55 protein-coding genes, 1 tRNA gene and 1 other RNA gene (2 of these 57 only partly in view) are annotated in these 56,741 nt (G+C 59.2%); 24 read left to right on the top strand and 33 right to left on the bottom strand.

The genetic code is table 11. The annotated features are described in order from the left end of the window. Positions 1 to 110: the start of a dihydrofolate reductase gene (locus GH722_05255; protein ID MRG71166.1), read on the bottom strand. The gene continues 406 nt to the left of window position 1, outside the view; 110 of the gene's 516 nt are visible here — the first part of the coding sequence; the start codon lies at positions 108 to 110; its stop codon lies beyond the left edge, outside the window. Beyond that, the gene (locus tag GH722_05250) at positions 107 to 901 is read right to left on the bottom strand and encodes a thymidylate synthase (GenBank protein ID MRG71165.1); all 795 of its coding nucleotides are present in this window, start codon (positions 899 to 901) and stop codon (positions 107 to 109) included. The genes GH722_05255 and GH722_05250 overlap by 4 nt, the downstream gene beginning before the upstream one ends. A gap of 68 nt (positions 902 to 969) precedes the next feature. Here GH722_05250 and ssrA point away from each other — a divergent pair. The 3 genes from ssrA to GH722_05235 all read left to right on the top strand — a co-directional run bounded on the left by ssrA (position 970) and on the right by GH722_05235 (position 2,291). Further along, positions 970 to 1,270, top strand: a transfer-messenger RNA (tmRNA) gene (gene ssrA, locus GH722_05245). A gap of 54 nt (positions 1,271 to 1,324) precedes the next feature. Beyond that, positions 1,325 to 1,843 carry a hypothetical protein gene (locus tag GH722_05240; GenBank protein MRG71164.1) on the top strand — a complete coding sequence of 173 codons (519 nt, stop codon included), beginning with the start codon at positions 1,325 to 1,327 and terminating at the stop codon, positions 1,841 to 1,843. A 160-nt stretch (positions 1,844 to 2,003) separates the two neighbouring features. Further along, on the top strand, positions 2,004 to 2,291 hold the full coding sequence (locus tag GH722_05235) for a GIY-YIG nuclease family protein (GenBank protein ID MRG71163.1): 288 nt from the start codon (positions 2,004 to 2,006) through the stop codon (positions 2,289 to 2,291). 129 nt (positions 2,292 to 2,420) lie between these two features. Here GH722_05235 and ftsY read toward each other — a convergent pair whose 3' ends face one another. From ftsY to GH722_05175, 12 genes are all read right to left on the bottom strand, one after another. Continuing rightward, a complete protein-coding gene (gene ftsY, locus GH722_05230) occupies positions 2,421 to 3,341 on the bottom strand; it encodes a signal recognition particle-docking protein FtsY (protein MRG71162.1) in 921 nt (306 codons plus the stop codon). Positions 3,342 to 3,343: 2 nt separating this feature from the next. Beyond that, positions 3,344 to 4,615: a tRNA (N(6)-L-threonylcarbamoyladenosine(37)-C(2))-methylthiotransferase MtaB gene (gene mtaB, locus GH722_05225; GenBank protein MRG71161.1), complete on the bottom strand. Its 1,272-nt coding sequence runs from the start codon at positions 4,613 to 4,615 to the stop codon at positions 3,344 to 3,346. Then, entirely contained in the window at positions 4,612 to 5,460 is an 849-nt protein-coding gene (locus GH722_05220; protein MRG71160.1) for a diaminopimelate epimerase, read from the bottom strand. The genes mtaB and GH722_05220 overlap by 4 nt, the downstream gene beginning before the upstream one ends. A 187-nt stretch (positions 5,461 to 5,647) precedes the next feature. Beyond that, complete coding sequence (locus GH722_05215) at positions 5,648 to 6,358, bottom strand: FCD domain-containing protein (protein ID MRG71159.1); 711 nt, start codon at positions 6,356 to 6,358, stop codon at positions 5,648 to 5,650. Between the two features lie 74 nt (positions 6,359 to 6,432). Continuing rightward, the gene (locus GH722_05210; GenBank protein ID MRG71158.1) at positions 6,433 to 8,232 is read right to left on the bottom strand and encodes a thiamine pyrophosphate-binding protein; all 1,800 of its coding nucleotides are present in this window, start codon (positions 8,230 to 8,232) and stop codon (positions 6,433 to 6,435) included. Between the two features lie 11 nt (positions 8,233 to 8,243). Continuing rightward, positions 8,244 to 8,765 carry a redoxin domain-containing protein gene (locus tag GH722_05205; protein ID MRG71157.1) on the bottom strand — a complete coding sequence of 174 codons (522 nt, stop codon included), beginning with the start codon at positions 8,763 to 8,765 and terminating at the stop codon, positions 8,244 to 8,246. A gap of 26 nt (positions 8,766 to 8,791) precedes the next feature. Then, complete coding sequence (locus tag GH722_05200; protein MRG71156.1) at positions 8,792 to 9,937, bottom strand: oxidoreductase; 1,146 nt, start codon at positions 9,935 to 9,937, stop codon at positions 8,792 to 8,794. A 12-nt stretch (positions 9,938 to 9,949) separates the two neighbouring features. Next, positions 9,950 to 11,395: an aldehyde dehydrogenase family protein gene (locus tag GH722_05195; protein ID MRG71155.1), complete on the bottom strand. Its 1,446-nt coding sequence runs from the start codon at positions 11,393 to 11,395 to the stop codon at positions 9,950 to 9,952. A gap of 18 nt (positions 11,396 to 11,413) precedes the next feature. Beyond that, positions 11,414 to 12,697 (bottom strand): TRAP transporter large permease subunit, encoded by a 1,284-nt coding sequence (locus tag GH722_05190; protein ID MRG71154.1) that lies wholly within the window; start codon positions 12,695 to 12,697, stop codon positions 11,414 to 11,416. Position 12,698: 1 nt separating this feature from the next. Then, positions 12,699 to 13,184, bottom strand: coding sequence for a TRAP transporter small permease subunit (locus tag GH722_05185; protein ID MRG71153.1), 486 nt, complete (start codon positions 13,182 to 13,184; stop codon positions 12,699 to 12,701). A 27-nt stretch (positions 13,185 to 13,211) separates the two neighbouring features. Then, entirely contained in the window at positions 13,212 to 14,201 is a 990-nt protein-coding gene (locus GH722_05180) for a DctP family TRAP transporter solute-binding subunit (protein MRG71152.1), read from the bottom strand. Between the two features lie 42 nt (positions 14,202 to 14,243). Further along, positions 14,244 to 14,870 (bottom strand): glutathione S-transferase, encoded by a 627-nt coding sequence (locus tag GH722_05175; GenBank protein ID MRG71151.1) that lies wholly within the window; start codon positions 14,868 to 14,870, stop codon positions 14,244 to 14,246. Positions 14,871 to 15,092: 222 nt separating this feature from the next. Between GH722_05175 and cobI the strand changes: the two genes are divergently transcribed. Further along, the gene (cobI, locus tag GH722_05170) at positions 15,093 to 15,818 is read left to right on the top strand and encodes a precorrin-2 C(20)-methyltransferase (protein MRG71150.1); all 726 of its coding nucleotides are present in this window, start codon (positions 15,093 to 15,095) and stop codon (positions 15,816 to 15,818) included. After that, positions 15,811 to 17,601 carry a precorrin-3B C(17)-methyltransferase gene (cobJ, locus tag GH722_05165; protein ID MRG71149.1) on the top strand — a complete coding sequence of 597 codons (1,791 nt, stop codon included), beginning with the start codon at positions 15,811 to 15,813 and terminating at the stop codon, positions 17,599 to 17,601. The genes cobI and cobJ overlap by 8 nt, the downstream gene beginning before the upstream one ends. An 8-nt stretch (positions 17,602 to 17,609) precedes the next feature. On the opposite strand, the gene GH722_05160 is transcribed toward cobJ, so the two are convergent. The 5 genes from GH722_05160 to GH722_05140 all read right to left on the bottom strand — a co-directional run bounded on the left by GH722_05160 (position 17,610) and on the right by GH722_05140 (position 20,880). Further along, positions 17,610 to 17,846 carry a hypothetical protein gene (locus tag GH722_05160; GenBank protein ID MRG71148.1) on the bottom strand — a complete coding sequence of 79 codons (237 nt, stop codon included), beginning with the start codon at positions 17,844 to 17,846 and terminating at the stop codon, positions 17,610 to 17,612. 242 nt (positions 17,847 to 18,088) lie between these two features. Next, a complete protein-coding gene (locus tag GH722_05155) occupies positions 18,089 to 18,934 on the bottom strand; it encodes a hypothetical protein (protein MRG71147.1) in 846 nt (281 codons plus the stop codon). Beyond that, entirely contained in the window at positions 18,864 to 20,132 is a 1,269-nt protein-coding gene (locus GH722_05150) for a diguanylate cyclase (GenBank protein MRG71146.1), read from the bottom strand. The genes GH722_05155 and GH722_05150 overlap by 71 nt, the downstream gene beginning before the upstream one ends. 254 nt (positions 20,133 to 20,386) lie before the next feature. Further along, positions 20,387 to 20,462: transfer RNA gene (locus GH722_05145), tRNA-Ala, on the bottom strand. 58 nt (positions 20,463 to 20,520) lie between these two features. Continuing rightward, complete coding sequence (locus GH722_05140; GenBank protein ID MRG71145.1) at positions 20,521 to 20,880, bottom strand: TIGR02300 family protein; 360 nt, start codon at positions 20,878 to 20,880, stop codon at positions 20,521 to 20,523. A gap of 184 nt (positions 20,881 to 21,064) precedes the next feature. Here GH722_05140 and aroA point away from each other — a divergent pair, with 184 nt between their 5' ends. From aroA to GH722_05110, 6 genes are all read left to right on the top strand, one after another. Then, complete coding sequence (gene aroA, locus GH722_05135; protein ID MRG71144.1) at positions 21,065 to 22,399, top strand: 3-phosphoshikimate 1-carboxyvinyltransferase; 1,335 nt, start codon at positions 21,065 to 21,067, stop codon at positions 22,397 to 22,399. Next, positions 22,396 to 23,019, top strand: coding sequence for a (d)CMP kinase (locus tag GH722_05130; GenBank protein MRG71143.1), 624 nt, complete (start codon positions 22,396 to 22,398; stop codon positions 23,017 to 23,019). The genes aroA and GH722_05130 overlap by 4 nt, the downstream gene beginning before the upstream one ends. Positions 23,020 to 23,263: 244 nt before the next feature. Further along, entirely contained in the window at positions 23,264 to 24,988 is a 1,725-nt protein-coding gene (rpsA, locus tag GH722_05125) for a 30S ribosomal protein S1 (GenBank protein ID MRG71142.1), read from the top strand. Positions 24,989 to 25,033: 45 nt separating this feature from the next. Continuing rightward, complete coding sequence (gene sppA / locus GH722_05120) at positions 25,034 to 25,951, top strand: signal peptide peptidase SppA (protein MRG71141.1); 918 nt, start codon at positions 25,034 to 25,036, stop codon at positions 25,949 to 25,951. A gap of 69 nt (positions 25,952 to 26,020) precedes the next feature. Further along, positions 26,021 to 26,305 carry an integration host factor subunit beta gene (ihfB, locus tag GH722_05115; GenBank protein MRG71140.1) on the top strand — a complete coding sequence of 95 codons (285 nt, stop codon included), beginning with the start codon at positions 26,021 to 26,023 and terminating at the stop codon, positions 26,303 to 26,305. Between the two features lie 36 nt (positions 26,306 to 26,341). Continuing rightward, a complete protein-coding gene (locus tag GH722_05110; GenBank protein ID MRG71139.1) occupies positions 26,342 to 26,704 on the top strand; it encodes a DUF1049 domain-containing protein in 363 nt (120 codons plus the stop codon). A gap of 61 nt (positions 26,705 to 26,765) precedes the next feature. Here the strand turns inward: GH722_05110 and GH722_05105 are convergent, their stop codons facing one another. The 6 genes from GH722_05105 to GH722_05080 form a co-directional block, all read right to left on the bottom strand. Then, on the bottom strand, positions 26,766 to 27,818 hold the full coding sequence (locus GH722_05105) for a patatin-like phospholipase family protein (GenBank protein MRG71138.1): 1,053 nt from the start codon (positions 27,816 to 27,818) through the stop codon (positions 26,766 to 26,768). Further along, on the bottom strand, positions 27,815 to 28,597 hold the full coding sequence (locus GH722_05100; GenBank protein ID MRG71137.1) for a 3-hydroxybutyrate dehydrogenase: 783 nt from the start codon (positions 28,595 to 28,597) through the stop codon (positions 27,815 to 27,817). Before GH722_05100 ends, GH722_05105 begins: the two co-directional genes overlap by 4 nt. A gap of 101 nt (positions 28,598 to 28,698) precedes the next feature. Beyond that, positions 28,699 to 29,565 carry a glyoxalase gene (locus tag GH722_05095; GenBank protein MRG71136.1) on the bottom strand — a complete coding sequence of 289 codons (867 nt, stop codon included), beginning with the start codon at positions 29,563 to 29,565 and terminating at the stop codon, positions 28,699 to 28,701. A gap of 74 nt (positions 29,566 to 29,639) precedes the next feature. Next, entirely contained in the window at positions 29,640 to 30,134 is a 495-nt protein-coding gene (locus GH722_05090; protein MRG71135.1) for a CarD family transcriptional regulator, read from the bottom strand. Between the two features lie 260 nt (positions 30,135 to 30,394). Continuing rightward, a complete protein-coding gene (locus GH722_05085) occupies positions 30,395 to 30,730 on the bottom strand; it encodes a DUF3470 domain-containing protein (GenBank protein ID MRG71134.1) in 336 nt (111 codons plus the stop codon). Positions 30,731 to 30,784: 54 nt separating this feature from the next. After that, positions 30,785 to 31,255, bottom strand: a complete 471-nt coding sequence (locus tag GH722_05080; protein ID MRG71133.1) for a TerB family tellurite resistance protein — start codon at positions 31,253 to 31,255, stop codon at positions 30,785 to 30,787. A 105-nt stretch (positions 31,256 to 31,360) separates the two neighbouring features. Here GH722_05080 and GH722_05075 point away from each other — a divergent pair, with 105 nt between their 5' ends. Then, positions 31,361 to 31,990, top strand: coding sequence for a DUF938 domain-containing protein (locus GH722_05075; GenBank protein MRG71132.1), 630 nt, complete (start codon positions 31,361 to 31,363; stop codon positions 31,988 to 31,990). Between the two features lie 15 nt (positions 31,991 to 32,005). Here GH722_05075 and GH722_05070 read toward each other — a convergent pair whose 3' ends face one another. After that, the gene (locus GH722_05070; GenBank protein MRG71131.1) at positions 32,006 to 33,256 is read right to left on the bottom strand and encodes an FAD-binding protein; all 1,251 of its coding nucleotides are present in this window, start codon (positions 33,254 to 33,256) and stop codon (positions 32,006 to 32,008) included. A 357-nt stretch (positions 33,257 to 33,613) separates the two neighbouring features. Here GH722_05070 and GH722_05065 point away from each other — a divergent pair, with 357 nt between their 5' ends. The 3 genes from GH722_05065 (at position 33,614) to amt (ending at position 36,848) form a co-directional block, all read left to right on the top strand. Then, positions 33,614 to 33,952, top strand: a complete 339-nt coding sequence (locus GH722_05065) for a P-II family nitrogen regulator (GenBank protein MRG71130.1) — start codon at positions 33,614 to 33,616, stop codon at positions 33,950 to 33,952. 13 nt (positions 33,953 to 33,965) lie between these two features. Beyond that, entirely contained in the window at positions 33,966 to 35,324 is a 1,359-nt protein-coding gene (locus tag GH722_05060) for an ammonium transporter (protein MRG71129.1), read from the top strand. A 351-nt stretch (positions 35,325 to 35,675) separates the two neighbouring features. Then, the gene (gene amt / locus GH722_05055; GenBank protein MRG71128.1) at positions 35,676 to 36,848 is read left to right on the top strand and encodes an ammonium transporter; all 1,173 of its coding nucleotides are present in this window, start codon (positions 35,676 to 35,678) and stop codon (positions 36,846 to 36,848) included. Between the two features lie 269 nt (positions 36,849 to 37,117). On the opposite strand, the gene GH722_05050 is transcribed toward amt, so the two are convergent. Next, positions 37,118 to 38,002, bottom strand: coding sequence for a TauD/TfdA family dioxygenase (locus GH722_05050; GenBank protein MRG71127.1), 885 nt, complete (start codon positions 38,000 to 38,002; stop codon positions 37,118 to 37,120). A 148-nt stretch (positions 38,003 to 38,150) separates the two neighbouring features. On the opposite strand from GH722_05050, the gene GH722_05045 reads away from it, so the two are divergent. Both GH722_05045 and GH722_05040 read left to right on the top strand, forming a co-directional pair. Next, positions 38,151 to 39,077 (top strand): LysR family transcriptional regulator, encoded by a 927-nt coding sequence (locus GH722_05045; GenBank protein ID MRG71126.1) that lies wholly within the window; start codon positions 38,151 to 38,153, stop codon positions 39,075 to 39,077. 102 nt (positions 39,078 to 39,179) lie between these two features. Next, positions 39,180 to 41,609, top strand: a complete 2,430-nt coding sequence (locus GH722_05040) for a cell division protein FtsK (protein MRG71125.1) — start codon at positions 39,180 to 39,182, stop codon at positions 41,607 to 41,609. 309 nt (positions 41,610 to 41,918) lie between these two features. Here GH722_05040 and GH722_05035 read toward each other — a convergent pair whose 3' ends face one another. Together GH722_05035 and GH722_05030 are read right to left on the bottom strand one after the other, a co-directional pair. Next, positions 41,919 to 42,458 (bottom strand): winged helix DNA-binding protein, encoded by a 540-nt coding sequence (locus GH722_05035; GenBank protein ID MRG71124.1) that lies wholly within the window; start codon positions 42,456 to 42,458, stop codon positions 41,919 to 41,921. Continuing rightward, entirely contained in the window at positions 42,455 to 46,090 is a 3,636-nt protein-coding gene (locus tag GH722_05030; GenBank protein ID MRG71123.1) for a 5-oxoprolinase, read from the bottom strand. Before GH722_05030 ends, GH722_05035 begins: the two co-directional genes overlap by 4 nt. A 232-nt stretch (positions 46,091 to 46,322) precedes the next feature. On the opposite strand from GH722_05030, the gene GH722_05025 reads away from it, so the two are divergent. Together GH722_05025 and argJ are read left to right on the top strand one after the other, a co-directional pair. Beyond that, positions 46,323 to 47,231 (top strand): peptidylprolyl isomerase, encoded by a 909-nt coding sequence (locus GH722_05025; GenBank protein MRG71122.1) that lies wholly within the window; start codon positions 46,323 to 46,325, stop codon positions 47,229 to 47,231. 68 nt (positions 47,232 to 47,299) lie between these two features. Beyond that, positions 47,300 to 48,484 carry a bifunctional glutamate N-acetyltransferase/amino-acid acetyltransferase ArgJ gene (gene argJ / locus GH722_05020; GenBank protein ID MRG71121.1) on the top strand — a complete coding sequence of 395 codons (1,185 nt, stop codon included), beginning with the start codon at positions 47,300 to 47,302 and terminating at the stop codon, positions 48,482 to 48,484. Between the two features lie 92 nt (positions 48,485 to 48,576). Here the strand turns inward: argJ and GH722_05015 are convergent, their stop codons facing one another. Continuing rightward, a complete protein-coding gene (locus tag GH722_05015) occupies positions 48,577 to 49,569 on the bottom strand; it encodes a D-glycerate dehydrogenase (GenBank protein ID MRG71120.1) in 993 nt (330 codons plus the stop codon). A 104-nt stretch (positions 49,570 to 49,673) separates the two neighbouring features. Here GH722_05015 and GH722_05010 point away from each other — a divergent pair, with 104 nt between their 5' ends. From GH722_05010 to GH722_05000, 3 genes are read left to right on the top strand one after another with little or no spacing between them, the layout of a single operon-like run. After that, the gene (locus GH722_05010; protein ID MRG71119.1) at positions 49,674 to 50,222 is read left to right on the top strand and encodes a hypothetical protein; all 549 of its coding nucleotides are present in this window, start codon (positions 49,674 to 49,676) and stop codon (positions 50,220 to 50,222) included. Positions 50,223 to 50,230: 8 nt separating this feature from the next. After that, positions 50,231 to 50,884 carry a trimeric intracellular cation channel family protein gene (locus GH722_05005; GenBank protein ID MRG71118.1) on the top strand — a complete coding sequence of 218 codons (654 nt, stop codon included), beginning with the start codon at positions 50,231 to 50,233 and terminating at the stop codon, positions 50,882 to 50,884. After that, entirely contained in the window at positions 50,881 to 51,540 is a 660-nt protein-coding gene (locus tag GH722_05000) for a ferredoxin (GenBank protein ID MRG71117.1), read from the top strand. The genes GH722_05005 and GH722_05000 overlap by 4 nt, the downstream gene beginning before the upstream one ends. 8 nt (positions 51,541 to 51,548) lie before the next feature. Here the strand turns inward: GH722_05000 and GH722_04995 are convergent, their stop codons facing one another. The 3 genes from GH722_04995 to GH722_04985 all read right to left on the bottom strand — a co-directional run bounded on the left by GH722_04995 (position 51,549) and on the right by GH722_04985 (position 53,960). After that, complete coding sequence (locus tag GH722_04995) at positions 51,549 to 52,112, bottom strand: hypothetical protein (protein MRG71116.1); 564 nt, start codon at positions 52,110 to 52,112, stop codon at positions 51,549 to 51,551. Positions 52,113 to 52,172: 60 nt separating this feature from the next. Next, positions 52,173 to 52,979 carry a phytanoyl-CoA dioxygenase family protein gene (locus GH722_04990; GenBank protein MRG71115.1) on the bottom strand — a complete coding sequence of 269 codons (807 nt, stop codon included), beginning with the start codon at positions 52,977 to 52,979 and terminating at the stop codon, positions 52,173 to 52,175. A gap of 111 nt (positions 52,980 to 53,090) precedes the next feature. Then, a complete protein-coding gene (locus tag GH722_04985) occupies positions 53,091 to 53,960 on the bottom strand; it encodes a pirin family protein (protein MRG71114.1) in 870 nt (289 codons plus the stop codon). Between the two features lie 232 nt (positions 53,961 to 54,192). Between GH722_04985 and GH722_04980 the strand changes: the two genes are divergently transcribed. Both GH722_04980 and GH722_04975 read left to right on the top strand, forming a co-directional pair. After that, a complete protein-coding gene (locus GH722_04980; GenBank protein MRG71113.1) occupies positions 54,193 to 55,326 on the top strand; it encodes a pyridoxal-phosphate dependent enzyme in 1,134 nt (377 codons plus the stop codon). A gap of 830 nt (positions 55,327 to 56,156) precedes the next feature. After that, positions 56,157 to 56,741, top strand: partial view of a DUF3800 domain-containing protein gene (locus tag GH722_04975; protein MRG71112.1) — the 5' portion only. 156 nt of this gene lie beyond the right edge of the window; the window shows 585 of its 741 coding nt (coding positions 1–585); it begins with the start codon at positions 56,157 to 56,159; its stop codon lies beyond the right edge, outside the window.

Below are 56,741 nucleotides of genomic sequence, written 5' to 3'. Positions count from 1 at the left end.
TGTTTGAAGAACCTCAGGTCACCGGGCAGGCGCCAGGGCAGATCACCCTCCCTGCCGATGGCACGATTGCTGCCCATGGCGACGATCAGTGCAAGCCGTGGTCCGGTCATACGGCTACCGGTGCCGGGATATGCGGATCGAAGCGATAGCCGTCCAGGGTGAAGTCTTCGAAGGTGAAGCTGAAAATATCACGGACATCCGGGTTCAGGCGCATCACGGGCAGCGGATAGGGTGTGCGTTCCAGTTGCCGGTCTGCCTGCTCCAGATGGTTGGCATAAAGATGGGCATCCCCCAGCGTATGCACGAAATCACCCGGTTCCAGTCCGGCAACTTGTGCAATCATCTGGGTCAGGAGGGCATAGGAGGCGATATTGAAGGGGACACCCAGGAAGATATCCGCACTGCGCTGATACAGCTGGCAGGAAAGTTTGCCGTTGGCGACATAGAACTGGAACAGGCAATGACAGGGCGGCAGGGCCATCCCGTCGATTTCCGGCACGTTCCAGGCACTGACAATCAGCCGGCGTGAATTCGGATTGGTGCGAATCTGGGTCATCAGGTCACTGATCTGATCGACGGTCTGGTTATCCGCCCCGCGCCAGGATCGCCATTGTGCGCCATAGACCGGCCCCAGATCCCCCTTCTCGTCGGCCCAGTCATCCCAGATCGAGACGCCGTTTTCCCGGAGATAGGCGATGTTGGTGTCACCTTTCAGGAACCACAGCAATTCATGGATGATCGAGCGCAGATGCAGGCGCTTGGTGGTGACAAGGGGAAAGCCCTGCGCCAGATCGAAACGCATCTGGTAGCCGAAAACACTGTAAGTTCCGGTGCCTGTCCGGTCGTCCTTGAAGACGCCGTTTGTGCGCACATGGCGCAGCAGATCGAGATATTGTTGCATGCTTATCCGTGGTCGCGGGTATGTGGATTAAGAATAACCGATCTGCCCTGTCCGGGGAAAGGCCTGTTACCCTTCCAAAACCCCTGCTGACGTTCTATATTAACTCTGCCGGTTCGCCGGCTATGGCGATAAACGGGTTGTGGAATAAGCATAACGGACCCGGGGGCAGTGCCCGGCGCCTCCACCAATTTCTCTTTTGGGGGCGAAACAGGATCGACGTGTGTAGTAAAGACAACACTTTTGCTCGGCATGGTACCACCGATATCGGACCATTCCTACAAGTGCCAACGATAACGTTGAACTTGCCGCTGCCGCCTAATAGGCGTTAAGCGCGGCCCGGGGGGCGCCGGGCAACAGAAGCCCCCCACTTTATTACCCGCTGGCTGGGGCCGGCGGTCAGGGGAACAGAACAGGTTGACGGATATGGAAGACACCGGACTGCGCTACGACGAAATGGTCGAGAATGCCCTGCGCGGTGTTGTCTCCCAGGCGCTCAGGCATGTGCTCGAATATGGCCTGCACGGGGATCATCATTTCTATATCACCTTTCATACGGATTTTCCGGGCGTACGAATTCCGAAACGCCTGAAAGAACGCTATCCGGAAGAAATCACCATCGTTCTCCAGCATCAGTTCTGGGATCTGCTGGTGGGTGAAGAACATTTCGAGGTGACGCTGAGTTTCGACAAGAAAAGCGAGCTTCTGGTTGTGCCCTTTGCCGCCATCAGCGCCTTTGCCGACCCTTCCGTAAAATTCGGCCTGCAGTTTGCGGTCGAGGAAATGGAAGAAGACGAAGACAGCGCCGAAGCACTGCGTCTTGCTGTCGATGATGCTGTTGCCGATTCCGAATTGGAGGATGAAGCCAACAACGACAGTGCGCCCGCCCATACGGGCAGCGCCGAAGTCATCACCCTCGATTCTTTCCGGAAAAATCAGGGCTGAGTTTCAGCAAACGACCCCTCCGTACCTCCATCCTTCGTGACCCACTTTCAGCCCTCCTCAGGATGAGGTTTTTTTAGTTACCATCACCTCATCCTGAGGAGCAGCGCAGCTGCGTCTCGAAGGATGCCGTTTTTAGCCCTGTCATCTCCATAATGCATTTATGGGATGCTGGGTTTACATGCTGCGTTGTTCAGACGGACGATATTATGTCGGCTCTACGCGTGCGTCACTTGAGCGCAGGGTTGGAGAGCATAACAACGGGCGGTTTGGTGGTTTTACTAGCAAGCGGCGTCCGGTTCGGCTGATCTGGTGTCAGTGGTTTATGACCATCACCGATGCCATTGCTGTCGAGAGACAGATCAAGGGCTGGCGTCGGGACAAGAAGCTTGCTCTTGCGAAGGGCGATTATGATGTGCTGGTCAGCCTGTCATCCAGACGGAAGCTTTAAGCTTTTCTCTTCCATCCTTCGAGACGCAGCTTCGCTGCTCCTCAGGATGAGGTTTTAGTTACCATCACCTCATCCTGAGAAGGGCTGAAAGCCCGTCTCGAAGGTTGGTGCTGTGGTTCTGTGGTCCGGTCAGTCCAGGCCCATCAGACTGCGGGCGAAGTCGCGGGGGGTGAAGGGGCGGAGGTCTTCGGCGGATTCGCCGACGCCGACCGCATGGACGGGCAGGCCGAATTTTTCTGCCAGTGCGACGATCACCCCGCCACGGGCACTGCCGTCCAGTTTTGTCATCACCAGACCGGTAACATCGACAGCCTTAAGAAAGGTTTCGACCTGACTATGGGCGTTCTGTCCGACGGTGGCATCGAGCACAAGCAATACGGCATGTGGTGCGGTGGCATCGACCTTCCGCATGACGCGGATGACCTTCTGCAGTTCTTCCATCAGATGGCGTTTGTTCTGCAGGCGGCCCGCGGTGTCGATGAACAGGATATCCATATTCTCATTGCGGGCGCGTGTTACCGCATCAAAGGCCAGGGCAGCGGCATCGGTGCCGGTCTGGCCCGCGACCACCGGACAGTTCGCCCGCTCACCCCATACCTGCAGCTGTTCGATGGCAGCCGCCCGGAAGGTGTCACCGGCAGCCATCATCACCTTGTGGCCGTCGTCGCTGAAACTTTTCGCCATCTTGCCGATGGTGGTGGTCTTGCCGGATCCGTTGACGCCACAGACCAGCACGGTAAAGGGCTTTACCCCGTCCGGCGGGGTGAGGGGCTGTGCAACCGGTTCCAGCAGCAGCTCGATCTGTCCGGCCAGTGCGGTGCGGACCTCCATTGCGGAGACATCCTTGCCGAAACGGGTCCGGGCGAGTTCCTTCGACAGCTTGCCCGCCGTCGCCACGCCGAGATCGGCCGTGATCAGAATGTCTTCGAGATCTTCCAGTGCGGCATCGTCGAGACGACCGCCCCGGAACACGCCTTCGATGGCAGAGGCAATCCGTGAGGATGTTTTGCCAAGTCCGGCCCGCAGACGTGAAAACCAGCCAAGTGCCATGGTCAGGCAACCTCTGCCAGCAACTGACCGTCAGACCGGCCGGTAACGCGTGCTGTAACGATGTCGCCGGGCTCTGCGGCAGTAGACAGCCGGACAGGGGCGAAGTCTTCGCTGTGGCCACTGGCGTCTTTTTCAATCAGCACACGGATGGTTTCGCCCATTTTGCCATCGAGCCAGCTGCGGAACGCAAGTTCCCCGGCGCTGCGCAGGCGTGCGGCCCGGGCCTTGCGGAGGCGGGCAGGCAGTTGCGGCATCTTTGCGGCGGGTGCACCGGCACGGGCCGAGAAGGGAAAGACATGCAGATGGGTCAGGCCACAATCCTCGATCAGACCGAGACTGTTCTCGAACATTGCCTCAGTTTCGGTCGGAAATCCGGCAATCAGGTCGGCACCAAAGGCGGTGCCGGGACGTAACGCACGGACTTTCTCGCAGAAATCGACGGCCTGCGCCCGGCTGTGGCGACGCTTCATGCGTTTCAGGATCATATCGTCACCTGCCTGCAGGCTGAGATGCAGGTGCGGCATCAGGCGCGGCTCATCAGCGACCAGTTCCATCAGTGCCCGGTCGTCACCGGCCTCTGCCGGGTCAATGGATGACAGGCGCAGACGGGCCAGATCCGGCACAGCGGTCAGCAGACGACGTGCCATCTGGCCAAGAGTGATCCCCCCCGGCAGATCACCGCCATATCCGGTAATATCGACGCCGGTCAGCACGACTTCACGGAAGCCGCCATCGACCAGCCGGCGAACCTGCTCGACGATCCCGCCGATGGGGACGGAGCGGTTATTGCCGCGGGCAAAGGGGATGATGCAGAAAGTGCAGCGATGGTCACAGCCCTGCTGGACCTCGACAAAGGCGCGGGCACGGCCCTCAAAATCGCCAACCAGGTGGGCAGCGGTTTCCCGCACGGCCATGATGTCGGTGACTTCGACGGCTTCAGGATGATCACCGCACCAGGTTTCGGCAGCCATCTTTTCGATATTGCCAACGACCCGGTTGACCTCCGGCAGGGCGGCATATTTGTCCGGGTCCAGCTGGGCGGCGCAGCCGGTGACGACAATATGGGCATCCGGGCGTTCACGACGCAGTCGGCGGATGGCCTGACGGGCCTGCCGTTCTGCCTCGCCGGTCACAGCACAGGTGTTGAAAATGACCGTATTGGCGCAGCCGGCGGCGCGGGCATGTTCCCGGATCACTTCGCTTTCATAGGCGTTCAGGCGACAGCCGAAAGTCTGGACTTCGACATCAGTCAGCTTGTCGGTGTCGGTTGTCATGCGGCGACACTTCGGGCGAACATATCCGGTGACAGCAAGCCGCTGAAACTGGTCGCCACCGGGCCGGTCATCATGACATGGCCATCCGGCATCCAGTTGATATCCAGCACACCGCCATCCAGCCGGACAGAAACTTCCCGTCCGGTCAGGCCGCGACGATGGGCGGCGACGGCGGCAGCACAGGCGCCGGACCCGCAGGCACGGGTAATACCGGCACCGCGTTCCCAGACCCGGTAACGGATATGACTGTCATCAATGATCTGGACCACGCCGATATTTGCCCGGTCGGGAAACTGTGCGTGATTTTCAAGGATCGGCCCGTGGATCGCGAGATCGACCTTGGCCACATCCTCGACGAAAAAGACCGCGTGGGGATTGCCCATGTTCACACCGACCGCGTCGGACAATGGTCCGCTGGCAACAGGAATATGCAGGGTGTCGACCGCATCGCTGATCGGCACTTCCCGCCAGTCCAGCCGGGCCGGACCCATGTCGACGCAAACCCGTCCGTCGCTGGTGGCTTCCGCGTCCAGCAGGCCGGCGATGGTTTCGATGACCAGATGGTCGGCGCCGCTTTCGTCCATCACCATGGCGGCAACACAGCGCGTTCCGTTGCCACAGGCACCGGCCTCGCTGCCGTCCGGATTGCGGATACGCATGAAGACATCTGCCATCTCGTCGCGGGCGGGCTCCAGGATCAGCAGCTGGTCAAACCCGACCCCGGTCCGTCGGTCGCCAATGGCACGTGCTTCTTCCGGGCCGATGACAAGCTTGCCGTCACGGGCATCGAGGACCACGAAATCGTTGCCGAGGCCATGCATCTTGGTGAAAGGAATAGCGTTCATGCCGCGTTATATGGCGGTTCTGACGCAACTGTCCATCCCCGCCCGCTGAAAAGGGCTGCGTAATCACTTGTGATGAACTCTGTTGCGATTGTTTTCTGCCGGGCGCGACGACCGGCAGGGAGGTGTTTTCCGGTTGTCATCTGGCAACTTGCCGGACCAGAGGCTGCCCCTAATGACAGACAGACGGTCAGCGCCGTTGCGGGGTCAGGTTTGCCAGCTTCTGCATCTTGTCCCAGCGTGTTTCCGGGGCGACTTCAGGGACGGTCCAGAACGAGGCCCCTTTGTGGCGGATATGGGTATCGAGAACGGTTGCCGCAGTCTCGACATCCCCGGCCTCAATGGCTTCAGTCAGTGTCTTGTGTTCGGCAAATGACTTCTGCATATGCTCTGGCGTTGCCCCGAGCTTGTTGCGGATCGTATCGATCTTCGAGGCAAATGACCGCCGGGCCATGGTGAGGTAGGGATTGGCTGCAAACTGGAACAAGGCTTCGTGGAAAACCGCATCATTCTCGGAATAGGTACGACTGTCGCCTTCGCGAAGGGCGACCTCCATATTGTCGGTTGCTGTCCGCCAGGCTTCTGCAAGCCCGACCCCGTTATCCCGCATGGCAAGCCGCAACGCACCGACCTCCAGCACGGAGCGGGTTTCACTGACCTGCACGAATTCGGCCCGGCCCATTGTGAAGACGTAGGTGCCGGACTGTGGTTCGGTTCGAACGATGCCTTCCATTTCGAGGCGTGCAAAGGCTTCGCGAACCGGCGTCCGGCTGACCTCGTAGCGCCGGGCGATGCGTGACTCCGACAACGCATCGCCCAGTTCGAAATGACCCAGCACAATTTCCAGTCTGAGCCGGTCTGTTACCAGATCAGCAAGAGAAACAGGGCCGTCAACTCGCATCAGTTACTCCGGTTTGTGAACGCTAAAGCTTATAATGTACCATACCTTTATCGTCTTGCATGTCAGTATACCAGTCAGACTGACACTTCATGGCGACCACCGAACATCGGTGCTGAACGACCGAGGCCCGGCAGTTCCCAGACCCCGGCACCGCCGGGATTGATATCCGCACCAATATTTGCATCGATCACATAAGGCCGATTGGCGGCAATACCCTTGCGGATGGCCTCGCCCAGGTCTTCCGGACGGTCAATGGAGACACCCTCAACACCGAACGACCGTGCCATAGCGGCAAAGTCCGGATTGTAAGGTTCACCCGTTTCCGGCAGGCGGAAGTCTGTCGCCAGTTCACGTCCTTCCAGATAACCACGCTGCAAGCCACGGATTGAGGCATAGGCGTAGTTGTTCCAGACAACCCATACGGCGGGGATGTTATATTCAACAGCGGTTGCCAGAACCGTATTGTGCATCAGGAACGCCCCGTCACCACAGACCGAAACACAGGGACGATCCGGTGCCGCCAGCTTTGCACCGAGCACGCCGGCGACGCCAAAGCCCATCGGGCCATACCCCATGGAACCGATCAGGCTGTCCGGCCGTTTTGGGCGGGTATACTGGATCAGCCAGTTGTGATGGATGCCGATGTCGGAAACCAGGATGGCATCATCCGGCAGGGCAAGGTCGATTTCACGGGCAGCCCGCTGCGGATTGATCGGTGAGGCAGGATCCTTGAAACCGGGGGCGGTGAATTCGTCCCATTCCTTGCGCCAGCCATTGATATCGGCCAGCCATTTCTTGCGCGGCGCGGAAAGCTCTCTCGATGCCCCTCCCAGTTCAGCCAGAAGCTGTTTCATGAAGGTCTGGGAATCCGCCATGATTCCGAGTGCAACAGGGTAATTACGGCCGATTTCTTCCGGATCAATATCGACATGAATCAGCTTCGTCGGCGGAATATTGAAGGAATAGCCGGGAATCCAGGTTGATGATGTCCGGTCATCGAAGCGCATGCCCATCGCTAGAATGACATCAGCCTGACGTGTTGCATGGTTGGCCTGATACATGCCGTTGCGGGCGACGAGACCCAGTGCCAGCGGGTGTTCCGAGGGGATTGCGCCGAGACCGGAGGCTGAGGCAGCGACAGGAATCTGGTATTTTTCGGCCAGTTCTAGCAACAGGGCTGAGGCGTCGCCATAGCGGCAGCCCTGCCCGACCATGATGACCGGGCGTTCGGCAGCCAGCAACATGCGAGCGGCTTTTTCGATACTTTCCATATCCCCGCCGGCACGACAGGAAATATTGTCGGTCCAGGCTTTGGGATCGGGGGTTTCCGCACCGGTATCTTCCTTGAAGATATCGAAAGGTACGTCGACGACGACAGGGCCGGGTCGACCAGTCATCATTGTTTTCCAGGCTTCACGGACGGTGACCGGCATCTGCTCGCCACGGGTCGGCTGATAGACCCGCTTGCAATAGGCTTTAACTGTCGACGGAAAGTCTGCCTGATAGTGGCGGTAGAGTTCCTGAAAGGCACCCCGGTTGAACTGGTTTGTCGGCACATTCCCGGTCACCGCAAAGAAGGGCACGGAATCCATGAAGGCATTGCCCAGACAGATCGGCATATTTGCCGAGCCAGGACCGCAGGACGTGAAGGTTGCTGTCGCCTGTCCGGAAATCCGGTAATAGACATCCGCCATGAAACCGGCGACGGACTCATGGCGGACCGAGATCGTCTTTACATCATCCGTGCGTTCGTAAAGCGCGTCGATGAAGCCAATATTGCCGTGACCGCACAGACCAAAAGCGTAGGGGACGCCCTGCTGGATCAGGTGGTCGACGATCATCTGGCCGCCGTTGAGACTGTTTTTGACTGACATGATTATTCTCCTCAGGAAGCCAGCGTACCGCGTGGCGGGTAATTTCGTTCTTTGACGATCCGGGCGACTTCCAGCAGGTCGTCGATTTTCGGTCGTGCAAACGGGAATGTGTTGATGACCGCGCCGTAAAGCGTCAGGTCGGGCATGACGAAGAAGACGCCGGGCTCGGCGAATATCTCGCTCTCATGGCTTGCGTAATTCTCGGAAATGTAGAGCCCGAGCTGGCGTGCCACTTGAATTGGCAGGCCATAGCCAAGTGGTACATTCGGTATGTCCCATTCCCGCCGTGATTGTTCAGCCCGCTCTGCGGGGTCGGCAGACATGGCAATTATCTTGAGACCGGCCTCGCGGAATTCCTCATGCCGGGTGGACATTTCTTCCAGATGACGGCGGCAGCGCGGGCAATGAACCCCACGAAAGACATCGATCATCAGCATGAAGTCCGGCGCATTCTCGGCCAGTCGCCAGCGTTCGCCCCCGGCAAGGTGGATATCAATGTCCGGCATGGACTGGGTTGGCAGAAGTCGTTGCATTCTTATGTCCTCGGATTGAGTGTCGGTCAGTCGGCGGTGCCGCGTTCGACAGGCTGGGTTGACTGGTTGCCTGGTGCGGAGACGCCGGGGATTGCCCAGCGGCTGGGATGCGCACGTTCATACTGCTTGGCGTAGATGGCGTCGGCACCCAGCTCCTGTGCGGCCTGCCAGGGCCAGCGCGGATTGAACAGCATGATGCGGGCGAGACCGATCATGTCGGCCTGTCCGGTGCGCAGGATGGTCTCGGCCTGACGGGCTTCCGTGATCTGTCCGACCGTGATGACCTTCATCTTCACTTCGGATTTGATCCGGGCTGCAAAGCCGGTCTGGTAGCCGGGACCGGATTCGATCTTCTGGTCGGGCGACAGGCCGCCGGACGAGACATCGATGAAATCACAGCCCATCTCGTCCAGCCGTTTGGCGAAGATGACGGAGCTTTCGAGATCCCAGCCGCCACTGACCCAGTCAGTCGCAGAAATACGGATACCGAGGGGTTTGTCGTCTGGCCAGACGGCGCGGACGGCTTCGAAAATCTCAAGGCCGAAGCGCATCCGGTTTTCCAGTGACCCGCCATATTTGTCGGTTCGCCGGTTGGTGATCGGCGACAGGAATTCATGGATCAGATAACCATGGGCACCATGCAGTTCGACCACATGGCAACCGGCGCGTGCGGCACGGACGGCACTATCGGCAAACATCCCGATGATGGCCTGAATTTCCGTCAGGCTGAGTTCACGGGGGGCGGGCCAGCCTTCCTTGATGGGTATTGCCGAGGGCGCGACGGCCTCATAGCCACCTTCGTCGACACCCAGTTTGCCGCCACCTTCCCAATGGGGGCGCGATGAAGCTTTTCGGCCGCCGTGACAGAGCTGGACGCCAAAGGCTGCAGACCCCCGGTTGCGGAAGAACGAGCAGACACGGCCCACACCTGCTTCCTGTTCATCGGTATAAATCGACAGGCAGGAAGGATTATTGCGGGCAATCGCCTCGATATAGCAGCTTTCCGACAGCACCATACCGGCACCGGAGACGGCAAACTGTCCGAGATGCATGATATGCCAGTCACCGGCGACACCGTCATCGGCAGAGAACTGGGTCATTGGTTCCACCACGATCCGGTTCGGGATGGTAAGGCCCCGGAGTTCAATCGGTTCAAAAAGTCTGACGGCCATAATGGGCCCCCCTTAAAGGCTGATGGTGATAAGACGTTCGTCGGTCAGTTCCTGAATGGCGTATTTCGGTCCTTCGCGGCCGAAACCACTGTCCTTGACGCCGCCATAAGGCATCAGGTCTACCCGGCTGGAGCAGGTTTCATTGATATGCACACCACCGACATAAAGTTTTTGCGCTGCTGTCATGGCGCGGGTGATGTCCTGCGTGAACAGGCCGGTTGCCAGCCCGTAGGGCGTTGCGTTGATTTCGTCGATAGCGTCATCAAGTGAGCTGAAAGGCCGGATATTGACGACCGGTCCGAAGATTTCCTCCTGCATCACCTTCATGTCCGGTGTGACGTCGGCCAGAACTGTCGGTGCGATGACCGGTCCCGTCCGTTCGCCACCGGCCAGCAAGGTGGCTCCTTCAGCGATGGCGGCATCAATCCAGCTTTTTACCCGGATCGCTTCCTTCTCGGATATCAGGGGGCCGACAGCGGTCTCCGCCAGATGCGGGTTGCCGTATTTCAGAGCTTTCACGGCGGTCAGGTATCGTGGCAGTACGGTGTCGATGATGTCCTGATGGATATACAGGCGCTGGATGGAGGTGCAGACCTGTCCCGCCTTGCGGAAACCGGCCCGGACGACCTTTGACAGGGCCAGATCAATATCTGCATCCGCGTCGAGAATGGTGGCGGCAATTGACCCCAGTTCCATCTGGGTCCGGCGGAGGCCCGCGGCGGCATGAATTTTCGCCCCAACGGCAGTTGAGCCGGTGAAGGTGAAAAAACGGACCGTCGGGTTGCCGGTCAGCCAGGCGCTCATCTTGCTGCCTGAACCGTTGACGATGGATAGGAAGTCGGCCGGAAACCCGGCTTCAATCAGAATTTCGACCAGAATCTGCGTGGTCATCGGCGTGGCAGAGGCCGGTTTGACGATGACTGCATTGCCGGCGGCCAGTGCCGGGGCAATCTTGTGGGTCACGGTATTCAGTGGCGCGTTGAACGGGGTGATGGCGCAGACCACGCCAAGCGGTACACGCAGGGTAAAGCCGAGCCGTTTTTCCTGTCCGGGTGCGCCAGACAGCGGGATGACCTCGCCGGACAGATTGCGTGCTTCATCAGAAGACGACAGCAGGGTCTGTATGGTCCGGCTGACTTCACCCTCAGCATCTGACCGGGCAAAACCGGCTTCTGTCACAATGGTTTCGACCAGCTCTGCCTTGCGGCTTTCAACCAGTTCGGAAGCTTTTGCGAGTGCTACGGCACGGGCAGCCGGGGTCAGCGGGCCGCGCCGGAAGGCATCATCAAGTGCTGCGATGGCCCGGTTGACGATGGCTTCGTCGGCAATCGCAATCTCTGCAACCTGCTCGCCGGTATATTTGTCATAGAGCGGTGCGGTTCCGGCGCCGTCGACCCACTTTCCGCCGACCAGCAATCTGACCGACCGTGGCTTGGTGGGAGTTGAAATCTTGTTCATCAGTTAGGATCCTCAAAATCAGTCGTAGAACATGTTGGGAAAGGTCAGAACGATGGAGGGCACATAGGTGATCAGCATCAGGACGCTGATCAGGATGACGACCATCGGAATGGCTTCGCGAATGACCCCTTCCGGGCGCGTCTCAACGGCGGCGGCTGAGAGATACAGCAGGATGCCGACCGGTGGTGTGCAGAGGCCGATCAGAAGGTTGACGATCATCACGACGCCGAAATGTGTCGGGTCGATCCCCATGCTGACGGCAATCGGAAAGAAGATCGGGGTCAGGATGATGATGGCAGGCAGGGCGTCGAGAAACAGTCCGACAATCAGCAGGAAGATGTTGATCATCAGCAATACAACCATGGGGTTCTCGGAGATCGAGAACATGACCGCGGAGACCTGTTTGGCGACCTGAAGGTCAGCGATGATCCAGGCAATGACTGAACTGGCGCCGACGACGACCAGAACCGTGGCGGTACCGATCGATGCACGAATCAGGGCCTGATAGAATCCGGCCCAGGTCAGTTCCTTCAGGATGAACATGCCAGCCACAAAGCTGTAACCCACGGCAATGGCACCGGCTTCAGTCGCGGTAAAGATGCCGCCGAGGATGCCGACCAGAATGAAAATCGGGACGAACAGCGCGACGATGGCATCACGCCCGGTGGTGAGGACCCGGTTCCGGGAGAAGGGTTCACCTTTGTCCCAGCCTTTCCGGACGGCCATGAAATAACAGTAGCCCATAAGCGAGGCGCCGATCAGGATTCCCGGAATCATGCCCGCAAGAAACAGTTTTCCGACTGACTGTTCGGTCAGCACTGCAAAGATAATCATCGGAATAGACGGGGGGATGATGGGACCCATCACGGAGGAAACAGCCGTCAATGCTCCGGCAAACTGCGGCTTGAATCCCTTTTTGACCATCGAGCGGCCAAGTACGGACCCGACGACGGCAGCACCGGCAGCGGCGGAGCCGGAAATGCAGGCGAACATCATCGAGGTTACGATATTAACATGAGCGAGGTTGCCGCGGATATGGCCGACCAGTGCCTGGGCAAAGGCAACAATCCGTTGGGTGATTCCGCCCGCATTCATCAGTTCGCCGGCCAGAAAGAAGAAGGCAACCGCCAGCAGGGCGTAGTGATTGACACCGGACACGAAGAACTGGGGGATCAGTTCAAGGGGGAGGTCCGGACGATAAACAAAAATTGTTACTAGTGAGGCGGCGAGAATGGCAAATACCAGGGGGACGCCGAGTAATGCCAGCAGCAGCATGACCCCGATAAGCAGGAGAACGGTCATATCAATGTATCTCCATGGGATCTTGTCCGGCCCGGAGCTTCCGGACGGCAAGGATATATCGGGTCACGGATACGAGAGCCCAGGGGACGACGGCGACGGGGATCGACATGAACAACCATTTCCGGGACATAAAATCCATTTCGATGAAGGTGTCATATTCGGTCAGTTCCACCATGCCGAGGCCGTACCAGAACAGGACACCCAGCAGAGCAAGCGTCAGCAGGACTCTGAAGGTGTAGAGCAGAATCTGGATGTTTTTTGGAAAGGCAGAGACCAGCATCGAGATGCGAAGGTGGCGGGCCTTGATGGCGGCAAGTGCAATCAGCCAGGCCCAGAACAGGAGGTTCAGTTCTTCTGACCAGGTGAAGGAAGTACCGATGACATATCGTGAGAAAACCTGTGTGATGGTCAGCAGGACAATAAGGAAGAGGATGCCGGCCACGAAGGCATCCAGCAGGTGTTCCGCCATGGTGACGATTTTCTGCATTGCATCCCCTCCTTATTCAGCCTGTGATCAGGACTTCGGCTTGATGGCGACGATGCGGTCGATATATTCCTGACCGCCCTTGTTATCCTTGGCAAAAGCCTGCCATACAGCGTCCTTGATGATGGCCTGGAATGGCGCGGGATCGATATCCCCGTTGATTTCCATGCCGTCATTCCGGAGCTGGGCGAGATAACCGTCCTGCTTGTCCTGATTCATCTTGCGCTGGCCCAGAGCTGTCTCATGAGCCGTGTCGATCAGGATCTTCTGCTGCTCTTCGGTCAGGCCTTTGAACTTTGCGAGGTTCATCGCAATGATGGATACGGAATAGGCGTGCTGGGTAAGGGACAGATATTTCTGGACCTCGGACAGCCGTCCTGTCGCGATGATGTGAACAGGGTTTTCCTGACCATCGACAGCACCGGTCTGCAATGCGAGGTAAACTTCCGTGAAGCTCATGGCGACCGGGTTGGCGCCGAGAAGCTTGAAGGCCAGCGTATGGGCCTTGTTCGGGCTGACCCGGATTTTCATACCCTTCAGGTCTTCCGGTGTGTGGATCGGACCTTTGGAATTGGTGACGTTACGGAAGCCGATTTCGTAATAGGCAAGCCCCTGTACGCGATGCTTCCGGAGCCGGTTCAGAAGTTCAGTTCCGATCTCGCCGTCTGCGACGGTATGAGCATGTTCGTAACTTTCGAAGATGTAAGGCAGGTCGAGGACGTTCAGCATCGGCTCAAAACGTGACCAGTAGGGGGAGCCGGTAATGATGATATCGATGGTGCCCAGACGGACGCCTTCTGCCAGCTGCGGGCTGCCGCCAAGCTCACCATTGTGATGGACATGGATATCGATCTCGCCGTTGGTACGTTCCTTGACCAGACGGGCAAATTCTGACGCGGCAAGACCAATGGAATCATTGGGCGGCTGGATGAGACCCAGTTTCAGAACGGTTTCGGCGCTGGCCGTACCGCTGAATGAAAGGCCCATCGTGATGGCTGCTGCGGCAAGTATGCGTTTCATGTGCTTCCTCCCAGAAGTTGATTGTTTTGATTTAATGCGGTCTCAGTCGTAGGGCTGAGTTTCGGCAAGAGGCGGTGTTTTTGCTATTTCCTCATACCAGGCAGTCAGCCGGGGACGCCCGGTGCGCCAGGCGTCATCCGGGAATCTGAAGTCCAGAAAACCCAGTGCAGCGGCCAGTGTCAGCCGGTCCAGGGTTGGCGGACCTTCAAGATCATTGTCTGCTTCAAACCAGTCTGTGATCCGGATGGTCGTCTGTTTCTGGCGCTCCATCCAGCTGTCGCGGTCTGCTTCCTGTGATTTCAGGGATTCAACCCGGCGGATAACGGCGCAATCCATGATGCCGTGTGCGAGGGCATGGCGGAACAGGGCGCGATGGCGTTCTGCACCAGCTGACGGCAGCAGGGCGAAGCGATCACTCAGGCTGTCGAGATATTCGCAGATTGCAAGGCTGTCCGTATGCGGATTTCCCTGATCGTCGACGAGAGTGGGGACCTTCGAGAGCGGATTGACGGCGACCAGTTCAGGTGGTCGGTGATGAGGGTTCGCAATGATGAGTTCCAGTTGCGCGTCCAGGCCAAGCTGAATGGCTGCTGCCCGGACTTTGCGGGCATATGGAGATGCGCCGACCATAAATAATTTCATGCATCCCTCCCGGGAAGTTGGGGCCATTATCAGCCTTGTTCGTTGAGGTTTGATACAATCTGTATGTCAGTATGTCAATATCTGTATGCCAGTATTTCAGCTTGATATGTTCTTGGTTGCGAGGAAACTGAAATCTGCTTCACATCATGCTGATAACCGGCGGCAATTCCGGCAGATCAAGCTTGGGCTGGATTCACGGGGCTGGAACGCCTAGTGACTAGGCGACATCAAAGAACGTGAAGCGGCCCGATGACATCCGGAACTCTCTACGGCCTTGGGGTTGGCCCAGGCGATCCTGAACTGATCACACTCAAGGCATGGCGCATCCTGCAGAATGCACCGGTGATTGCTTGGCCGGCACCTGAACAGGGTCCGTCGATGGCGCGGGCAATTGCTGAATCGCATATCCCTGAGGGGCGGGTGGAAATTGCCATCCGGATGCCGATTTCGGCGGCCCGGTTTCCGGCGCAGGCAGTCTATGACGACGCGGCAGTGGAAATTTCCGCGCATCTTCGCGCTGGTCGTGATGTGGCCGCTCTCTGCGAAGGGGATCCCTTTCTCTATGGCTCCTTCATGTATCTCTATGGTCGGCTGGCGGCAGAACATGAGTGCGTCGTGGTGCCGGGTATCTCGTCGCTGATGGCGGCTGCAGCGGCATCCGGGGCACCGCTGGTGGCCCGCAATGACGTGCTGACGGTGGTACCGGGTACATTATCCGCAGATGACCTGAAGGCACGGCTGGCCGGGGTCGAGGCTGCGGCCATTCTGAAGATCGGACGCAACCTGCCAAAGGTCAGGGCTGTGCTGGAGGATCTCGGACTGACCGGTTGCGCAACCTATGTTGAACGGGCGACATCTCCGGAGCAGAAAGTCTTGTCGCTGGCGGATGCACCTGCGGATGGTGCGCCCTATTTTTCGCTGATTCTGGTGCATCGGCGGGGTGACGCATGGCGGGTGGAGGATGGTGATGTCTGAAGCCCCGGTTCTGGTTGTTCTGACCGCCTCCGGCGCCGAACTTGCGCGCCGGATACAGGCTCGCTTCCCCGGTTGTGAAATTCATGGTCTGGCATCCCGGGTTGAAAACTGTGACCGCAGGTTTGAGCGGACTATGGAGCATATCGCCGGTCTGTTTCAGGCCGGACGACCGGTCATCGGTATCTGTGCTGCCGGAATCCTGATCCGTGCTGTCGCTGGTCTGCTGGCCGACAAACAGTCAGAACCGCCTGTACTGGCACTGTCACCGGACGGGGGCAGTGTGGTTCCGCTGCTGGGTGGCCATAAAGGAGCGAACCGGCTGGCGCAGGAACTGGCCGCGGTGACGGGGGGCGTGGCCGCCGTGACGACGGCAGGTGATGTTCTGCATGGTGTGTCGCTGGATGACCCGCCGGCGGGCTGGAAGATTGCCCGTCCGGAGGCGGCAAAACCCGTGATGGCTGATCTTCTGGCTGGTAAGCCCTTGTCGCTCTGCGGTGACGGCGGGGCGTGGCTGGCACCGCTGAAGCTGGCTTCTGCTGACGCAGCTTCGGCACGTATTCATGTCACGACCAGATCTGTCGACCCGCTCCCTGAACAAAGCCTGGTACTGCATCCGCCGCGCCTGGTCATTGGTGTCGGATGTGAACGGGACTGTGCGCCGGAAGAACTGACCGGTCTGGTACGCTCGACCCTTGAGCGCCATGGTCTTGCTGCGGCCTCGGTCGCGGCGGTCGTGTCGGTTGATCTGAAATCTGATGAGCCGGCGGTGCATGCGGTTGCTGAAAGCCTCGCTGTGCCGGCCCGGTTCTTTGATCCGGCCCGGCTGGAGCAGGAAACGCCAAGGCTGGTCAATCCTTCTGATATCGTGTTCAGCGAAGTCGGCTGTCACGGCGTCTCGGAAGGGGCGGCGCTGGCCGCAGTGGGGGCATCCGGTCAGCTTGTCGTACCAAAAACCAAGTCGGCACGGGCGACCTGTGCAATAGCCGAGGCAACTGGAGATCTGGACCCGCTGAACCTTGGGGTGGGCCGGGGGCATCTGGCCGTCATCGGGGTCGGTCCGGGCTCTGCCGACTGGCGGACAGCGGAGGCAACGGCCCTGCTGACCGGCGCAGAAGATGTCGTCGGTTATGGGTTTTATCTTGATCTGGTGGCGGATCTGATTGCGGACAAACCGCGACACCAGACCGACCTGGGGGCCGAGGAAGAACGGGCCCGCCGGGCGATTGAACTGGCGGCAACCGGTCGCCGGGTGGCGCTGGTCTGTAGCGGTGATGCGGGCATCTATGCGCTGGCGACGCTGGTCTGGGAGTTGCTGGATCAGGGGCAGGACGCAGCCTGGCGCCGGATTGAGGTAACAGTTGCTCCCGGTGTCTCTGCCCTGCAGGCGGCCGCCGCGCGGGCGGGTGCGCCCATCGGTCATGATTTCTGTGCCATCTCGCTGTCTGACCTGCTGACCCCGCGGGAGACGATCCTGCAACGCCTGCAGGCGGCGGTTGATGGGGATTTTGTCACGGCGCTCTACAATCCGCGATCACAACGCCGGACAGAACTGATCGAACGTGCGATCGAACTGTACCGGGCCGGGCGTCCGGCGACGACGCCAGTGGTTATCGCCCGGTCGCTGGGGCGTCCGGACGAGGCTGTACGGATTGTGGAACTGCAGCATCTCGATCCGGCAGATATCGACATGATGACGATCCTGCTGATCGGGGCCAGCCGCACGACAACCCTTGAGCATGGCGGGAAGCTCCATGCCTACACCCCGCGCGGATATTTGTCTTAAATCCGGTTTTAGTGGAGGCAGTCACCTTCGCCGGGACCGGCGAAGGCCGGGAAAACTTCGGCGACCGCAGAGGCGAAAAGGCGACGGGGCTGGTCCGGCAGGCGTTCGATTTCACACCAGACATCATGGGAATCAAGATCCCCGGCGGCGGCCATCAGGATCACCCCGGTCAGCGGATGTGCTTCACCCAGTACCCGCAGGGATGCGTCAGCCAGTGCGGCAAGCGTGCCGTCATCGAGAACCATCTGTTCACCTCCTGATGGCAAGTCCGGGAGTCAGCGTACCGCCTTGCCAGCGGGCCGACAACGATCTTCACGGGGGTGAATGCTGGACCTCAGTGAGGTTTTGCCCCGGTTGTCCCGGCATCCTTCGAGACGCAGCTGCGCTGCTCCTCAGGATGAGGCTGAAACTATTTCCTCATCCTGAGGAGCGCTGAAAGCGCGTCTCGAAGGATGCCGGTTTTGATTTCCATCCATCAACGGAAGGACTAGCTGTCGATGGAAAGCTCGACCGCACCCAGCCCGGCGATTTCGTGGCGGAAATGGTCGCCGGCTTTTGGAAAACGGGTGGCCAGAACGCTGCCGGTCATGATGACAGCACCGGATTCCATGCTGCGCCCGATGGAGGCCCACTGATTGGCCAGCCAGGCCAGTGCATCCAGCGGGTGGCCCAGTGCCGCACCGGTGCTGCCGGTCTCTGTCTCACCATTATTCATGGTCATGGTGACGGCGGCCGAAGCCAGGTCAAGATGCTGCCAGTCTGTGACAGGTGTTCCCATCACGATGCCTCCATTCCAGCAGCGGTCGGCGGCGATGGAATAGCCGTCGAGATCTTCATAATCGGCATCCCGGTCGTCGATCAGTTCAAAAGCCGGCATGATCGCTGCCACATGAGGGGTAATGCTGTCCCGGGTCCAGGGGGTATCGCTGGCCAGAACGGCATCGCCGATCCTGACGGCCAGTTCAAATTCAACACCCAGCCGGACAAAATTTGCGAGAGAGGCCTGGCCGGGGCCCTGATGGAACCGGCTGGCCTGTATCAGGCCACCTGCGGGCTGATCGACATTGCAGAGCTTCTGAACAGCGGGAGATGTCAGGGCGATCTTGTAGCCGGCAACCGGCCCGTCATCGTCGAGAAAGGCCGTCGCCAGGCGGTTCTGGATCGCATAACACTCGCTGAGCGACTGTGGTGCCAGATCGCCTGTCAGGCGTTTGAAACGCTGTTTCGCCCGGTGTTCGGATTCGATATGGCGGGCAATTTTTTCAATTCGTTCTGTCGTCATTCTGCGCTTCCTCTGGCCCTGATACCCGGTTACGTCCGGTGTTCTTGGCATGATAGAGGTTTGCGTCAGCCTGTTCCATCGCCTGATGGACACTGTTGTTTACTTTATTCAGGGGAGCGAGGCCGATACTTGCGGTGAAGTTCAGCTGCCCCCCGTCCGGAAGCTCGACGGTGGCAGCTTCAAGCGCTGCCCGTACCTTTTCCGCAGCTGTCCGGCCGTCCTCCATGCCGGTGTTCGGCAAGATGGCGCAGAACTCCTCGCCTCCCAGCCGGCCAAAGATATCTGCGGACCGCAGTGACTGGAGGCAGATCTCTGCCATACAGCGGATCACATCATCACCAACCGCATGCCCATAAGTGTCGTTAACATTCTTGAACCGGTCGATATCGAGCATCAGCACGCAGGCTTTTCCATCCGTGCGCCTGATCTGCTGATATTCATGCTCTGCCAGCAGCAGGAAACTGCGGCGGTTATGGCATCCGGTCAGGGGGTCTGTGCGGGCAAGGTCATGCAACTCCTGCTGCTGTTGCCTGACCCGGCGAAAAAGTGGTCGGAACAGGAACAGGGCTTCGGCAACCAATGTGGCCAGCAGCACGGCCAGCATGACCAGCAGAATCTGCCGCAGGGCAGAGGCATGATCCCGGGCTTCTTTTTCATAGACTGAAACTGCGGTCTCAAGGCTGGCTGCAAGGTCGCCATTAGCGGAGGCTTCCAGTTGCCGGATGGCTGTTCTCACCATCTCCGGCCCCTGTTCGGAGGCTGCCAGCACTTCACGCGCGGTCGAGATGAAGGCGCGGACCTGCATGTCCAGATTCTCTGGCGGCTCGAAATAGAGATGGTCGACATTTCTGGACTGATACAGTTCTAGACCCTGCAGGGCTGCACCGGAAATCAGTGCCTTGTGTGCCTGTTCAAGTTCGTCCGTCGCGCGGGCCATCTGCCGGACCACGTCAGGGCGCGTCATGGCGTCCGCTGTTGAAAACTCGACGGCTTGCCGGGCTACCAACTGTACCAGCATACGCTGCCGGCCGGCAAAATTGATCTCTGCTGCAAAGATCTGCTGATGACGGGCAATCCGGTCGACAACAAAATGCGTGGTGATCGCAATCAGGCCGATCAGTGACAGGCCGAGGATATAGGAAATTGTGAAACGGCGGGCAGTGAGATCATTCATCGCATATCCAGCTCTTGATTGCTGTCCGGTACCGGCTGGTGCGCCAGTCTGTTCAATATACGTATCATTACGCATATCGTTTCAAACGGGTATGTGGAAAGGTCTGATTATACCCCGGCTGGTCCCCAACCAGCCCGCCGCCGGGCCACTTACCCCCGGCTCTGGCGGCAAAGCATCCGGCGACGGCGGGTGGCAGGCCATTGACGACATGTCTCCTCAACCTGTCTGCCCGCCGCTCATCGGATGGCCTTCTGAACAGGCTTTCAGACACGGCAAACCCCCGGAAATCAAAAAGGCCCGACGCTGTTGCATCGGGCCTTTTCCGGATCTGGTGGAGCTGAGGGGAATCGAACCCCTGACCTCTACAATGCCATTGTAGCGCTCTCCCAACTGAGCTACAGCCCCGGAACTTTGTGCGGCGGGATAATTAGGGAGTGTTGGGCCCCCGTGCAAGCCTAAATGATCAGGACCTGTCCGTATCGTCGTCGCTGCCGATGTTTTCCCGTACTTCCGACAGGTCATCATCGTCATCGCCGCCGATGTCTGACGTGTCTTCGATCAGCGACTCGTCATCATCATCGTCATCATCGTCATCATCAATCAGATCATCATCATCATCGACTTCCACGACTTTCTTCAGTTTTGCCTTTGCGCGCGATTTCGCAGCGTCATTAGGCGACTGAGTCTGGCGTTTGAGTTTCATGGATGCCAGCGGGTCATGTTCAGTGCCGCATTTGGGGCAGATGATCGGCGTTTTTGCGAGGTCGTAAAATTTTAACCCGCAGGATCCGCAAAGTCGTTTTGCGCCGCGTTCCGGTAACATCTGATGCACTCTCCATCCGTCTTGACAGTCTTGACCAGCTTGGTCTTCGGGGCGTTTGCCATGATCGTTGCTCGCTGTCAAAAGTAAATCTTGTCTCGGCCGAAATTAGATCAAAGGGGTCGCGGCATGCGGAGGTTCGTGATATTCCCGCCGCTCACAGTATTTCATGCGACAAGGCAGAAAAATGCAGCCTTTTGAGTCTCGCCCTTCACGGGGACTTCAGGGTGTCGTCTCGGCTCCCGGCGACAAGTCAGTTTCACATCGTAGTCTGATGCTCGGCGGCCTCGCCGTCGGGGAGACGACGATTACCGGCCTGCTGGAAGGCGAGGATGTTCTGGCCACGGCTGATGCCATGCGCGCCTTTGGTGCAGAGATCAGCCGTGACGCGGACGGGGTCTGGCATGTGCATGGCCGGGGAATCGGTGCCTTGCGCGAGCCGGTGGACATCATCGACATGGGCAATGCCGGAACCGGTGTGCGTCTGCTGATGGGCATTGCAGCCACGCATCCGGTTACGGTGGTCTTTACCGGGGATGCGAGCCTGCGTCGCCGTCCGATGGAACGTATTGCGGCGCCGCTCCGCCTGTTTGGCGCTGAATTCACGGGGCGGGAGGGGACGCTGTTGCCGCTGACGGTCAGGGGAGCCGCGAATCCGCTGCCGGTTGAGTATGAAACCCCGGTGGCGTCGGCCCAGGTGAAATCTGCTGTTCTGCTGGCCGGACTGAACACGCCGGGCCGCACGACGGTAGTGGAACGGGTACAGACCCGCGATCATACTGAACGGATGCTGACCCATTTCGGGGCGGTGGTTAAGACGGAAACTCTGGCAGATGGTGGGGCCCGTATCACGCTGGAAGGTCAGCCGGAACTGACCGGGCGTGCGGTTGTTGTGCCGGGTGATCCCAGTTCTGCTGCATTTCCGCTGGTTGCGGGCCTGCTGACGGAAGGGTCGGAGGTTGTGGTGCGTAATGTTGGCCTCAATCCCGGCCGGATCGGCTTGTTCACGACGCTGCGTGAAATGGGGGCAGATATCACCTTCCTGAACGAACGGGTCGAAGCCGGAGAGCCGGTTGCTGATATCCGCACGCGTTACAGCCGCCTGACGGCGGTTGAGGTACCGGCGGGCCGGGCGGCTTCCATGATTGATGAATATCCGGTCCTTGCTGCTGCGGCTGCAACAGCAAAGGGTATCACCCGGTTTGTAGGGGTTGGTGAATTGCGGGTTAAGGAAAGCGACCGGCTGGCACTGGTTGCTGCGGGGCTGACACAATGCGGGGTAGAAGTGGAGGAAGGGCCGGACTGGCTGACCATAACCGGCTGCGATGGCCCGCCGCCGGGTGGGGCAGAGGCAGTGGTTACCAGCCTCGATCACCGTATCTGCATGGCCTTTCTGGTCTTCGGGCTGGCCTGCCGCAAACCGGTTGCCATTGATGACGCGGCACCCATTGCCACCAGCTTTCCCGGTTTTATCGACCTGATGCAGGGACTGGGCGCTGACCTGTCCGGAATTGCACCGTGAGTATTGTCATCGCCGTCGATGGCCCGGCAGCCTCGGGAAAGGGCACGTTGTCAAAATGGCTGGCGGAACATTTCGGTTTCGATCACCTGGACACCGGCCTGCTGTACCGGGCGGTCGGTGCGATCTCCGAAGCAACCGGCAGAGACCCGGTGGAGATAGCGGCCGGCCTGAAGCCGGAAGACCTGGAACAGCCGGGACTGCGCAGCGCAGATGCGGGCGAGGCGGCATCGGTTGTTGCGGCCCTGCCGGCTGTGCGGGAACGGTTGCTGGAATTCCAGCGCAATCTGGCCGCAAACCCGCCCGGCGGACGCGGTATCGTTATTGATGGCCGCGATATCGGCACCGTCATCTGCCCGGATGCTGCTGTGAAACTTTTTGTCACGGCATCTGCTGAAGAACGGGCGCGTCGCCGTCATCGGGAACTGGCCGGACGTGGCGAGACGGTGACATTTGAAACTGTTCTCCGGGATATCCGGTCGCGTGACAAACGGGACAGCGAACGGGAAACGGCACCGCTGATGGCGGCGCCTGATGCGGTCCGGATTGATACGACAGATCTGGATATTGAGGCTGCCTGTGCAGCAGGACTTGAAGCCTGTCAGGGTCTGCCTGAAGGCTGACCCGGATTGCCGCCTCAGAAACAGACTCCGCTTCCGCAGATATGAATCGGGTAAATTTTCTCAATATATGGCGGAATTCGTTGTTTTTCGGAGGATTCGCTTGACTTGACGCAGCCGCCGCGCAAATTGCACGCCGCGTAAGGGCCGCAAGAGCCTGAAAGCGGTGCTAATCAGCCAATTTTCCAACAGAGACCGCCGGAGACAACCGGCAGGCCAGATAAATGATCGAAAGGACGAATTATCTATGGCGAATACAGCAGCGGACACGATGCCCGCAATGGACGAAGACTTTGCCGCGATGCTCGACGAAGCCGTCGGCGAAGACGGTTTTGAAGGTTCGGTGCTCAAGGGCACCATTGTTGCCACCGACAACGAAGATGCGATTGTCGATGTAGGCCTGAAATCTGAAGGCCGTGTTTCCCTCAAGGAATTCCGCGCCCCCGGTGGCGGCGTTACGATCAAGGTCGGCGACATTGTCGACGTCTTTGTCGAACGCTACGAAGACAAGGACGGCAATATCATGCTGTCCCGCGAAAAGGCCCGCCGCGAGGAAGCCTGGAAAGAACTGGAAAAGTCTTTCGAAAACACCGAGCGCGTTACCGGTCAGATCTATGGCCGCGTAAAGGGTGGTTTCACTGTCGACCTGAACGGCGCCGTGGCCTTCCTGCCGGGCAGCCAGGTGGATATCCGCCCGGTTCGCGATGTAACCCCGCTGATGGGCAACCCGCAGCCGTTCCAGATCCTCAAGATGGACCGCAGCCGTGGCAATATCGTTGTCTCGCGCCGTGCCGTGCTGGAAGAAACCCGCGCCGAAGCCCGTACCGAACTGGTTGCCAACCTCACGGAAGGCCAGGTTCTCGAGGGCGTGGTCAAGAACATCACCGATTACGGTGCGTTCGTTGATCTCGGCGGCGTTGACGGCCTGCTGCATGTCACCGACATCGCATGGCGTCGTATCAACCACCCGACCGAAGCTCTGCAGATCGGCCAGACGGTGAATGTTCAGGTTATCCGCTTCAACCCGGAAACCCAGCGCATCAGCCTTGGCATGAAGCAGCTCGAGGCCGATCCGTGGGATGGTGTCGAAGCCAAATATCCGGTTGGTACGAAGTTCACCGGCCGCGTGACCAACATCACCGACTACGGCGCGTTCGTCGAGCTGGAGCCGGGTGTCGAAGGTCTCGTCCATGTGTCCGAAATGAGCTGGACCAAGAAGAACGTCCATCCGGGCAAGATCGTTTCCACCTCGCAGGAAGTGGAAGTCATGGTTCTCGATGTGGATCCGCAGAAGCGCCGCATCAGCCTTGGCCTGAAGCAGACGATGTCGAATCCCTGGGACGACTTCGCCGAGAACTTCCCGGCAGGTACCGCCATCGAAGGCGAGATCAAGAACATCACCGAATTCGGTCTGTTCGTGGGTCTGTCCGGCGATATCGACGGTATGGTTCATACCTCGGACATCCGTTGGGATGCCACCGGCGAAGAAGCTCTCGAAGGCTTCAAGAAGGGCGATATGGTCAAGGCCAAGGTCCTCGACGTGGATGTGGAGAAAGAACGCATCAGCCTCGGCATCAAGCAGCTCGAGAATGATCCGTTTGAATCTGCCATGGACGGTGTCAAGAAAGGCGCGATCGTCACCTGCACGATCACTGTCGTTCAGGACAACGGCATTGAAGTTCTGGTCAACGACTCGATCACCGGCTTCATCCGCAAGTCCGATCTGTCCCGTGATCGTTCGGAACAGCGTCCGGATCGTTTCGCCACCGGCGAGAAGATCGACGCCAAGATCACGCAGATCGACAAGGCTACCCGTAAACTGACGCTGTCGATCAAACAGCGCGAAGTCGAAGAAGAAAAGAAGGCGATGGAAGACTACGGATCCTCGGATTCGGGTGCCTCGCTGGGCGATATTCTCGGTGCAGCGCTGCGCGAGAAACAGGTCGGCGACAAGCCGGACGACGAGTCCTGATCCGGACTGTCGTTCATAGCTGCAGAATGTCGGCGGTGATGGCTCATGCCAGTTGACGCCGACATTCTTTTCGACCGGCGGCGGCTCAAGCGTAAACTCGTCTTCTGGCGGGTGCTTGGTGCCGTCGCCCTGGTCGGGCTGGTCTTCAGCCTGATCTGGCGATTTGCTGAGCCTGGCGGCCCGCTGGGCGATCATGTTGCCACCCTGACGGTTGCCGGTGTCATTACCGATGATCAGGACCGTCTTGAACTGCTTCAGTCCATTGAGGAAGACGACAGTGCCCGTGCGCTGATCGTGTATATCGACAGCCCCGGCGGAACCTTTGTCGGTGGCGAAACCCTTTATCTTGCCCTGCGACGGGTGGCCGAACATAAACCGGTTGTTGCCGTGATGCGCGAGATGGCGGCATCCGGCGGTTATATGACGGCGCTTGGCGCAGATCGCATCTTCGCCCGTGAGGGCACGATTACCGGCTCCATCGGTGTCATCATGCAGACAGCGGATGTGACGGGACTGCTCGACAAGCTCGGCATCAAGCCGGAGGCGATCAAGAGTTCCCCGCTGAAAGCAGCACCCAGCCCGCTTGAGGAAACCACTCCGCAGGCCCGGATCGCCATGCGTTCAATCATCAACGACATGTACGGGGCCTTCCTGGAAATGGTTGTTGATCGTCGCCCGCTGCAACCGGCAGAAGCCGGAAAGCTGGCTGACGGCCGCGTCTTCACCGGGCGTCAGGCGGTTGCGAATGGTCTCATCGACGCTATCGGCGGCCTGCGGGAAGCCCGGCTGTGGCTGGAAGAGACGCATCAGGTGTCCCGCGACCTGCCGATGAGCGACATGACGCCCAGCGTCGAGGATGATCTGGTACAGCGTCTGGTTTCATCGGCAATCGGGAATAGCGGTGCTTCCTCTGCCCTTCGCCTTGACGGTCTTCTCTCGGTTTGGCACCCTCAACTTCGTTGATTTTGACGGCCTTGCAATTAGGCCGGTCAGCGGGTGCGATGTTTTGTTGCGCAGGGGGAGTAAGGGAATATGACGAAATCAGAGCTGGTCACCCGACTGGCGGAACTTAATCCGCACCTTTATCATCGGGATGTCGAGCGTATCGTTACGACAATCTTTGATGAAATCAGCGAGGCGCTGACCCGGGGAGACAGGGTTGAGCTTCGTGGATTCGGTGCGTTCTCGGTAAAAAGCCGTGATGCCCGTGTCGGTCGCAATCCGCGTACCGGTGATGCGGTCAAGGTGGACGCGAAGTCCGTACCGTTTTTCAAGACCGGCAAGCAGTTGCGCGAACGGCTGAACAATAACGGCTAGATGGCGGATATCCCCCGCCTGATCTGAAGGATCGTAATGAAGCGCTATATCTACTGGTTGTTTGCCGCGCCGATCGGGCTGCTGGTTTTGTTGTTTGCGCTGTCAAACCGGACGCAGATTGATCTGCTGCTCTGGCCATTACCCTTCGAAATGGTGGGGGTGCCGATCTTTGCCCCGATTCTGCTGGCCTTTGTTGTCGGCTTTCTGACCGGCGGGGTTCTCATCTGGCTGACGGGCCACCGCTGGCGTGCACAGGCGCGTGACCGTCAGCACCAGATTGCCAGCCTGCAACGTCAGGTCGAAGACCTGAAACGCAACACACAGGCCATGCAGGTTGTCCGCCGTGCCGCAGAGGCGACCCGGGGTGTGACAGACAGCGAAGAAAAACCCGCAGCCTGAACGCGACAGGCGTATGCAGGCCAGTTGTCCTCCCGGACGGTGGTCGCAATGACAACCTGCTCTAGGCGAACAGCTCTTTCAGATTGACGGAGCTTTTATGCCCCAGATCGCTGAAATTATCTTCCAGCCACTGACCGGCAGTGTCCCGGCCGAGATCACGCAGCCAGGTCAGAAACTCCCATTCCGCGTTCATCTTTGACGAAGCTGACAGATCGATCATTTCCCGGTCACCGGCGATGCGGTGCAGACGCACCTGTTTGTAATCATCATGGGACAGCCGCCCGTCATCAATCAGCCGGGAGACGAAATCGATGGCCCGGAATTCCTTCATCAGGGAAGCGTTGAAGGTAATCTCGTTCATCCGGTTCATGATTTCCCGTGCCGTCTTCGGGGTATGTTTGCGCTCGATCGGGTTGATCTGCACCAGCAGAAGATCGTCTGTCTGACAGGCATTGAAAAAGGGAAACAGCGCCGGGTTGCCCATATAGCCGCCATCCCAGTAGGGCACACCGTCGATCTCTACCGCCTGAAACAGGAACGGCAGACAGGCAGACGCCATGATTGTATCGGCCGTGATCTCGTGATTTTCAAATACACGCACGCGGCCGGTATGAACATTGGTTGCCGAGATGAACAGCTTCGTCGTCTTGCAGGCCCGGACCCGCTCAAAATCGATGCGTTCCGAGATGATGTCGGCCAGCGGATTGATGTTCAGCGGGTTCAGGTCATAGGGCGAGGCGACCCGGCTGAGCATATCCATGAACAGATAGCCCGGTGAGTCGTCGAGGCTCCAGTTGCCAAAGAACATGTTCAGGGGCGTACGTTGCAGGGGACTGCCCGTTGCCGCACGGCTGACCGCCTCCCAAAAATCGAGCAGTTCGGCACGGGCTCCGTCCGCACCACCCTTGACCAGTCCTTCAGCCAGCACCACGGCATTCATGGCGCCGGCACTGGTGCCGCTGACAGCCTCGAACTCAATTCGGCCGTCTTCCAGCAACCGGTCCAGTACGCCCCAGGTAAAGGCCCCGTGTGAGCCGCCACCCTGCAGGGCCAGATTGACCGGACGCTGGTCACGGCTTCCGGTTGTCGTCCTGCGCTTGCCCGGAAGTGTCACTGGGCAGTCCAGCCTCCGTCAATCGACAGGATTCCGCCGGTCATGGATTTGTTGTCGCGACGGGACAGAAAAACAGCCAGTTCGCCGATTTCTTCTGTGCCGACGAATTCCTTGGTTGGCTGCCCGGCCAGCATCACATTGTTGATGACTTCATCTTCGGAAATCCCGCGGCTTTTCGCCGTATCAGGGATTTGTGCTTCGACGAGGGGTGTCAGCACATAACCCGGACAGATCGCATTGACCGTAATGCCGTCCCTGGCGACTTCCAGAGCAACGGTTTTTGTCAGCCCGGCAATACCATGCTTGGCCGCGACATAGGCCGCCTTGTAGGGCGAGGCTACAAGCGCATGGGCAGATGCCAGATTGATGATCCGGCCAAAACCACGGCGCTTCATGCCGGGAATGACGGCTTTCGTGGTGTGAAAGGCGGATGTCAGGTTGATACCGATGATGGCGTTCCATTTGTCATCGGGAAATTCCTCAATCGGGGAGACATGCTGAATACCGGCATTGTTGACCATGATATCGACCGAACTCCAGCGGGCTTCGGCCTCTGCCACCATGGCGCGGATTTCTGCCGGTTCCAGCATGTTGGCACCGTTGAAGCAGACATCGACGCCCGTTTCATCAGCGAGGTCGGCGCGTGTTTTTTCGATCTCGGCGGCATCACCAAGGCCGTTCAGCATCACGTTTGCGCCGGCTTTGGCGAGTGATGTGGCCATGGCAAGGCCGATGCCGCTGGTGGAGCCGGTGACAATAGCGTTCATTCCCGAGAGCATGGCAGTTCCTTCTTATGTGAGGTCTGGAAATTGTTGCATTGCAACAACAGTTGGCCTGTGTTGTCGATTTGGCAAGCCCGGATGATGAACAGGGAGGCCGCCTAGCTGCGCATCCAGGCGTTGCCCCAGAGATTAAGCGCCCGCGGCCCATGCGCCCATGTGCGGACTTCAGTTTCCGCCGGTACGGTTTCCAGTTCGGCGGACAACTCAATCTTGTAGCCCCAGGGGTCTTCAATCATGAAAAACAGGTTGTTGCCGACGCCATGCCGCCCCGGCCCCCACCAGATCTGAATATCGCGTTCCGCCAGCCGGTCGGCCCAGTCGCGAATATCGTTCCAACACTCAACCTCATAGGCATGATGGTCGGGACGGGTACTGTCGGCACGGAAAACAGCAAAGCTGTGATGTTCCGGATCGGACCGGTAAAAAGCTGCGGTGACAGGCCGTTCATCAGCGGTTTCATCAACGACATAGTCTGACGGGCGAAAACCCAGGGTTTGTTCGTAGAAGCGGATCATCTGTCCGAGATCCGTTGTCGCAACGACGACATGCTGCAGCCTGCCGGGCGGTGTGGTGTCCGCGGGAACAGGCAGCATGATGTCCGGATCTGTGATGCCGAACTGAATGTCCCGTCCATCCGGATCGGCGACGGCAAATCCGTCGGCCAGAAAGGGCGAGCCATGCGGTTTCAGGTTCAGCCCGCCTGCGGTGAGGGCAGCGCGGTAGCGTTCCAGCGCCGCCGCAGTTTCAAACCGGAAGGCCGATCCGGTCTGGTCGAACTGTTCGCCGGGACGGATGACGATGCGACGCCCGGGACCGCTCAGAAGGAAAGACTGGCCTTCCGTCTGCTGTGCCGCCAACCCCAGAACCGAGCCATAAAAATCCGCCATCTGCGCCGGATCCGGGCAGATGAAGGTGAGGTGGTCAAGCTGCGCGCCCCACAGGGCGTCTGAAAGATCATCCGTCATGTTTGCAGTCTAGATGAAAGCAGGACCGTAACACCAGATCGAAGAGACCGGGATGTTATGGTCCTGACAGCCGATCAGGCGGCAAGCATGCTTTCAAGTTTGGCCGTTGCCTTGTCCTTGTCGATTTTCTCGACAGCGGCGAGTTCGCAGGCCAGCCGGTCAATAGCAGACTCATACATCTGCCGTTCGGAATAGGACTGTTCGGACTGGCCTTCGCCACGATGCAGGTCGCGGACAACCTCGGCAATCGAAACGGGATCGCCCGAATTGATCTTGGCTTCATACTCCTGTGCCCGGCGCGACCACATGGTCCGCTTGACCCGGGCCTTGCCCTTCAGGGTCGTCAGGGCGGAGTCGATGATCTTCCGGTTCGAAAGCCGGCGCAAACCCGAGTTTGCGGCCTTTTCAACCGGAACCCGCAGGGTCATCCGGTCCTTTTCGAAGGTGATAATAAACAGTTTGAGTTCGTGTTCACCGATGGTCTGTTCTTCGACGCCAACGACCTTGCCGACACCATGGGTCGGATAGACAACGAAATCACCGATATCAAACGCCAATTCCTGAGACATTCGCTCAATTTACCTCAATGTTATACCCGTTGTCCGACTGCTGGCTCACCGGACAGTCACAGGCCCCGGGCCCGTGTATCTGGTCGCCGCAATGGGAAGACAAAAAGCTGACTGACGTCCAGTCAGCTCACGCCGGAAACTGGTTTTCCAATATCCGGACACAGAAAAACCGACCGCTTTTGACGGTCAGTTTCCCGGTTATAACACAAAAATGAAGAAAAAGACAGATCGATGTTGCAGGCGCGAAATTGCCGCCCAGATCAGTCTCCGCTGCCCGGATTGTCGCTCAGCATTTCGCGTTTGTTCGGTTTGCCGTCCCACTCCGCTGCGTCTGCCGGCGGTGTGCCCTGACGGGTAATGTTCGGCCATTTCTCCGAATAATCGCGGTTCAGCTCGATCCAGTCCTCGGTACCGCCTTCGGTATCGGGCAGAATGGCTTCAGCCGGGCATTCCGGTTCACAGACACCACAGTCGATACATTCATCCGGGTGGATCACCAGCATGTTCTCACCCTCGTAGAAGCAGTCCACCGGACAGACTTCGACACAATCCATGTATTTGCACTTGATGCAGTTCTCGGTAACGACGTAGGTCATCTTTCTCTCCGGCCCATTGCCTCTGATCGGGAGTATTAAAATCCGACTGATGGTTTATTCCGCGATTCCCAGTCGCGCAAGCACCCGTTTCCGGGCGGCACCGCTTTCCGTGTCCGGAACATAGAGCAGCCCGGCCACCCGGCGGACCAGATGCGCTTCATAATCATGTAAAACATTGTCGGCATAGGCGACATGCCAGAGATGCTCGACGATCTCGATACGTCCGGCCTCGTCGAACCTGTCTTTGACCGCGCGGGTGAAGCGATAGATATCGGATGTTGCTTCCCGCTGCGCGACAGATTCCTCAATAAGGTGGACGGCGTCGGCGGCGCTGTAATCAAACCGGTCCTGCAGGATGGCGGCAATGGCGCGGCGTTCATCCGTGGTGAATTCACCATCCATCATGGCGGCTTCGACCAGCAGGGCAGAGGTGGCGAGTGCTATATCGCGTTCGCGGCTGCGCCGGTCTTTCGGGCGACTGTTGGCGTCATCGAGGCCAAGCAGATTTTTGATAGCGTCGAGCATGTTTACGGCGTAGCACAGCTTTTGCGGCGGCTCAATCCACAGCAGTCGACAGGCGGTGCATCGGGGGGTATTGGTCAGTGACTGAAGGCACAGGAGGACAGAAACGTGACAGGTTATTCGGATACATTCAGTCAGGATCCACGCCGCCATGCACCGGCGACCGAACGTAACCGTGAGCCGATTCTGGCTGTTCTGAAGACACTGATCACAGGCCCGGCGACGATTCTGGAGATCGCCAGCGGTACCGGCCAGCATGCGGTCTGGTTTGCCGGGAGGCTGCCGGATGTGACCTGGATTCCCTCGGATGCGGATGAGGAAATGCGGGCTTCAGTCGCGGCCTGGGCGCGGCGCGAGAAGGTTCGGAACATCGCCCTGCCGCCCCGGGTCATTGATGCCCGTGCCCGGCGCTGGAACATGGAATCAGTCGATGGCGTATATTGCGCCAACATGATCCATATTTCCCCCTACAGTGCCTGCGAAGGGCTGATCAAGGGGGCAGGCGCCTGTGTGAGGCCAGGTGGCTTTCTGATGCTGTATGGCCCCTATAAGGTTGAGGGAGAGCATACCGCCCCCTCCAATGCCAGTTTTGACGAAACGCTCCGCAGTCAGAATGCGGATTGGGGCATTCGCGATCTGGAAGCGGTGACGGCACTGGCAGAAGCGGCCGGGTTTGAGCCGGAAGAACCGGTGGAGATGCCCGCGAACAACCTGTCGGTGATCTTCCGGAAGCTCTAGGGTGCAGAGTGTCCCCTAAATCGGTTCACCCGCCAGCAGCCGTGGCAGGTCGCCTGTGGTGCCCATGGCGTGGCGCATGAACAGGCGTCTGAGGCCGGGCAGCCGGTTTACGGCGCCGAGGCCGAGGTCGCGGGCCAGCCTGACGGGCGGAATATTGTTCGAGAACAGGCGATTCAGAACATCGGTCACGCCAAGCATTGCGGTGTTGTCGAAATGCCGCCAGCGCTGATAGCGCGCCAGCACGTCTGCCCCGCCGATATCCAGTCCGACCCGGCGGGCATTGACCAGTTCTTCAGCCAGTGCCGCCACGTCGCGCAGGCCCATATTGAAGCCCTGCCCGGCAATCGGGTGGATGCCGTGGGCAGCATCTCCGGCGAGGACGAGGCGCGGTGCGATATACTTTTCCGCATGGACGACGCCCAGCGGCCAGGACCAGCGCCCGCCTTCGGTCGTGACCTCTCCCAGAAAGTCGCCGAACCGGCTGCGCAGTTCCGCTTCAAACCCGGCCTGGTCCAGTTGCATGATGGCGGCTGCGATATCTGATCGTTCAGTCCAGACAATGGATGACCGGTGCCGGCCTTCGCGATCCGGCAAAGGCAGAATGGCAAACGGCCCGGCAGGCAGAAAGCGTTCATGGGCTACATTGTCATGCGGGTGTTCGTGTATCGCGGTGCAGACGATTCCCGTCTGGTTGTAAGTCCATTCACTGGTGCGGATGCCAGCCTGGGTGCGCAGCCGGGAGTTCCGGCCATCGGCAGCGACCAGCAGAGCAGCAGACATCTGACAGTCTTTGCCGGTTGTCACCCGGACATCTGCGGGTTCTGCCTGCCATGAGGTTACCGTATCGCCGTGATGCCAGCGGATGTTCGGGTGGTTCAGGGTGGCTCCGAGGAGGGCCCGGCGGATCGCCTGGTTTTCAACAATCCAGCCCAGCGGCTCGTCCCCCACTTCGCGATGGTCATAGTGAAGGTAAAGCGGTGACGCGCCGTCTGTGATCCGGATATCGCGGATTTCCCCGGCATCGGGCAGCATATCCTCCCAGACCCCCAGCATGCCGAACATGCGGCGCGAACTGTAGGCAATGGCTGAGGAGCGCCCGTCATAGCTGGCGTTGAGATAGTCTCCGGGATGCCCCTGATCGATGATTGCCACGGACAGCCCGTTCCGGGCCGCAGCCAGCGCCAGTGTGGCGCCAACCAGTCCGCCACCGGCGATGATCAGGTCGGTGACATCCTCAGATCGGGGAGATTTGGGTGCAATGGCCATCGGAAGACTTTCTCAAGCTTAAAGAATGGGCAGTTCTGGAGCGCTGTGAATGCATAAAAAATAAGCACTCATATTATGATGATCAAAAAGTAACCACATCGTTTGACCGCCAATCGGGCAGAACATCATCAATGTCGCCTAATAACTAACTGTTTTCACTGTGTTTTCAATGAAAAACCGGATTCCGGCACGGTTCTTGTTAGGTGATGTTGCAGCGCAAAACCGCAAGCTGAGCGTCTTTATCCCCGGTGATGAGGCAGAAGGCTGAGGTGGGGTGCGTAGTAATCCGGTCCGACCGGTGGTTGCCAGGGGGCAGCGACAGGCCGGGAGCGACACACAACAAAGGGAATAAATCCGATGAAGCTGATCATGGCAATCATCAAGCCCTTCAAGCTGGAGGACGTCCGCGAAGCGCTGACACCTCTCGGCGTGCAGGGGCTTACCGTCAGTGAAGTTAAGGGGTTCGGCCGTCAGAAAGGTCAGACCGAAATCTATCGTGGTGCTGAATATCAGGTGAATTTCCTGCCGAAGGTGAAGATTGAAATCGCAGTTGACGATTCACTCGCCGAACAGGTGGTGGAGACGATCCAGTCTGCAGCGCAGACCGGCAAGATCGGCGACGGGAAGATTTTCGTATTCGGCCTCGACGAGGCGGTGCGGATCCGGACCGGCGAGAAAAACACCGAAGCGCTGTAAAGGGACATATGTAATGACAAAGCTCGACAAGCTTATGAAAGTCGGCCTGCCCGCGGCGATTGCGGCCTTTGCGCTCGCAGCCCCGGCTCAGGCTCAGGAAATCAACGAAGATCCGTTTATCTTTAACAGCCTGTCCTTCCTGATCTCCGGATTTCTGGTGATGTGGATGGCCGCTGGCTTCTGCATGCTGGAAGCAGGGCTGGTTCGTACGAAGAATGTGGCGACGATGTGCGTCAAGAATATCGCACTCTATTCGATCGCCGGTATCATGTATTACATCGTTGGCTATCAGCTGATGTATGCGGATGTCTCCGGCTTTTTCGGTTCGCCGGGTATGTGGAGTGCCGGTGAAGCCGAAGCCGCTCTTTCGGCCGGTGCCGATGGCGCACTTGCGGCCCTGCTGGGTGGCGAAGACGGCGCCGGTTATGCAGCGGGTTCCGACTGGTTCTTCCAGATGGTGTTCGTTGCCACGGCGGCATCAATCGTCTCCGGTACGCTGGCCGAGCGGATCAAGCTCTGGCCGTTCCTGCTGTTCGTGGTGGTTCTGACCGGTGTGCTCTATCCGATTCAGGGTTCCTGGTCATGGGGCGGCGGCTGGCTGTCCGAAGGCGGCTTCCTCGATTTCGCCGGTTCGACCATCGTGCACAGCGTTGGCGGCTGGGCGGCCCTGACCGGTGCCCTCATCCTCGGTGCGCGTAAGGGCAAGTATGTCAATGGCCGGGCGATGCCGATCCCCGGTTCGTCGATGCCGCTGGCGACACTCGGTACGTTTATCCTGTGGCTCGGCTGGTTCGGCTTCAATGGCGGTTCGCAGCTGGCACTGGGTTCTGCGGCCGACGTGATTGCGATCTCCAACATCTACATCAACACCAATCTGGCCGCGGCCGCCGGTGTTGTGATCGCCATCATCATGACGCAGCTTCTGTATGGTAAGGTTGACCTCTCCATGGCGCTGAACGGCGCGCTGGGTGGTCTGGTTGCCATCACCGCCGAGCCGCTGGCTCCGGCACCGTGGCTTGCCATCGTGATTGGTGCCATCGGTGGTGCGCTGGTCGTGATCGCTGTGCCGCTGCTCGACAAGCTGAAGATCGATGATGTCGTGGGTGCAATCTCCGTCCATCTGGTCGCGGGTATCTGGGGCACGCTGGCTGTGCCGCTGTCCAATGGTGACGCCACCTTCGGTGCGCAGATCATGGGTATCGTCGGCGTCGGCGTCTTCATGATCGTCACCAGCTCCGCACTCTGGATGCTGCTGAAATTCACCATCGGTATCCGGGTATCGGAAGAAGACGAAGATATGGGCCTCGACCGGGCAGAGCTCGGTATGGAAGCCTATCCGGAATTCGGTCGCGGGTCGCAGACTCTCAACTGATAACTGTTCTGGCAGTGAGTGACTTGAGGGGGCTTCGGCCCCCTCTTTTTTTGTTAAAATTTCAGCAATTGCATATTTATTAATCAGTTTGATGGGGCTGAGTTGCCCGATTTCGTCCTGAATGTCGCCAATTTAGGCAGTTTGTTCCCGTTTTCTCGTTCCCGGCACAGAACTTGATAGGGAGTCTCCTCAAAACAGGCGTCGTCGTGGGGACGGCGCAAAGAGGAGACGCGGATTGTGCAGAAGAAACTCTACCTGACGGCGATAACCGGCCTGACCCTGCTTGCCAGCACTGGCAGTGCGCTGGCTCAGGATGCGGCACCGAAACCCGACAGTGGTGATACGGCCTGGATGCTCACATCAACCTTGCTGGTTCTGATGATGACCATACCCGGTCTGGCCCTGTTCTATGGCGGTATGGTCCGCCGGTCGAATGTGCTGTCCATGCTGATGCAGTGCTTCACGGTCTGCTGTCTTTCGACAGTGCTCTGGATGATGCTGGGCTACAGTCTGGCCTTTGCCGAGGGCAATGCCTTCATCGGTGGTCTCGACAAGGCATTCCTGCTCGGGATGGGTGTCGACAGCCTCAGCGGTACGATTCCGGAATCGGTCTTCATGACCTTCCAGATGACTTTCGCGATTATTACGCCCGCCCTGATTACGGGGGCCTTCGCTGATCGTATGAAGTTCGGGCCGATGATCGTCTTTTCCGGTGTCTGGGTGCTGGTGGTCTATGCGCCGATTACCCACTGGGTCTGGGGTGGCGGTTTCCTTGGTGGCGACGGGGTACTGGATTTCGCTGGCGGAACCGTGGTGCATATCAATGCCGGTGTCGCCGGACTTGTGGCGGCGCTGGTGCTGGGCAGGCGGACGGGTCTCGGGTCAGAAAACCTTGCGCCACACAACCTGATTTATTCGGTTATCGGGGCCTCCCTGCTGTGGGTTGGCTGGTTTGGCTTCAACGCCGGATCGGCGGTGGCTGCAAACGGAACGGCTGGCATGGCCATGGCCGTCACGCAGATCTGTACCGCCGCAGCGGCCCTGAGCTGGATGGCCGTGGAGTGGGCGGTGCGCGGCAAGCCAAGTGTGCTTGGGATCATTTCTGGTGCTGTTGGCGGGCTGGTTGCAATCACACCGGCGGCTGGTTTCGTCAACCCTACGGGTGCGCTGGCCATTGGCCTGATCTCCGGCGGGTGCTGTTTCCTCGGTGCGACCTGGCTGAAGAACCGGCTGAAATATGACGATGCCCTGGATTGCTTCGGTGTGCATGGTATTGGCGGCATTGTCGGTGCGTTGCTGACCGGCGTTTTTGCAGTCGAAGCCATTGGTGGCACTGCCGGGCTGCTGGAAGGCAACCCCGGTCAGGTCTGGACCCAGCTTTATGGTGTGCTGGCGACAATCGGATATTGCGGCGTGATGACCTTTATCATTCTGAAGGCGCTGGATCTGACGGTCGGTCTGCGGGTAACGCCGGAACAGGAGCGGGAACTGGATCTCGCCCTGCATGGCGAGATCGTTCACTAAGGGATATCCGGGTCAGCAATCAGGAAGGTGGCTGGATTTTCATCACTTCCTGATTGCTGCCTGAATATGAGGCGGTGTCCGGTCGGTGGCAGGCCCGGAATCCGGAGAGAACCGCCGATCCGGAGTTGGCATAAAGCTTGAATAGCAGAAGACCGTGAAGACTGCGTTGTGGTGACCTACCCCCACCCGGTTGCCACACCGCAGACTGGGGGGCGCTTTCGGGCGCCCCTCTTTGTTTATGGGGAATGCCCGTCTGTTGCGACGGCGTTTCAGAAAGGTATGCTTCCTTCAACGGTACAGCGCTGCATCAGACGCCGCAACGGCAACTGAAAATCACTGGTCGCCTTATGCTGTACGGCACAGTTGTCCCAGATCAGCAGATCACCAATGCGCCAGTTATGGTTATGCGCAAAGGCGGGTTGCTTCATGTGGGTGAACAGTTCCTGCAACAGGTCATCACTTTCGCTTTCCGGTAAATCCAGAATTCGATGGGTATAGCCTTCGCAGACATACAGGCATTTGCGCCCGGTATACGGATGGGTGCGCACGACCGGGTGAATGGCGTCAGCCGGGTATTTCTCCAGTTCCTTCTCACTCAGGACCGGGCGCAGGCCAAATTCCAGGGCCTTCTTGTTCCACATGAAGCGATAACCATTAGCAGCCCGCAGACCGGCCAGCCGCTGTTTCATTTCATCGGACAGGGCGTCATAGGCATCGACGGCTGAAATGAAACAGGTGTCGCCATAGACCCTGCCATCTTTCTCGGGAACCTCGATGGCGTTCAGCAGGGTCGCCCGGCTGGGCTTCTCCAGATAGCAGAGGTCGGAATGCCAGTAGCGGCCAGCATCATGTGATCCGACCGGCTTGCCGTCTTTTGTGATGTTGGAGATCCAGTAAATCTCCGGCGCTTCACCACTATTGGCCTCTGCCCGGACATTGATCTGCAACGTCCCGAACCGACGGCTGAACCCGGCAAGCTGTTCGCCGGTCAGTTTCTGATCCCGGATCACAACAACGGCATAGCGGTTCAGTGTGGCCTCAATTCTGCCGAATAATTCATCACTGACGGATCTGGTCAGGTCTGCTCCCGTGATCTCGGCCCCATAGACCGTACCGGTCGGACTTATCTGAATGTCGGTGGCAGCTACGGTCATGGATTACCTCAGGGTCAGGGTTGCCGGGGGTGGAAATGTTCCGGAAAGGTCTAACAACCGGAGAGTTACTATTTCTCTGCCCTCAAATAATTTCAATTTTTATCCAATACGCATTATTAATGCATAAAACGTAATAACAGGCAGGCAAATGGAACGTGATGCAGACTTCGACCTGGGCAGCCGTCATCTCCGGGCCTTGGTAGCGGTCTGGCGATATGGCAATTTTGCGGCTGCTGCTGCGGATGTCGGGGTCTCACAGCCAACCCTGACCCGGACGGTCCAGCGCGCTGAGGAGATTCTCGGAGCATCGCTTTTCATGCGAACGACGCGCCGGGTTACGGTGACCGCTGCGGGGCGTGAATTCCTGCCGCTGGCGGAACGCCTGCTCGCGGATATCGGTGTCGGGCTACGGAACATCCGGGAGCTGGCAGAGGTCGAACGCGGGCAGATTGTCATCGCCAGCCTGATGTCGGTCGCCCATGGTATCCTGCCGCTGGCCCTGCAGAAATTTGCCATCACCTTTCCTAATGTCGAGGTCAGATTGCAGGAAGGCGTTCAGGCCAGAGTGCTGGAGGATGTACGCAGCGGTGCCGTGGATTTCGGGCTTGGGGACATCTCGACTGTCAGTGGTCCCCTGGAGACAGAGCATCTGGGAGAGCAGGATTACCGGATTGTTCTTCCGAACGGCCACCGGCTGTTACAGAAGGACAGCCTGTCGCTGGATGATCTGGCAGGAGAAACGCTGATTTCCATGCCCGCAGAATCGGCCGGACGAAGGCTGTTCGATGACGCCCTGCTGATGGCGGGGGTTGCTCTTCATTCACGGGTGACAGTCACCCAGTATTCCACGGCTTTTGAACTTGTTGCGCGGGGGCTGGGGATTGCCAGGGCACCTTCGGCGATTCTGACGGGGATCAATTTTTCCGGTATCGCCTCACGGCATCTGTCGTCACCACGAATGATGCAGCAACTCGGTATCATCACGCGGAAGGACCGGTCTCAGGCACCGGCCGCATCTGCATTTCTTGAATTGTTGCGCCATAACTGGCCCGCAAATACGCAGGAAACGGCCTGAAACCTGTTCCTCTTCTGAGCAGCCCGGGCTGTTTCTTCACCTTTTGGCAACCCTGTCCGGCGATAGTAGGGCTGTATAGAAACAGAACTGTCGCTCAAGATCATGGCACAAAGCAAAGCCGGTCGTCCGGCCTTCCTGCCGGCTGACCTGTCGGAATTCCTGAAACGGCGTCTGCGTGAGGCGCGTGGCCTGCTGCTTGCCCTGATGGGCGCGGCCTTGCTGGCGGCGCTGTTCAGCTACAAGCCGACGGACCCCAGTATCAATGTGGCAGTTGCTGGTCCGGTACAGAACTGGGCCGGGCTTCCGGGCGCGCTGTTCGCTGATATCAGCCTGCAACTGATTGGTATTGCGGCCCTGCTGCCGGGGTTTTGCCTGATTGCCTGGGGGCTTCGGATCATGCGGGGCGGCACTATCGTCTGGCCCTGGATTCGTGGGTTCTCCCTGCTGCTGGCGATGCTGTTCATGACACTGGCGGCGTCGGCGCTGGATATGTTTTCCGGCTGGCAGCTTGTTTCCGGTCCGGGCGGCGCCATCGGTGCTGGTCTGATGCAGGGCGCGGATGCGGTGACGGCCAGAATTGGCGGTGCAGTCGGGCTGGTCGGTGTTGGTCTTGTCGCCCTTGTCGTTGCTGCTGGCATTACCCTGTTTGCAGCGGCTATCGCCAGTCGTGATCTGGCGGGAGCCGGGCGTGCTACCCTGAAGGCCGGTCGTGTTGCCGGTGCCGCAGGGGCAAAGGCCCCGGCTATTGGCCGTACCCTGCTGTCATGGCTGCCGAAACGCCGTCCGCAGCGGGTTGAACCCCGGATGCAGCGTGATACGTCACTCGCCCGCCCTCCCGTTCGCCCCTCGAAAACGCGTGAAGCCGAACCCGTCATGCAGGCGGAGGCCGATGCCGAAGTGCGTCGTGAGCGTAAGCCTGTCGTGGCGCAGAAACCGGAACGTCCGGAAACCGGCAACCGCGAGAAGGCCAGCCGTCAGAAGAAACTGGATTTCGGTGTCGATGGCGAGTTCGAGCTTCCCCCGCTTGATCTGCTGACGGAAGCGCCACCCGCCATCATGGACCCCAGCCAGTCCGACGACGCCCTGCAACAGAATGCACGGATGCTGGAATCGGTTCTGCAGGATTTCGGCGTCAATGGCGAGATCGTGAAGGTCAATCCCGGTCCGGTGGTCACGCTGTATGAACTGGAACCGGCCCCCGGTACCAAGACCAGTCGTGTGATTGGTCTGGCCGATGACATCGCCCGCTCCATGAGTGCCATTTCCGTTCGTATCGCCACCATTCCCGGACGCAGCGTCATTGGTATCGAACTGCCGAACCGCAAGCGCGAGACGGTTTATCTGCATGAATTGCTGGCCGCCCGGTCCTATGAAAAATCATCCGCCCGCCTGCTGATGGCGCTGGGCAAGGATATTGGCGGTCTGCCGGAATTCGCCGATCTTGCCCGCATGCCGCATCTGCTGATCGCCGGGACCACCGGGTCCGGTAAATCGGTCGGTATCAACGCCATGATCCTGTCGCTGCTCTATCGCTGCACGCCGGATGAATGCCGGATGATCATGATCGACCCGAAGATGCTGGAGCTGTCAGTCTATGACGGCATTCCGCATCTGCTGTCGCCGGTTGTTACCGATCCGTCGAAGGCGGTCGTTGCCCTGAAATGGGCGGTCCGTGAAATGGAAGACCGCTATCGCGCCATGAGTCAGCTCAGTGTGCGTAACATTGCCGGCTTCAACGAACGTCTCGCCAAGGCGCGTGAAAATAATGAAGAACTGAAGCGCACGGTTCAGACCGGTTTCGATCAGGATACCGGCAAGCCGATCTTCGAAGAACAGGCAATGGATCTCGAGCCGCTGCCCTATATCGTTATCGTCGTTGACGAAATGGCCGACCTGATGCTGGTCGCGGGCAAGGATGTGGAAGCCGCCATTCAGCGGCTTGCCCAGATGGCCCGTGCTGCCGGTATTCACCTGATCATGGCGACACAGCGACCGTCCGTCGATGTTATCACCGGTACGATCAAGGCCAACTTCCCGACCCGTATTTCCTTCCAGGTCACCTCCAAGATCGACAGCCGCACCATCCTCGGCGAACAGGGCGCGGAACAGCTGCTGGGTCAGGGTGATATGCTGCATATGGCTGGCGGCGGGCGCATTACCCGCCTGCATGGTCCCTTCGTGTCGGATGAAGAGGTCAACGCCATCGTCGACCATCTGAAATCACAGGGCAGCCCGGCCTATCTGGAATCGGTCACGGAAGAAGACGCCGATGCGCCGGCTTTCCCCGGCATGCCGGCCCCGGAAGGCAAATCTTCCGGCGATGACCTGTACGATCAGGCGGTTGCTCTGGTCTGCCGCGAAGGCAAGGCATCGACCAGTTTCGTCCAGCGCCATCTCCAGATCGGCTACAACAGGGCGGCGCGGATCATCGAGCAGATGGAAAAGGAAGGCGTGGTGTCGAAATCAAACCATGTCGGCAAACGCGAAGTCCTCGCCCGCAATTTTGAAGCCGATTACGACGAGGCGATGTAGCCAGTCCGTCTGATACCCGCTGCCTTTCCCCATCCCGAACGCGTTTCAGGATCCCCTTGCCCGGCTGATGCGCCGGTATAAGACGGAGTGGAATTGCGCCCGATCCTGAAACGAGTTCAGGATGAGGGGAGAGAGATAAGGGCTTTGCCAGTTTTATCCTCATCCTGAGGAGCGCCGGAGGCGCGTCTCGAAGGACAGTGAGGGAGACATGATGCCGGAGACTGTCTGCCGTCCTTCGAGACGCAGCTTCGCTGCTCATCAGGATGAGGCGGGTGGTTGTTTGGCCCACGGCCCGTCAACCTGACTGATCTACAGTGATGTCGCAGATCTAGCGGCCTGATCGTACAGGCCGGACAGGGCGCGCAGCAGGTCGGCGGAGGCACCGACGTCGCCGCCGTCAATGCCGGTAGAGCCGAAGGCGGTGATGAGACAGTCCTCACGAATCCGGCGATAGTTTTCGCAGGCTTCCTGACCGGCCTTCGTGGTGGCGTAATACATCTCCTTGCCCTGTTTCTCGCGGTCGATCAGCCCGGCTTTCAGCAGCTTCTTGATGGCGTAGTTCACCAGATGGGTGTCTTCGATGTTCAGCACGAAGCAGATATCTGACAGCCGCTTGTTGCGGGCGCGGTGGTTGATGGTGTGGATGACCATCACGTCCAGCGCATTCATGTCCGTGATACCCGTGGCCTGGGTACAGCGGACGATCCAGCGCTGGAAGGCGTTGTTACAGATGAACAGTCCGAATTCCAGTTCACTGAGTTCCGACGCCCGCTCCGACACCAGATGTGAGGATGAGACAATCGGAACGCTGGGCCGGGGTGCGCGGTCTTCCTTCGGATGATCGCTCATTCCGCGGCCTCCTGCCGTTTTGTCACACCATAGCCGCCGCCGGCCGGGGTTCGGATGATGAAGACATCACCGGGGGCCATCTCGACACTGGCACAGCCCGGCACGTCCTCGACTGTCCCGTCTGCACGCTCGACCCGGTTCACACCAAGGGCGCCGGGTTCGCCGCCGGCCATGCCATAGGGCGGGACGATGCGGTGGCTGGACAGTACGGCGGCATTCATCGCCTGCAGGAAGCGCAGTCGCCGGATAGTGCCGTCGCCGCCCTTGTGCAGGCCACCCCCGCCGGAGCCATGGTTGATGCGGAAGTCTTCCAGCAATACCGGGAAGCGCCATTCCAGCACTTCCGGATCGGTAAGCCGGGAGTTGGTCATATGGGTATGGACGGCGGTGGTGCCGTCGAAATCCGGACCGGCGCCGGATCCGCCACAGATCGTCTCGTAATACTGATAGGTCTCGTTGCCGAAGGTGAAGTTGTTCATGGTTCCCTGTGCGGCACCCATGACACCAAGCGAGGCAAACAGGCAATCGGTGATCGCCTGTGAGGTCTCGACATTACCGGCGACAACGGCAGCCGGATAGACCGGGTTCATCATCGATCCTTCGGGGATGATGATTTCAATCGGTTTCAGGCAGCCTTCATTCATCGGGATATCGTCGTCCACCAGCGTCCGGAAAACATAGAGGACGGCAGCCCTGGCCACTGCCGAAGGGGCATTAAAATTGGTCGCGACCTGTTTTGATGAGCCGGAGAAATCAACGATGGCCGTGCGGGCTTCCCGGTTGATCGTGACCTTCGTGTCGATGACCGCGCCGTTGTCCATCGGATAGGTGTATTGGCCGTCCTGCAGCCGGCCGATGACGCGGCGAACCGCTTCTTCTGCGTTGTTCTGGACATGCTTCATATAGGCCTGAACGACACCAAGTCCGAAATGCGTGACCATCTTTGCCAGTTCCTGAAGACCCTTTTCATTCGCGGCAATCTGAGCCCGCAGGTCAGCAATGTTCTGGTCCGGATTACGGCAGGGATAAGGGCCGGAGCCGAGCAGTTCGCGCAGTTCGGTCTCCCGGAAATGGCCACGGTCGACCAGCAGGAAGTTATCGATCAGCACGCCTTCTTCATCGACGCTGGTGGAATCAGGCGGCATCGACCCGGGGGTGATACCCCCGATATCAGCCTGATGCCCGCGGGAGCCGACATAGAGCAGGATATCCTTTCCGGCCTCGTCAAAGACCGGGGTGATGACGGTGACATCCGGCAGGTGGGTGCCGCCGTTATAGGGGGCATTCAGCACGTAGACATCGCCGGGATTCATCGAGCCGCCGCGTTCACGCACCACCGTCTTGATGGATTCCGACATGGAGCCGAGATGCACCGGCATATGCGGGGCATTGGCGACCAGATCGCCGTCCGGATCAAAGATTGCGCAGGAGAAATCCAGCCGTTCCTTGATATTGACCGAATAGGCGGTGTTCTGCAGCGTCGCGCCCATCTGTTCGGCGATCGACATGAACAGGTTGTTGAACACTTCCAGCATCACCGGATCGGCGTCGGTGCCGATGGCAAATTCGCGCTTTTTGACCTCGACCCGGCGCAGGACAAGATGATCCCGGCTGGTAACTTCGGCCTGCCAGCCCGGTTCCACCACGGTGGTTCCGACCGGCTCGATGATGACAGCCGGTCCGGGGACGGCATGGCCGGGCTTCAGGGCCGCGCGGTCATAGATCGGTGCATCATGGAAGGCGGCATCGGTCCACAGACGGGTGCGGCCAAGCTGCGGAATGTCGCCCGCAGTTGCATTGACCGGCAGTTCCGGGTCTTCGACAGACTGGGTGGCACCGACGGCTTCGACGGTCAGCGCCTCGACCAGCAGGCCACGGTCTTCCATGACGAAGCCAAACCGCTGGCGATGCGCCTCGTTGAAGGCAGCGGACATGGCGGCGGGTGAGCCGTAATCCACCTCGATTGCGGTGTCGGTCCCGGCATAACGCACATGGGCGCGTTTCAGCACATAGACATTATCACCATCAAGCCCCTGATCGGACAGTTCACGCAGGGCATCAGCGGCCAGCCGTTCGGCGCGTTCATCCAGATCACCGGCAACGTCACCATCCAGTGTTGCCTCGACGGCTTCCTCGCGGAGTGAACGTACATCGGCCAGTCCCATGCCATAGGCTGAGAGAACCCCGGCAAAGGGATGGATATAGACCGTGCGCATGCCCAGTGAATCCGCCACCAGACAGGCATGCTGTCCACCGGCGCCACCAAAGCAGCAGAGCGCATATTCGGTCACATCATAGCCGCGTTCGACAGAGATTTTCTTGATCGCGTTGGCCATGTTCTCGACGGCGATCTTCAGAAAGCCCTCGGCAACCTGTTCCGACGTGAAGTCATCACCTGTGGCGGCCTTGATCTCGGCGGCCAGTGTGTTGAATTTTCTGGCGACCACATCGGCATCCAGCGGGCTTTTGGCGTCGGGGCCGAAGACCTTCGGGAAATGCTCGGGCTGGATCTTGCCCAGCATGACATTGCAGTCGGTGACGGCCAGTGGCCCGCCCCGGCGATAACAGGCCGGTCCCGGATTGGCCCCGGCGGATTCCGGGCCGACGCGAAAGCGCGAGCCGTCAAAATTCAGGATCGAGCCACCACCGGCAGCAACAGTATGAATCTGCATCATCGGGGCACGCATGCGGACACCGGCAACCAGCGTCTCGAAGCTGCGTTCCAGTTCGCCGGCGAAATGGCTGACATCGGTAGAGGTACCGCCCATATCAAAGCCGATGATCTCGTTGAACCCGGCCATCTTTGCGGTTTCGACCATGCCGACCACGCCCCCGGCCGGGCCGGACAGAATGGCGTCCTTGCCCTGAAACAGACCGGCGTCCGTCAGGCCGCCATTGGACTGCATGAATTGCAGGCGCACATCACCCAGTTCCCGCGCCACCTGATTGACATAGCGTCGCAGGATCGGGCTGAGATAGGCATCAACCACGGTGGTGTCACCACGCCCCACCAGTTTCATCAGCGGGCTGACTTCGTGGCTGACCGAGACCTGTGTGAACCCGATCTCCCGCGCAATCTCTGCGGCGGCGGATTCATGGTCGGTGTAGCGATAGCCATGCATGAACAGGATAGCGACAGAGCGGATGCCGCTGTCATAGACCGGCTGAAGGTCGGCTTTAAGTGCGCTGGTATCCAGCGGGGTCAGCACATCGCCGTCTGCCGTAACCCGTTCGGTGACTTCGACGACGGTTTCAAACAGCATTTCCGGCAGCTTGATATTGCGGTCAAACAGACGGGGACGGTTCTGGTAGCCGATACGCAGGGCATCGCGGAAGCCGCGGGTCACGACCAGCGCCGTGCGGTCGCCCTTGCGTTCCAGCAGTGCGTTGGTGGCGACGGTGGTGCCCATTTTTACCGCATCAACGGCCTCAGACGGGATCGGGTCGCTCTGGCTGAGGCCGAGCAGTTCGCGGATGCCCTGAATGGCGGCATCTTCATAATGCTCCGGGTCTTCCGACAGCAGCTTGTGGGTGCGCAACTCACCGTCCGGCGTGCGCGCCACCAGATCGGTAAACGTGCCGCCCCGATCAATCCAGAACTGCCATTTGTTTTCCCGAACTGCCGTATCCATGAAACTCTCCCAAAGAATTGCCGATCAATTCAATGACAAAACGTTGATAAATTGTCAATGTGTATCCGTTGCTGCCAGGCGATATTCCGGCACGCCTGCGGATAATTCTCACGTTCGTTTTAACGGCTGTGATTCTCGCGTGTCAGTTTATGGCGGGCTTGCTAGTCTCCGCCGCAATTGCAATATGCCCTAACAGTCAATTGGGCTTTATCCAGATTCAGGGAGACTAGGCATGATCCGTTTTAACCTGCTGCGCATTGCGGCTTTTTCGACCGCACTGTTCGGCGCTGCGACGCTGGCATCGGCACAACAGCCGACACCGGACACGGTTGTCGCAACGGTTGACGGCAAGCCCGTCACCATTACCGACCTGGAACAGTTCAAGCAGGGCATCCCGCAGGCCGCGCAAATCCCGACCTCCAGTATCTTCGACATTCTGGTCGACCGTGTGGTTGCGAGCCGTCTTCTGTCGGGCGCCGGCTATGCTGGCGGCCTTGAGAAAAGTGACGAAGTGAAAAAGCAGATGGCCGCAATCGAGCAGCAGCTTGTTGCACGTGCCGAGGTTGAGCGGATCGTCAAGGAAGGTGCGACCGATGCGAAAGTCGAAGCCGCCTATCAGACCTATCTGAAAGAGACCCCGGTAAATGACGAGGTCAAGGCCAGCCATATCCTGCTTGATGACGAAGAGAAGGCGAAAGCAGTGATTGCGGAACTGAAAGCCGGCGCTGATTTTGCCGAGACTGCGAAGGAAAAATCCATTGGTCCGTCCGGTCCGAATGGTGGTGATCTCGGGTTCTTCCAGGCCGAGCAGATGGTGAAGGAATTCTCCGATGCGGCATTTGCGCTGGAAGTTGGCGCGATCACCGAAACCCCGGTCAAAAGCCAGTTCGGCTGGCATGTTATCAAGGTAACGGACAAGAAGGTCGGAACGCCGCCGACAAAGGAAGAAGTCCGCGACCAGCTTGAAGAGAAGATCGGTGCGGAACTGTTGCAGGCCCGTCTCGAAGAACTGCGCGCAAAAGCCGAAATCGTGAGATTCAATATGGATGGCACGGCGAAGGCTGATCCGGCACCGGTGGCACCGCCTGCCGAAACCACAGAACCTGCCAAGACCTCCGAACCTGCTAAGCCGGCACAGTAAGCCGGCGACCGGGAGAGACAGCCATGAAGATTGCAACATCACCGCTGGCCCCTGCGGGCTTCCCTGATATGCCGGCGGTCCCCGGCCTGCATCTGGCAACAGCTGCAGCCGGAATACGCTACAAGGGCCGCGATGATGTCCTGCTGGCCGCTTTTCCCGAAGGGGCGACCATTGCCGGGGTTTTTACCCAGTCCGCGATTTGCGGTGCGCCGGTTGACTGGTGTCGCCAGCATCTGGCTCAGGGATCGGTCCGGGCAATTGTCGCCAATGCGGGCAACTCCAACGTCTTCACCGGTGCAGCTGGTCTGCAGGCCACTTCGACCACGGCAAAGGCTGCTGCATCGGCGCTGGGCTGTGGCGAGGAACAGGTGTTCCTTGCCTCGACCGGGGTGATCGGCGAGCGGATGGACGCCGGCAAGATTGCCGATGTGCTGCCCGGTATGGTGTCGGCCAGTCCGGCAGGCTGGGAAACCGCGGCCCGGGCGATCGGCACAACCGATACCTTCCCGAAAGGAGCGTCGGCTCAGGCAAAGATCGGTGATGCCACGGTTACCATCGCCGGTATTGCAAAGGGGTCCGGCATGATCGCACCGGACATGGCGACCATGCTGTCGTTCATTTTCACGGATGCCAAACTGCCGGCGGAGGTGCTGCAATCGGCACTGAACCGGTCGACTGCGGTAAGCTTCAACTGCATCACCGTTGATTCCGACACCTCGACCAGCGACACAATCCTGCTGGCTGCAACAGGTGCAACGGAACATCCGGTGATCGGAGAATTCAACGACCCTGATCTGTCGGATTTCAAGGACAAGCTGACGCAGGTTCTGACCGATCTGGCACAACAGGTGGTCCGGGACGGTGAGGGTGCGCGGAAGTTCATCTCGGTTTCTGTGAAAGGTGCGGCGTCAAACCGGTCAGCCCGCAAGGTTGGCCTCTCTGTCGCCAATTCGCCGCTGGTCAAGACCGCCATTGCCGGTGAAGACGCGAACTGGGGCCGGATCGCAATGGCCGTGGGCAAGTCCGGTGAACGTGTGGTGCGTGACAGTCTGGGGATCAGCATCGGTGGTGTTCTGGTCGCCAGGGCAGGGGCAGCCGTTGACGGCTATGACGAGGCGCCGGTGGCCGAGCATCTGAAAGGCGACGAGATTGATATCGAGATCGATCTGGGGATTGCCTGGGGATCCGCCACGGTCTGGACCTGTGACCTGACCCACGCCTATATCGACATCAACGCCGATTACCGCAGCTAAAGCCTCTCCGGCGTCTGTTACTCCGGTCGCTTCCAGCATGTCATCCCGTCGAAAGACGGGATCCAGCCGGGCTATCGACGGCGTAAAGGGCCTCAGTACATGCTGGCAATGACGCGGTCCGGCGGGGTGTGGCCGTCGGTGAAGGTCTTGATATTGATGAGGACCTTCTCACCCATATCGACACGGCCTTCGATGGTGGCGGAGCCCATATGCGGCAACAGCACGACATTATCGAGTTCCAGCAGCTTCGGATTGACCGCCGGTTCATGTTCGAACACGTCGAGACCGGCACCGGCCAGCTCACCGGCATGAAGCATGCGGGTCAGCGCGTTTTCATCGACAATCTCACCACGTGCCGTATTCACGATATAGGCATGTGAGGGCATCAGTTTCAGCCGGCGGGCTGACAGCAGGTGATAGGTTGCCGGTGTGTGCGGGCAGTTGACGGAAATGATATCCATCCGGGCCAGCATCTGGTCGAGGCTTTCCCAGTAGGTTGCTTCCAGTTCCGTCTCGATTTCCTCATGCACCGGTTTGCGGTTGTGGTAATGCACGGACAGCCCAAACCCCTTGGCCCGGCGGGCAACGGCCTGGCCGATACGACCCATTCCGATGATACCCAGACGTTTGCCCCAGATTCTGCGGCCCAGCATGGTGGTCGGACCCCAGCCCCGCCAGCGCCCGGACCGGACAAGGTTTTCACCTTCAACCACGCGGCGCGGGGCGGCCAGAATCAGCGCCATGGTCATGTCGGCGGTATCTTCGGTCAGCACGTCCGGCGTGTTGGTAATAACGATGTTGCGTTCGCGGGCGGTCGCCAGATCGATATGGTCGACACCGGTGCCGAAATTCGCGATCAGTTTCAGTTGCGGTCCGGCCTGTGCCAGCATGGTCGCATCGATCCGGTCGGTTACGGTCGGGACCAGCACATCGGCGGTTTTCATGGCGTCGATCAGCTGTGCCTTCGACATTGGTTCGTCATTGACGTTGAGCCGGACGTTGAACAGCTCCATCATCCGCGTCTCAATCACGTCCGGGAGTTTCCGGGTCACAACGACAAGCTTTTTCTTCTGGCTGTTTGGCATATCCCGCACTCCCGATATCGCTCTCGGTGAAGTAGCAAGCTACCACAGCACTGTCCAGCGTCGCACGACTTGACCTGAGCAATACCGGGGCGGATCATCGCCGCATGAGTCGAAATGATTGTGAGAGAAACATGCTGCGTCTGATTTGCCGTGTAGCGCTGGTGATACTGGCGCTGGGCCTTTCCGGTCAGACAACATATGCGCTGGCACAGTCCTCCGGTGTATCCTCGACCGGACTGCCCATACCGAGGTTTGTCACGATCCGGGCCAATCAGGTGAATATGCGAACCGGACCGGGGGTTCGTTACCCTGTGGACTGGGAATATCGCCGTGCCGGGCTGCCGGTCGAAATTGTCAGCGAATACGGGACCTGGCGCAAGATACGGGACTGGCAGGGTGATGAGGGCTGGATGCATCAGAGCATGCTGTCCGGACGCCGCAGTTTCATGGTGCGCGAGGATGTCCGTGCGCTTCGGGCAGAGCCGGATGCAGCTTCACGACTGGTTGCTCGACTGGAGACAGGTGTCACCGGACGCATCACGGAATGCCCGGCCGGAAGCGACTGGTGCCGTGTCGAGGTTGACGGTTTTGAAGGCTGGCTGCGCCGCGACCAGTTCTGGGGCGTCTATGCAGGCGAGCAGATAGAGCCGTGACCGGACAGATGAGCACCATGATTTATGTGCTCGATCTGATTGGCGTCGCGGTTTTTGCTGTCTCCGGTGCCCTGACCGCTTCCCGGAAACAGATGGATATCATCGGCTTTGCGCTGATCGCCACGGTGACCGGAATCGGTGGCGGCACGATCCGTGATCTGGTGCTGGACCGTGGTGCCGTATTCTGGGTACGCCAGCCGGAATATCTGTGGCTGTGCAGCGGGGTTGCCCTGCTGGTCTTCTTTGTTGCCCACCGGCTGGAAAGCCGCCGGTTCCGATGGCTGATCTGGGCTGATGCCATGGGGCTGGCACTGTTTGCCGTCATCGGGGCCAGTGTCGCCAATAATCTGGGGGCACCTCCTGCCGTTGCCGTTCTGATGGGTGTCATGAGTGCCTCGTTTGGCGGCATAATCCGCGACGTCCTTTGTGCGGAAATCCCCCTTATCCTGCGCCGTGAAATCTATATTACGGCCGCCGCCGCAGGGGCCGGGATGTTCGTGCTGATTGACCGTCTGACCGGCGAGGCATCACTGGCCACCATCGTCGGATTCGGGGTCGCCTTTGCCATCCGCGCCGCAGGCATTATCGGTGGCTGGTCGCTGCCAGCCTATCATCCACCGGGCCGGGACTATCCGGCAGACCGTCCACCCTCCGGCGAATGACAGCCCTGTCGACAGAGGCCGCTCTTGCCGATGCGGGGCTGTATGTTGGCGGAACGTTCATGCTGACGCCGGAAGAGGCCCAGACCTTTGGTGTTACCGGCGTCAACGCCCTGCTGATCGGGAATGCCGGACCGGACATGTGGCGCATTTTCATGCAGGAACAGGGTGAGGACGGAGAGCCGGACCCGCTGAACCGCTGGACCCGGCGGCGGCTGGGCCGGATTGCAGAACAGGCCGGAGCCAGCGTTATCTATCCGTTCGACGGACCACCCTGGCCACCTTTCGGACAGTGGGCCCTGCGCACCGGCCGGTATTTCGAGTCTCCGCTGGGCCTGAAAATTCATCCGCATTTCGGATTGTGGCAGGCTTTTCGCGGGGTTCTGGTCCTGCCGGAAGGTCAGCAGACAGCGTCCGAAGATCCGGCGCAGTCACCCTGTGACAGCTGCCGTGACAAACCCTGCCTGACGACCTGCCCTGTCGGGGCGTTCTCACCGTCGGGATATGACGTTCCGGGTTGTCGTCGCCATATCAGTGGACCGGGAACGGACTGTCTGAATCAGGGATGTCTGGCACGCCATGCCTGTCCGGTCGCCGCTGACCGGGCCTATGCCCCGGATCAGGCAGCGTTTCATATGCGATCGTTTCTGGCTGTGTAAGCTGTGCCCTAGCCGATAACAGCGATACCGAACAGGGTAGCATGGAAATGCATCAGGGCGGCATAGAGCACGAGGCCGATCAAGATGCTGATCAGGTCGCCCTTCCAGTTCGGATCTTCAAGTCGCCGGGCACGACCCTGCAACTCGGCGACCAGTGGTGAGAGGATGCTGTAGACAAGGAAACTGCCGAACAGCAGGGTTGATGCGATATCACCATTCGCGGCCAGATGACAGACTGACCAGATGATGACCCCGGCTGACATCGGATGGCGCACCAGGCGCTTGATATAACCCCGGAAGTTGGCGCTGATCACCAGAATCAGGGCAACCGGCATCAGCGCGAACAGCGCTGCCCGACCCCAGGGCTGTGGTGCCCAGAGCTGATCTGCCGGAGCGTTATGGAAGAACAGGGCAATCAGGATGATCCCGGCGAAGGACAGTACCGTCAACACCAGCTTCCAGGGCGTCTCGCCGATTCTGGCCACAATGCTGTTGCGCAGCGGACGGGCGGTCGAGACCAGATGGGGCACGAAGAACAGGGCAAGGCCGAGCAGATACAGCGTCATGATCATGGCTCCGGAATGTCAGGCTCTGTTTATGCCATGAAACCTGGCCCGGGTCTGTAGCGAAAATCAGTGTCCGATGGTGAAGTTATTGCTGCCATGCCGGTCCTGACCACGAACCAGATGCAGGGGGCGGACGCCGTAACCTTGTGCCGGGTGTTTTGCGCCGATCCTGGCTCCGAGTGCATGATCGTAGAACGATGTCGCCGGCATCAGCCGGATGATGAAGGCTGCCCGGCGCTTGTCCGTCCGGTTCGCGGTAGAGCCATGGATCATATAGACATCATGGAATGAGGGCTGACCGGCTTCCAGGATCAGATCCTCTGCCGTGGCCGGGTCGTAATGTTCGGTATCACAGACCAGATTGATGGTCTTGTCGTCGCCTTCAACCCAGCTGTGGGAATAGAGTTTCCGCTCCCTGTGGGATCCGGGAAGGAAGCGCATTGGCCCATTCTCCGGTGTGACCTCATCCAGCGGAATCCAGATGGTCAGGGTCTCCAGCGGACGGATCGGGTAATATTCGCCATCCTGATGCCAGGGGGTCTCCTTGCCGTTCAGGGCCGGCTTGCCGAAAATGGTGGTGCCCCACAGGATAATATCTTCGCCGATCAGCTGTGCCGCGATCTCCATCAGGGCCGGATGGGTTGCGAATTCCAGCCATTTCTTTGAGCCTCTCACACCCTGCGACCCGCCGGTTTCCTGATGTGGGGCCAGCATGATATCCGACGCGATGTCGGCATTCCGCTCCAGCAGGGCAGCATATTCAGCCCGCATCTCGGCCAGCAGTTCAGGCGGAAACTTGAAGCCGGGAACGATCCAGCCCCGCTCGCGATAGTGGGTCAGCTGTTCGGGGGTAAGTTGGGTCTCGGAAGTCATGGTGTCAGTCCTGGCCTTTCTGATCGGTTGGGCTTGCGGCTGTCCATACTGTAGCCCCGTTTTCCCGTCCGGGCCAAGCCGGGGCGATCAGACGACCGGGGGGCCTCCGGGTCAGGCAGCGGGCATCGAGCCGAACTTGCCGCTGTTGAAGTCTTCGACCGCCTGAATGATTTCCTGTTTGCTGTTCATGACAAAGGGGCCATAGCCGACGATCGGTTCGTCAATCGGCTCGCCACCGAGATAAAGCAGGACTGCATCCTCGACGGCTTCGATATGGATCGTCTCACCGGCCCGCTCAAACAGCACCAGTTCTGCTTCCCCCACATCAACCTGTCCGTTGACCCGCAGCCGACCGTCGAGCGACATCAGGGCGGTGGTCCATCCCCCGGTCGCCGGCAGGTCACAGCCCTGCCCCTGTTTCAGCCGAAGATCCCAGACATTCATCGGCGTGAAGGTCTTCGCCGGTCCTCTGGTCTCCTGATAGCTGCCGGCAATGATGCGCAGATGGCCTGCGCCTTCCGGCAGGCTGACCACCGGAATATCTGCGTCGGTAATGGCCTGATAGCCGGGATCAGCCATCTTGTCGCGGGCGGGCAGATTGACCCAGAGCTGTATCATCTGCAGCAGACCGCCGGTTCTGGTAAAGTCGGGGGAATGAAACTCGTCATGCAGGATCCCGGCGCCAGCGGTCATCCACTGCACGTCGCCAGGCCCGATGGTGCCGCCCTGACCGGTTGAATCCCGGTGAGAAACCTCACCCCGATAGACAATGGTTACGGTTTCAAAGCCGCGATGCGGGTGTTGTCCAACCCCGGGAGGCCGGGTCGCCGGGGGAAATTCTGCCGGACCGGCATAATCCAGCATCAGAAACGGGCTCAGTTCGGCGGCCAGATTGTCATAGGAAAACATCGACCGGACGGGAAACCCGTCCCCGACCCAGTGTCCCTGCGGCGCGGGATAAACACCTGCGACCTGTTTCATGAATTCCTCCATCCGTTTGCGCAGTGGCGCGTTCAGTAACCTGTTCCGCCTATGATCTGGCGTGCCGGTGCGGCATTGACAAGGCTGGCGGCAGGATTGCGGACTGGACGGACAGATTGCACGCAGATCGGGGTTGCCCGCAGAGTCTGCGCTGGCGTAATCTTGAGGCCCCGGGCGTTCTGTCCGGCCGTTTCATTTTCTTTCCGTTTTCTCCCTGAGTTTAAGGTGTGCCATGTCCCGTCCTGCCTATATCGAGTCATCAACCGGTGAAACATTCCCGCTGGAAACACCGCTCTGGCGGGCACCGTCGGGCAAGCCGCTGATGATCACGCCGCTGCCGGGTATCACCCGCTCAGAAATTGATACAGCGACCCGTTCGATCTGGCGCTATCGCCGTGCCCTGCCGCTGGAAATTACCGAGCCGGTTTCGATGGGTGAGGGCATGACGCCGCTGGTGCCGGGTCGGGTGCCTTCCGGCCCGGTTGAATTCAAACTGGAATGGTTTTCCCCGACCGGCAGCTTCAAGGACCGGGGCGCCTCGGTGATGATGTCCTATCTCCGACAGGTGGGGGTGCCGGGCATTCTGGAAGACAGCTCCGGCAATGGCGGTTCGGCCATGGCGGCCTATGGTGCGGCTGCGGGGATGCGGGTGCGCATTCTCACCCCGGCCTCGACACAACCGGCCAAGCTGGTGCAGATGCGGGCCTGTGGTGCCGAGGTGCAACTGGTGCCCGGTCCGCGTGAAGAATCGCAGTATGAGGCCATCCGGCAGTCGGAAGAGACCTTCTATGCCAGCCATAACTGGCAGGCATTCTTCCTGCAGGGCACCAAGACACTGGCTTATGAATTATGGGAAGACTGCGGTTTTCAGGCACCCGACAATATCGTCATCCCGGTCGGCGCAGGCAGCAACGTGCTGGGCTGTGATATCGGCTTCAGCGAACTGCTGCGTGCCGGTCAGATCGACAGGCTGCCGCGCATTTTCTGTGCCCAGCCCGCGAACTGTGCGCCCATTCATGCGGCCTTTGAAAATGACGGCGTGGTTGGCGACATTCCCTTCCATCCGACCGTTGCCGAAGGCACCGCCATCAAAAGCCCGGTCCGGATGGGCGAAGTCCTCGACGCCATCCGCCGCTCCGGCGGCGGCACGGTTGCCGTGCCGGAAGAGGATATCATCACCGCAGTCAGGGGCCTGTCCGCCGCGGGCCTCTACGCCGAACCCACCTCCGCTACCGCCGCCGCCGCCACCGAAGCCCTGCTGGCCAGCGGCCGCATCACCCCGGACCAGCGCACCATCGCTGTCCTCACCGGCAGCGGCCTGAAAGCCTCCGCCTTCATGGCAGAGACGTTCGGCAAGGTGGAGTAGGGGAGGCGATTTCAAGAGGGTTTTGCTCCGCCATCCCGGAACAGGCGGATGGGAGAAGTCAGAAGAAAAATTTCGTGCACCCGACTAGATACGAACTTGTGACCTCTGCCTTCGGAGGGCGATCTTAGGGCATTGTAAAACAACAAGTTTTTATATAAATCAATGACTTAAGTGTCGCTCGGTGTCGCTATATGTCGCTGGAATCGGCCCCCAACTGTCCCAAATTTGTCCCAAATTAGAAGGGCCACCTGAGCTTGATCTGTCTAAGCGCGCCGAACCAGAATTAGATTTGTTGCGGGATACGCAACCGACTTGATTTGTTTTTCGTTGTTCGCAGGCAAAATATTGAAAAAATACACTAAATACAATACACTAAGGGGTTGGTGAGTTTAGCCTGATAGGTCTGTATAGTTGGGATTCGATTTCCCTTAGCATCACCTGTCTCGGTGGTCTTCTTAGTTTTGGGGCTCTATCAGCCCTACGTTTTTTCAACGTAACGCCTCACAAATCGAGGGAAAGGAAGGTGCACATGAGCAAAACAGGTAAAACACGACCGAACGTTTGGAACCGCGTCTTGAAGTCTTTGACGACGACCGTATGGACCATCGGGACTGGGGTGCTGGCTGGTGCCCTATCAGGCTAAGCTCACCAAATAATAGTACGCGCGAGGGATCGAAGCCGAATGGCCGAAACCCTTAAAAATGGGGTTCGGTTCACGAGAGCCCGGTACGCTATCGCCGGAGGCAAAGGCGGGCGCGGTAAGAAAGCTTGGGAAGACTCCCGAGTAATCTCGGCCCGAGCTCGATTCTTCATGTATCATTTCAAACGTAATGATAGACGAAACCCTCGCCCCGACTCCAACGACGCTCATGGTCTTCATCGATGAGACTGGTAATGAGGACTACAGCGATCCGAAGAATCCGACATTTGGACGCGGCGGCTGCGCGGTCATGGGGCGCGACTATCGAAAACTGATCAAAAAGCCGTGGCGCAGGCTGAAGCGTGAGCGGCTGGGCGGAGCGAACAAGCCTTTCCATGCAACAGATTTCGAGCAATCACGGCCAACCAAAGTCCAGATTACGGGAATCAACAGGTTCCTGAAACAGCCGTTCTGGCGCTTTGCCACCATGAGTGATTCCAGAACGGAGCTCCCGGAGGGCGTGGACGGGCACCGTGCAATCTCGTTGGTGACGATCAATTTCATGCGGCAGCTTGTCGCCACATACGAGGATGCAACAGATGTCGCATTGGTTTTCGAGGCCTCCGGTCGCGGAGACAAGCTCGTAGAGCGGGATTTCGATCTGGCCAATATGAGTCTGGTGAACGGAGCCGGAAAGCTCCTCGAAGTCGAGGGTTGTTTCATGGCGAAAGAGCACATGGAGCCTGGTCTTGAAGTCGCTGATCTGATCGCGCAT

The organism is Alphaproteobacteria bacterium HT1-32 (assembly GCA_009649675.1).
Classification (GTDB): Bacteria; Pseudomonadota; Alphaproteobacteria; order Rhodospirillales; family HT1-32; genus HT1-32.
This window is presented reverse-complemented; position numbering and strand designations above follow the sequence as displayed.

Coding starts and splice junctions, on each gene's coding strand:
- GH722_05250 (MRG71165.1), bottom strand. CDS start 901: ATGCAACAATATCTCGATCTGCTGCGCCATGTGCGCACAAACGGCGTC.
- GH722_05240 (MRG71164.1), top strand. CDS start 1,325: ATGGAAGACACCGGACTGCGCTACGACGAAATGGTCGAGAATGCCCTG.
- GH722_05235 (MRG71163.1), top strand. CDS start 2,004: ATGGGATGCTGGGTTTACATGCTGCGTTGTTCAGACGGACGATATTAT.
- ftsY (MRG71162.1), bottom strand. CDS start 3,341: ATGGCACTTGGCTGGTTTTCACGTCTGCGGGCCGGACTTGGCAAAACA.
- mtaB (MRG71161.1), bottom strand. CDS start 4,615: ATGACAACCGACACCGACAAGCTGACTGATGTCGAAGTCCAGACTTTC.
- GH722_05220 (MRG71160.1), bottom strand. CDS start 5,460: ATGAACGCTATTCCTTTCACCAAGATGCATGGCCTCGGCAACGATTTC.
- GH722_05215 (MRG71159.1), bottom strand. CDS start 6,358: ATGCGAGTTGACGGCCCTGTTTCTCTTGCTGATCTGGTAACAGACCGG.
- GH722_05210 (MRG71158.1), bottom strand. CDS start 8,232: ATGTCAGTCAAAAACAGTCTCAACGGCGGCCAGATGATCGTCGACCAC.
- GH722_05205 (MRG71157.1), bottom strand. CDS start 8,765: ATGCAACGACTTCTGCCAACCCAGTCCATGCCGGACATTGATATCCAC.
- GH722_05200 (MRG71156.1), bottom strand. CDS start 9,937: ATGGCCGTCAGACTTTTTGAACCGATTGAACTCCGGGGCCTTACCATC.
- GH722_05195 (MRG71155.1), bottom strand. CDS start 11,395: ATGAACAAGATTTCAACTCCCACCAAGCCACGGTCGGTCAGATTGCTG.
- GH722_05190 (MRG71154.1), bottom strand. CDS start 12,697: ATGACCGTTCTCCTGCTTATCGGGGTCATGCTGCTGCTGGCATTACTC.
- GH722_05185 (MRG71153.1), bottom strand. CDS start 13,184: ATGCAGAAAATCGTCACCATGGCGGAACACCTGCTGGATGCCTTCGTG.
- GH722_05180 (MRG71152.1), bottom strand. CDS start 14,201: ATGAAACGCATACTTGCCGCAGCAGCCATCACGATGGGCCTTTCATTC.
- GH722_05175 (MRG71151.1), bottom strand. CDS start 14,870: ATGGCCCCAACTTCCCGGGAGGGATGCATGAAATTATTTATGGTCGGC.
- cobI (MRG71150.1), top strand. CDS start 15,093: ATGACATCCGGAACTCTCTACGGCCTTGGGGTTGGCCCAGGCGATCCT.
- cobJ (MRG71149.1), top strand. CDS start 15,811: ATGTCTGAAGCCCCGGTTCTGGTTGTTCTGACCGCCTCCGGCGCCGAA.
- GH722_05160 (MRG71148.1), bottom strand. CDS start 17,846: ATGGTTCTCGATGACGGCACGCTTGCCGCACTGGCTGACGCATCCCTG.
- GH722_05155 (MRG71147.1), bottom strand. CDS start 18,934: ATGCCAAGAACACCGGACGTAACCGGGTATCAGGGCCAGAGGAAGCGC.
- GH722_05150 (MRG71146.1), bottom strand. CDS start 20,132: ATGCGTAATGATACGTATATTGAACAGACTGGCGCACCAGCCGGTACC.
- GH722_05140 (MRG71145.1), bottom strand. CDS start 20,880: ATGTTACCGGAACGCGGCGCAAAACGACTTTGCGGATCCTGCGGGTTA.
- aroA (MRG71144.1), top strand. CDS start 21,065: ATGCAGCCTTTTGAGTCTCGCCCTTCACGGGGACTTCAGGGTGTCGTC.
- rpsA (MRG71142.1), top strand. CDS start 23,264: ATGGCGAATACAGCAGCGGACACGATGCCCGCAATGGACGAAGACTTT.
- sppA (MRG71141.1), top strand. CDS start 25,034: ATGCCAGTTGACGCCGACATTCTTTTCGACCGGCGGCGGCTCAAGCGT.
- ihfB (MRG71140.1), top strand. CDS start 26,021: ATGACGAAATCAGAGCTGGTCACCCGACTGGCGGAACTTAATCCGCAC.
- GH722_05110 (MRG71139.1), top strand. CDS start 26,342: ATGAAGCGCTATATCTACTGGTTGTTTGCCGCGCCGATCGGGCTGCTG.
- GH722_05100 (MRG71137.1), bottom strand. CDS start 28,597: ATGCTCTCGGGAATGAACGCTATTGTCACCGGCTCCACCAGCGGCATC.
- GH722_05095 (MRG71136.1), bottom strand. CDS start 29,565: ATGACGGATGATCTTTCAGACGCCCTGTGGGGCGCGCAGCTTGACCAC.
- GH722_05090 (MRG71135.1), bottom strand. CDS start 30,134: ATGTCTCAGGAATTGGCGTTTGATATCGGTGATTTCGTTGTCTATCCG.
- GH722_05085 (MRG71134.1), bottom strand. CDS start 30,730: ATGACCTACGTCGTTACCGAGAACTGCATCAAGTGCAAATACATGGAT.
- GH722_05080 (MRG71133.1), bottom strand. CDS start 31,255: ATGCTCGACGCTATCAAAAATCTGCTTGGCCTCGATGACGCCAACAGT.
- GH722_05070 (MRG71131.1), bottom strand. CDS start 33,256: ATGGCCATTGCACCCAAATCTCCCCGATCTGAGGATGTCACCGACCTG.
- GH722_05065 (MRG71130.1), top strand. CDS start 33,614: ATGAAGCTGATCATGGCAATCATCAAGCCCTTCAAGCTGGAGGACGTC.
- GH722_05060 (MRG71129.1), top strand. CDS start 33,966: ATGACAAAGCTCGACAAGCTTATGAAAGTCGGCCTGCCCGCGGCGATT.
- amt (MRG71128.1), top strand. CDS start 35,676: ATGCTCACATCAACCTTGCTGGTTCTGATGATGACCATACCCGGTCTG.
- GH722_05050 (MRG71127.1), bottom strand. CDS start 38,002: ATGACCGTAGCTGCCACCGACATTCAGATAAGTCCGACCGGTACGGTC.
- GH722_05045 (MRG71126.1), top strand. CDS start 38,151: ATGGAACGTGATGCAGACTTCGACCTGGGCAGCCGTCATCTCCGGGCC.
- GH722_05040 (MRG71125.1), top strand. CDS start 39,180: ATGGCACAAAGCAAAGCCGGTCGTCCGGCCTTCCTGCCGGCTGACCTG.
- GH722_05035 (MRG71124.1), bottom strand. CDS start 42,458: ATGAGCGATCATCCGAAGGAAGACCGCGCACCCCGGCCCAGCGTTCCG.
- GH722_05030 (MRG71123.1), bottom strand. CDS start 46,090: ATGGATACGGCAGTTCGGGAAAACAAATGGCAGTTCTGGATTGATCGG.
- GH722_05025 (MRG71122.1), top strand. CDS start 46,323: ATGATCCGTTTTAACCTGCTGCGCATTGCGGCTTTTTCGACCGCACTG.
- argJ (MRG71121.1), top strand. CDS start 47,300: ATGCCGGCGGTCCCCGGCCTGCATCTGGCAACAGCTGCAGCCGGAATA.
- GH722_05015 (MRG71120.1), bottom strand. CDS start 49,569: ATGCCAAACAGCCAGAAGAAAAAGCTTGTCGTTGTGACCCGGAAACTC.
- GH722_05010 (MRG71119.1), top strand. CDS start 49,674: ATGAGTCGAAATGATTGTGAGAGAAACATGCTGCGTCTGATTTGCCGT.
- GH722_05005 (MRG71118.1), top strand. CDS start 50,231: ATGAGCACCATGATTTATGTGCTCGATCTGATTGGCGTCGCGGTTTTT.
- GH722_05000 (MRG71117.1), top strand. CDS start 50,881: ATGACAGCCCTGTCGACAGAGGCCGCTCTTGCCGATGCGGGGCTGTAT.
- GH722_04995 (MRG71116.1), bottom strand. CDS start 52,112: ATGATCATGACGCTGTATCTGCTCGGCCTTGCCCTGTTCTTCGTGCCC.
- GH722_04990 (MRG71115.1), bottom strand. CDS start 52,979: ATGACTTCCGAGACCCAACTTACCCCCGAACAGCTGACCCACTATCGC.
- GH722_04985 (MRG71114.1), bottom strand. CDS start 53,960: ATGAAACAGGTCGCAGGTGTTTATCCCGCGCCGCAGGGACACTGGGTC.
- GH722_04980 (MRG71113.1), top strand. CDS start 54,193: ATGTCCCGTCCTGCCTATATCGAGTCATCAACCGGTGAAACATTCCCG.